At 46.0% G+C, this 57671-nt stretch carries 41 protein-coding genes and 1 tRNA gene (1 of these 42 running past the window's edge); 21 read left to right on the forward strand and 21 right to left on the reverse strand.

Features of this window, described 5'->3' with window-relative positions; all coding sequences use genetic code 11:
- Positions 1 to 716 precede the first annotated feature (716 nt).
- The 3 genes from F8C67_RS13615 to F8C67_RS13625 form a co-directional block, all read right to left on the reverse strand.
- Positions 717 to 1700 carry a purple acid phosphatase family protein gene (locus F8C67_RS13615; protein WP_151668415.1) on the reverse strand — a complete coding sequence of 328 codons (984 nt, stop codon included), beginning with the start codon at positions 1698 to 1700 and terminating at the stop codon, positions 717 to 719.
- Positions 1701 to 1762: 62 nt separating this feature from the next.
- Positions 1763 to 4525, reverse strand: coding sequence for a TonB-dependent receptor (locus F8C67_RS13620; RefSeq protein WP_151668416.1), 2763 nt, complete (start codon positions 4523 to 4525; stop codon positions 1763 to 1765).
- A 204-nt stretch (positions 4526 to 4729) separates the two neighbouring features.
- Positions 4730 to 6067 (reverse strand): metal-dependent hydrolase family protein, encoded by a 1338-nt coding sequence (locus F8C67_RS13625; RefSeq protein WP_151668417.1) that lies wholly within the window; start codon positions 6065 to 6067, stop codon positions 4730 to 4732.
- Between the two features lie 356 nt (positions 6068 to 6423).
- Here F8C67_RS13625 and F8C67_RS13630 point away from each other — a divergent pair, with 356 nt between their 5' ends.
- The 5 genes from F8C67_RS13630 (at position 6424) to F8C67_RS13650 (ending at position 22345) form a co-directional block, all read left to right on the forward strand.
- Positions 6424 to 6927: a hypothetical protein gene (locus F8C67_RS13630; protein WP_151668418.1), complete on the forward strand. Its 504-nt coding sequence runs from the start codon at positions 6424 to 6426 to the stop codon at positions 6925 to 6927.
- A 236-nt stretch (positions 6928 to 7163) separates the two neighbouring features.
- Positions 7164 to 9245, forward strand: coding sequence for a T9SS type A sorting domain-containing protein (locus F8C67_RS13635; RefSeq protein ID WP_151668419.1), 2082 nt, complete (start codon positions 7164 to 7166; stop codon positions 9243 to 9245).
- A gap of 374 nt (positions 9246 to 9619) precedes the next feature.
- Positions 9620 to 11218, forward strand: a complete 1599-nt coding sequence (locus F8C67_RS13640) for a T9SS type A sorting domain-containing protein (protein ID WP_151668420.1) — start codon at positions 9620 to 9622, stop codon at positions 11216 to 11218.
- 35 nt (positions 11219 to 11253) lie between these two features.
- Positions 11254 to 21855, forward strand: coding sequence for a SpvB/TcaC N-terminal domain-containing protein (locus F8C67_RS13645; RefSeq protein WP_151668421.1), 10602 nt, complete (start codon positions 11254 to 11256; stop codon positions 21853 to 21855).
- 7 nt (positions 21856 to 21862) lie between these two features.
- A complete protein-coding gene (locus tag F8C67_RS13650) occupies positions 21863 to 22345 on the forward strand; it encodes a hypothetical protein (RefSeq protein ID WP_151668422.1) in 483 nt (160 codons plus the stop codon).
- A 737-nt stretch (positions 22346 to 23082) separates the two neighbouring features.
- Here the strand turns inward: F8C67_RS13650 and F8C67_RS13655 are convergent.
- The 9 genes from F8C67_RS13655 to F8C67_RS13695 form a co-directional block, all read right to left on the reverse strand.
- Positions 23083 to 23156: transfer RNA gene (locus tag F8C67_RS13655), tRNA-Ala, on the reverse strand.
- A 35-nt stretch (positions 23157 to 23191) separates the two neighbouring features.
- Positions 23192 to 23593, reverse strand: coding sequence for a hypothetical protein (locus F8C67_RS13660; protein ID WP_151668423.1), 402 nt, complete (start codon positions 23591 to 23593; stop codon positions 23192 to 23194).
- Positions 23590 to 24096 carry a ClbS/DfsB family four-helix bundle protein gene (locus F8C67_RS13665; RefSeq protein WP_151668424.1) on the reverse strand — a complete coding sequence of 169 codons (507 nt, stop codon included), beginning with the start codon at positions 24094 to 24096 and terminating at the stop codon, positions 23590 to 23592. Before F8C67_RS13665 ends, F8C67_RS13660 begins: the two co-directional genes overlap by 4 nt.
- A gap of 351 nt (positions 24097 to 24447) precedes the next feature.
- Positions 24448 to 25305, reverse strand: coding sequence for a hypothetical protein (locus F8C67_RS13670; RefSeq protein ID WP_170266474.1), 858 nt, complete (start codon positions 25303 to 25305; stop codon positions 24448 to 24450).
- Positions 25302 to 25745, reverse strand: a complete 444-nt coding sequence (locus F8C67_RS13675) for a hypothetical protein (protein WP_151668426.1) — start codon at positions 25743 to 25745, stop codon at positions 25302 to 25304. Before F8C67_RS13675 ends, F8C67_RS13670 begins: the two co-directional genes overlap by 4 nt.
- A 1078-nt stretch (positions 25746 to 26823) precedes the next feature.
- Complete coding sequence (locus F8C67_RS13680; RefSeq protein WP_170266475.1) at positions 26824 to 29235, reverse strand: TonB-dependent receptor family protein; 2412 nt, start codon at positions 29233 to 29235, stop codon at positions 26824 to 26826.
- Positions 29225 to 30550: an HTTM domain-containing protein gene (locus tag F8C67_RS13685; RefSeq protein ID WP_151668428.1), complete on the reverse strand. Its 1326-nt coding sequence runs from the start codon at positions 30548 to 30550 to the stop codon at positions 29225 to 29227. The genes F8C67_RS13680 and F8C67_RS13685 overlap by 11 nt, the downstream gene beginning before the upstream one ends.
- 6 nt (positions 30551 to 30556) lie before the next feature.
- Positions 30557 to 31627 carry an imelysin family protein gene (locus F8C67_RS13690; RefSeq protein ID WP_151668429.1) on the reverse strand — a complete coding sequence of 357 codons (1071 nt, stop codon included), beginning with the start codon at positions 31625 to 31627 and terminating at the stop codon, positions 30557 to 30559.
- 48 nt (positions 31628 to 31675) lie between these two features.
- A complete protein-coding gene (locus tag F8C67_RS13695; RefSeq protein WP_151668430.1) occupies positions 31676 to 32812 on the reverse strand; it encodes a DUF4856 domain-containing protein in 1137 nt (378 codons plus the stop codon).
- 165 nt (positions 32813 to 32977) lie between these two features.
- Between F8C67_RS13695 and F8C67_RS13700 the strand changes: the two genes are divergently transcribed.
- The 4 genes from F8C67_RS13700 to F8C67_RS13715 all read left to right on the forward strand — a co-directional run bounded on the left by F8C67_RS13700 (position 32978) and on the right by F8C67_RS13715 (position 36072).
- Positions 32978 to 34186, forward strand: coding sequence for a GAF domain-containing sensor histidine kinase (locus tag F8C67_RS13700; RefSeq protein ID WP_151668431.1), 1209 nt, complete (start codon positions 32978 to 32980; stop codon positions 34184 to 34186).
- Between the two features lie 4 nt (positions 34187 to 34190).
- A complete protein-coding gene (locus tag F8C67_RS13705) occupies positions 34191 to 34529 on the forward strand; it encodes an Hpt domain-containing protein (RefSeq protein WP_151668432.1) in 339 nt (112 codons plus the stop codon).
- Positions 34526 to 35419 (forward strand): lysophospholipid acyltransferase family protein, encoded by an 894-nt coding sequence (locus F8C67_RS13710; RefSeq protein WP_151668433.1) that lies wholly within the window; start codon positions 34526 to 34528, stop codon positions 35417 to 35419. The genes F8C67_RS13705 and F8C67_RS13710 overlap by 4 nt, the downstream gene beginning before the upstream one ends.
- Before the next feature lie 62 nt (positions 35420 to 35481).
- Positions 35482 to 36072, forward strand: a complete 591-nt coding sequence (locus F8C67_RS13715) for an outer membrane beta-barrel protein (protein ID WP_151668434.1) — start codon at positions 35482 to 35484, stop codon at positions 36070 to 36072.
- Between the two features lie 166 nt (positions 36073 to 36238).
- Here F8C67_RS13715 and F8C67_RS13720 read toward each other — a convergent pair whose 3' ends face one another.
- The 6 genes from F8C67_RS13720 to F8C67_RS13745 are packed head-to-tail and all read right to left on the reverse strand — an operon-like array spanning position 36239 to position 42075.
- Positions 36239 to 37135, reverse strand: a complete 897-nt coding sequence (locus tag F8C67_RS13720) for a cupin-like domain-containing protein (RefSeq protein WP_151668435.1) — start codon at positions 37133 to 37135, stop codon at positions 36239 to 36241.
- 46 nt (positions 37136 to 37181) lie between these two features.
- Positions 37182 to 38621, reverse strand: coding sequence for an aldehyde dehydrogenase (locus F8C67_RS13725; RefSeq protein WP_151668436.1), 1440 nt, complete (start codon positions 38619 to 38621; stop codon positions 37182 to 37184).
- A gap of 53 nt (positions 38622 to 38674) precedes the next feature.
- Entirely contained in the window at positions 38675 to 39145 is a 471-nt protein-coding gene (locus F8C67_RS13730; protein ID WP_151668437.1) for a hypothetical protein, read from the reverse strand.
- A gap of 46 nt (positions 39146 to 39191) precedes the next feature.
- Positions 39192 to 39980 carry an SDR family oxidoreductase gene (locus tag F8C67_RS13735; protein WP_151668438.1) on the reverse strand — a complete coding sequence of 263 codons (789 nt, stop codon included), beginning with the start codon at positions 39978 to 39980 and terminating at the stop codon, positions 39192 to 39194.
- Entirely contained in the window at positions 39977 to 40783 is an 807-nt protein-coding gene (locus tag F8C67_RS13740; RefSeq protein WP_151668439.1) for an alpha/beta fold hydrolase, read from the reverse strand. Before F8C67_RS13740 ends, F8C67_RS13735 begins: the two co-directional genes overlap by 4 nt.
- Before the next feature lie 2 nt (positions 40784 to 40785).
- Entirely contained in the window at positions 40786 to 42075 is a 1290-nt protein-coding gene (locus tag F8C67_RS13745; RefSeq protein ID WP_151668440.1) for an aminopeptidase P family protein, read from the reverse strand.
- Positions 42076 to 42746: 671 nt separating this feature from the next.
- Here F8C67_RS13745 and F8C67_RS13750 point away from each other — a divergent pair.
- From F8C67_RS13750 to F8C67_RS13785, 8 genes are all read left to right on the forward strand, one after another.
- On the forward strand, positions 42747 to 43145 hold the full coding sequence (locus F8C67_RS13750; RefSeq protein ID WP_151668441.1) for a response regulator: 399 nt from the start codon (positions 42747 to 42749) through the stop codon (positions 43143 to 43145).
- A 111-nt stretch (positions 43146 to 43256) separates the two neighbouring features.
- Entirely contained in the window at positions 43257 to 43940 is a 684-nt protein-coding gene (locus F8C67_RS13755; protein WP_151668442.1) for a succinate dehydrogenase cytochrome b subunit, read from the forward strand.
- 15 nt (positions 43941 to 43955) lie between these two features.
- Positions 43956 to 45956 (forward strand): fumarate reductase/succinate dehydrogenase flavoprotein subunit, encoded by a 2001-nt coding sequence (locus F8C67_RS13760; protein WP_407675840.1) that lies wholly within the window; start codon positions 43956 to 43958, stop codon positions 45954 to 45956.
- Positions 45957 to 45981: 25 nt separating this feature from the next.
- On the forward strand, positions 45982 to 46728 hold the full coding sequence (locus F8C67_RS13765; protein WP_151668444.1) for a succinate dehydrogenase/fumarate reductase iron-sulfur subunit: 747 nt from the start codon (positions 45982 to 45984) through the stop codon (positions 46726 to 46728).
- A gap of 331 nt (positions 46729 to 47059) precedes the next feature.
- Positions 47060 to 48451: a type III PLP-dependent enzyme domain-containing protein gene (locus tag F8C67_RS13770; protein WP_151668445.1), complete on the forward strand. Its 1392-nt coding sequence runs from the start codon at positions 47060 to 47062 to the stop codon at positions 48449 to 48451.
- A gap of 38 nt (positions 48452 to 48489) precedes the next feature.
- The gene (locus F8C67_RS13775; protein WP_151668446.1) at positions 48490 to 49470 is read left to right on the forward strand and encodes a deoxyhypusine synthase family protein; all 981 of its coding nucleotides are present in this window, start codon (positions 48490 to 48492) and stop codon (positions 49468 to 49470) included.
- Positions 49471 to 49488: 18 nt separating this feature from the next.
- Complete coding sequence (locus F8C67_RS13780) at positions 49489 to 49785, forward strand: hypothetical protein (protein WP_151668447.1); 297 nt, start codon at positions 49489 to 49491, stop codon at positions 49783 to 49785.
- Positions 49786 to 49806: 21 nt separating this feature from the next.
- Positions 49807 to 50475: an outer membrane beta-barrel protein gene (locus tag F8C67_RS13785; protein ID WP_151668448.1), complete on the forward strand. Its 669-nt coding sequence runs from the start codon at positions 49807 to 49809 to the stop codon at positions 50473 to 50475.
- Here F8C67_RS13785 and dprA read toward each other — a convergent pair.
- A complete protein-coding gene (gene dprA / locus F8C67_RS13790) occupies positions 50472 to 51569 on the reverse strand; it encodes a DNA-processing protein DprA (RefSeq protein ID WP_151668449.1) in 1098 nt (365 codons plus the stop codon). The genes F8C67_RS13785 and dprA overlap by 4 nt on opposite strands.
- Positions 51570 to 51638: 69 nt before the next feature.
- Positions 51639 to 52394 carry an SDR family NAD(P)-dependent oxidoreductase gene (locus F8C67_RS13795; RefSeq protein ID WP_151668450.1) on the reverse strand — a complete coding sequence of 252 codons (756 nt, stop codon included), beginning with the start codon at positions 52392 to 52394 and terminating at the stop codon, positions 51639 to 51641.
- Positions 52395 to 52428: 34 nt separating this feature from the next.
- On the opposite strand from F8C67_RS13795, the gene F8C67_RS13800 reads away from it, so the two are divergent.
- The 4 genes from F8C67_RS13800 to F8C67_RS13815 all read left to right on the forward strand — a co-directional run bounded on the left by F8C67_RS13800 (position 52429) and on the right by F8C67_RS13815 (position 56845).
- On the forward strand, positions 52429 to 54744 hold the full coding sequence (locus F8C67_RS13800) for a TonB-dependent receptor (protein WP_170266476.1): 2316 nt from the start codon (positions 52429 to 52431) through the stop codon (positions 54742 to 54744).
- A gap of 281 nt (positions 54745 to 55025) precedes the next feature.
- A complete protein-coding gene (locus F8C67_RS13805; protein ID WP_151668452.1) occupies positions 55026 to 55748 on the forward strand; it encodes an HAD family hydrolase in 723 nt (240 codons plus the stop codon).
- A 31-nt stretch (positions 55749 to 55779) separates the two neighbouring features.
- Entirely contained in the window at positions 55780 to 56607 is an 828-nt protein-coding gene (locus F8C67_RS13810) for an FRG domain-containing protein (RefSeq protein WP_151668453.1), read from the forward strand.
- Positions 56579 to 56845, forward strand: a complete 267-nt coding sequence (locus tag F8C67_RS13815) for an acylphosphatase (protein ID WP_223277571.1) — start codon at positions 56579 to 56581, stop codon at positions 56843 to 56845. The genes F8C67_RS13810 and F8C67_RS13815 overlap by 29 nt, the downstream gene beginning before the upstream one ends.
- A 1-nt stretch (position 56846) precedes the next feature.
- Here the strand turns inward: F8C67_RS13815 and F8C67_RS13820 are convergent, their stop codons facing one another.
- Positions 56847 to 57671: the 3' portion of a cation:proton antiporter domain-containing protein gene (locus F8C67_RS13820; protein WP_151668455.1), read on the reverse strand. It continues 405 nt past the right edge of the window; 825 of the gene's 1230 nt are visible here — the last part of the coding sequence; the start codon falls outside the window, past its right edge — the gene reads right to left on this strand; it ends in the stop codon at positions 56847 to 56849.

The following is a 57671-nucleotide window of genomic DNA, read 5'->3' on the forward strand; positions in this document are numbered from 1 at the left end:
TGAGGCTCTCCACCACGCACACCTCATTTTCTCTGCGAGAAACCTCTATGCACCTCGGGCTAAAGCCACGAGGCTAAGAGAATTATCCCCGCCAGCCGGCGGGGAATGGCGTACGGAAAACTCGGCATGAGCTAAAGCAACATGCCTGGAACCACGGCTTTATGAGGCAAGAGGCTGAAGGCGTCAGGATGAAAAACCGTTCGAGTTTCAAGCCCGGCACGCGCTAAAGCATCGTGCCTGTAGCTGGGCGAACCACGCACCCCGCGTTCTCTCTCCACCACGTTATTCCCTCATTTTCTCTGCGAGAAACCTCTATTCCCTCCATGAACCTCGGGCTAAAGCCACGAGGCTATTAAAATTATCCCCGCCAGCCGGCGGGGAATGGCGTTCGGATGATAATGCCCGGCACGCGCTAAAGCACCGTGCCTATTGCTAGGAATTCAAAGCAGCTATCAATTCCAGGACACAGGTGGCCGCTTCCCCGAACCCGGTTTGCGATTTTTACGAGTAGCGATGATTTTGATATTGCGATTTTGCAGCTTGCCCGCCAGCCGGCGGGTGGACCACGCCCGATGATCCACCACGAACATCTCGAACCCTCTGTGCCCTCCGTGTCTCTGTGTGAGGCTCTCCACCACGTTATTCCCTCATTTTCTCCGCGAGAAACTAAAAATCACTCTGAGTCCTCCGTGTCTCTGTGTGAGACATTCCTCCCGCTACTTCACTATCGACGTCTTATACAACACCTCTCCCTTCCAATTCACCGCCTGCACCAACATCTCTTCCGATGTCAATGTCACAATCATGAATCCAGTTTCCGATTTCGCGAATTGTGTCCCTTCACGCTCTCCCGTTGGGCGACATTCCGCGCCAGCGCCACTCACAAAGTGATGCGTTTTGTGACCCTCCGGCTTGATGTGCTGTAAGTCATGCTCGTGTCCGCAGAAGTATGCATCAACCTCATATTCATCAAAATAAGGTTCCACATGCGAACGAACATATGCCGGGTCGTCCTTACGCTTTCCTCCCGTGTACAAGGGATGATGACCCACAACAATCTTCCAGTTTTGGGTGGTTTGTGCAAGCACAGAATCGAGCCATGTAAGCTGTCGCGTTGAGTCCTGACCCCAAACGTTGCGGTACTTGGTCTCGGTGTAGTAGTCGTCTTCCAACGGACTAGTATCCATGAACACAAAGCGAACATCGCCGTCATCTTCAAGCTCCATGTCGGTAACCCAATAGCGGGCCGGCATAGTCCATCTTGCAGACTTAAGTGAGTAGTCGATTTGCGCTTGTGGATTCGTTCTGTAGTCGTGGTTGCCGAGCACCACATACCAAGGAGCCTGAAGAAAATTACCCGTGTATATATTTTCGAAGGATCCCTCCCAAAGCGGATCATCTACCGAAGCAACGCCGTTGTCGTAGAAATTGTCACCTGTCGAGATGATGAATTCCGGCTCGATCACAAATGCCGCCTGGTTCATCGTTTCCGCTAGGTCTTTTTGATGAAAATATCCTTGTCGCCCCCAATCGCCAATGACATAAAAACTGAGTCCGTCTTCAAGAGTCTCGAGGTCATTCAACGATTCAATTTGAAGGGTTGATGGATACGGATCGATGGCTACAGGGGCTGAACTTTGCTCTGTAGGTGCTGTACAGGCGGCCGCAATGGCCAAAAGTGAAATAGGAAGAATCTTCATGTCTATAAATGTAAAAAAGGCCGCCCCATTCCTAGAGCAGCCTTCATAGGTTGAAATGTCTATTAAAGGTCGAGCTTCACACCAAACTGGTAGCGCGCGTTGTAGTATTCCATTTGCATAGTTTGCTCCTGAATACCTTGGTAGTAACGCAACGGCTGGTTTGTGAGGTTTGTTGCTTCAGCAAAAATGCGCAAGTATGGAGTGATGGCGTATGACACGTTCACGTCCAAGAAAAGTTGCTCGTCGTAGTAGCGGTCAAAGAACGCTTCGTCGCCGTACTCGTCGATGTAATCATCGGCGTAGTTTACAGAAACACGAACTGTGAACGTCTCGTCGTTGTAGGCCAATGAACCGTTCAACATGTGGTTGGCAGTTCCCGGAAGTGGAAGTCCTTCTTCGCGACCATCAACACCGGTAGTTGAAGTTTCGGTGTAGGTATAGTTGGTGTAGATGCTCATCGCATTCCAGAACTTACCTGGGATGAAGTCGAGCTTTCTCTGCCATGCCAATTCAACACCAAAAACATCGGCAGTACCGCCATTTAATGGCTGAGTGAATACGTCGTAAACATTGCCGTTGTAAGCTACATCACGACGTTGAGAAGTGTAAATGAAGTCGTCGATTTGCTTGTAGAATACTCCGGCTGAAAGAATACCGATAGACTTGTAGTAGTACTCACCCATCAAGTCGAAGTTCGTCGCTAGTGCAGGGGTGAGGTTGGGGTTACCCAATTCGATTTCGTTGTCATCAACAATGATGAGCTCGTAAGGAGCGATATCGTAGTAGTTTGGACGAGCCAAGGTGTTTGTCCAAGCGGCACGAAGGATGAGGTTCGGCTGAACGTCGTACTTCAAGTGAATACCTGGTAGGAAGTTGTTGTAGTTCTGATCTCCCGTTGTTCCTTCTACCTCGTCGGTATCGTCGTTGTAACGGTTTCCTGTATAAGTGGTCTGAGTATTTTCCCAACGCAAACCTGCAATTACACGAAGCTTTGCACCGATCTTTTGGTCGATCATTGCGTAAGCAGCCGTGATGTTTTCGGTAGCGGTGTAGTTGGCTGGTGCGAATTCTTCGAAAAGCAATTCGCTATCGAAATTAGATCCGTTCAAGTTAAGGCGACCAAGCGCTTCTGGACTTGCGAAACGACCTGCCTGATACTTAGAGCCGGCAAGGAAATCTTCGTTTGTAACGTTAATCAAATCGATGTCATCCATAGTTCCGATTGAACCGTCGTTTGGCTCATACTCGTAGAAATCGTTTGCACGAAGCTTCTCTTTGTTGCGGTAGCGTCCACCGAATTGGAGTTCGCTGGCGTAGTCGCCATCGCTTAGTGGTAGCGTGAAATCAAGTCGGGCGTTTAGGTCGTTTTCTTCCGTAAACTGATACTCTTCAGTAAGCTCGTTCAATACCATGTTTGAACCTTGTGTTGCTCCTGGGTTTACAGCAGAGATAAGTGGGAAGCGCGGGTCGCTGAAGTCAGAACGAACGCTGATGAGTTCGGTGTTACCATCGTCGAATGCGTACTCGATGTAGCGCTCGTTACTGCGTTCTTCGGAAGCGCGTGCGCGAGTGACCATCCAGTTCATTTCGAGATTTCCGAAGAGGTGGTCACCACCAACTTGAACGTTCCACATGCGCTGGTCTTCCAAGCGGGCATTTTTGATACGATCGGAATCGATACCTCCTTTAGATTGACGCTCAACTTCGGCAAGTGAGATGCCGTTTGCATCGGGCTTTTCGATATCCTTCAAGCGATAGCGGTAGCGGTTTTCCCAATCGTCGCGCCAGTTGTAAATACCGCGAACGTATACAGTGTGACCTTCGGCTAATCTATAGTCGAGGTTGGTAGAGATGCTTCGGCGGGCGCGGCGAACGTAATACTGACGAATCTGTTGGTCGGTGATAAAACGATCTTGTTCGTTAGCGTCGTAATCCCATTCGAATTCTACGTTATCTGAGCCGTAATCCACATCATTATAAGAACCAGAAACGACGATGCCGAGGCGGTCGTTTGCCACGCGGTTCCCGTAAACGAAAGCTCCGGTATAAAGTGGTTGGTTGTTGAAGGCGGTGATACCTGAAGCACCGGTTACGGAAATACGTTGTCCGTTCGGGGCGGCACGAGTAACGAGGTTAACGGAACCTCCGATGGCGTCGGCATCCATATTTGGAGTTACGGCCTTGTTCACTTCGATAGTTTGAATCATATCGGCAGGGATAAGGTCCATTTGAATACGGCGGTTATCGCCTTCGGCGGAAGGAACGCGTTCACCGTTGATCATTACGCTGTTGAGTTGAGGTGCCATACCGCGGATGATGATATCGCGAGCTTCGCCTTGGTCATTTTGCATGGTGATTCCAGGAATACGACGCATGGCTTCACCGATGTTTGCATCGGGGAAACGACCTACTTGGTCGGAAGAAACGACGTTGGTAATGTTGCCGTTCGTGCGTTGGGTGTTGAGGGCTTTGGCCTGACCTCTAATAATGTTACCCGTAACAATAACTTCACCTAGTTCGTTGGAGGAAACGGTGAGCACAGTGGTTTGCGAAACGGTTTTTCCTTCTTCTACATTGATAGAAACGGACTGGTCGGTGTATCCGATGTAATGGATGGTGATAGTTTGAGATCCGACAGGAACTCCGGTGAGGACATACTGACCTTGGAGGTCGGTTACGGCCATCTTTCCGATTTCGGAAATCTCAACAGAGACGCCGGGTAGAGGCAGATTCTGTTCGTCATAAATATAACCTCTGATGTTCCCTGTTTGGGCGAGGGTCACCACAGAGAACAAGAGGAAAAGCGATGAGTAAAGATACTTCATGGTGGTTGAGAATTAGTTCAAAACCAAAACAACCACTCTGTGTTGACCCCTTCTTTAGCTTGAGGTTTCCTTTAAGTTAGAAACGGCATGAATCGAGGTTAGAAAAGTGTAAAAAGATGGGGGTTTGTGTTAAGTGCAAATGGTTTGTGTGAAGTGTTGAGGTGCACTATGGCGACTTCCACGAGATTGGGATGACAAATTCAGTTACTCGATGATATTCTTAAAGATCTTTCCATCTTTCATGATCAAAGCCAAATTGGATTCTGCATCCTGGAGAATGGTGATGTCTTCGAGTGGATTCCCATTAATCAGAAGTAAATCCGCATAAGCTCCCTCCTCAATGACTCCAATCTGTCCAGGATACGGATTTCGCTCCCCTGATAATTGAAGCAGTTCTGATGCCTTTGATGTTGCTTGATTCATGATTTCTGTAGGTGTGAACCATTCGGTGCGCAACTCGAACTCCCTATTGATGGTGGATAACTCCTCTAGACTCGTGATGATATCGGATCCAAAAACAATATTGACAAAGCCTATCTTCTTGGCAATAGTGAACATATTGTCGATTCCAGCATAGGCTTGGTCATGCTTCAACTTTTGATCATCTGTATAACCATTTGGATGATAGGTGTATACGATGACTTGCGGCGAGAGCCACATGTTGTACTCTTTCATGATTCTCATAGCGGCTTCGTCCACTAAGTTCCCATGCTCTATGCACTTCACTCCGTTTTCAGCTGCCCGGATAATACCGTCGCTGTTGTAAACGTGCGCCGTAACATACGTGCCCCAATCTTCCGCTGCTTCAACGGACGCTTGAATTTCATCAGCGGTGTATTGTGTCACATCTAGCGGGTCGGCATAGGACCCTGTGCCGCCTCCAACGCTAATTTTTATTTGCGAGGCTCCTCGTCTCAAGTTTTCACGAACTGCAATTAGCACTTCTTCTCGACCGTCTGCAATTTGAACTTGATTGTATTTCATGAAGATGCTTGGTTCATCTTCAACCAACTGAGATGGAAATGCATCGGTTCTGTGATCTGAGTGACCAGAAGTTTGAGAAATCATCGGGCCGGAAGGAAAAATTCTAGGTCCTTCAACAATGCCTTGGTCGATGGCTTTTTTCAAGGAGAAACAATTACCTCCTGCATCTCTAATAGTGGTGAATCCGCGGGATAAGTACATTTCAGCCGCCTGAGTAGATACATAGGCCCAGTAGTACTCATCGCTATTTGCTGCTACGCCAAAGGGCATTTGAAACATAATGTGGGCATGCATGTCAATAAAACCCGGAGTGAGGGTTCTACCTCCAGCATCAATTATGGTCGAATTAGAGTCTTGTGTGATAACAATACCCTCGGCAATCTGGACAATCTTATTCCCCTGAATTAGCACGTCCTTTCCTTCAACTAGGTTTTCGGACCCGTTAAAAATTTTTGCGTTTGTGATGAGAATCGTTTGTTCAGCTTCCTGGCCATGGCTGGTAAGGAATGAGAGAGACATCATAACAGCTGTGATGATGTTGAGATTTAGGGCTTTCATCTGGGTCTTTCTTTTGATTGCTTTGAACTGTCGTGATTTATAGACGCGCAGCAATTGGGTATATCAGTCTTTGAGAAGGCAAAAGTTATAGAATTACCAAGTAAAGTGCCTAGGTTTTCGGAATAATCGTACTTCGGTGAGTGACCTAGCGTTTACGGAAAAGCACGCTTAACTTCTCTCAAAATCGCACATGGGGATGCGTTGTATGGAGATCATGGAGCTACTTGTCCGACACAACCCTGAGGACCCGGAAGACAACGAATGGGATTGGAGGTAGTTGTGAATGATTCCATCAAAACAATGAAGGGTGCGCTTGTTTCACGTTCTTTGTTGCTTTCATTACTTAATCTCTCATGGTGTTCAAGAATCTATTCGTTTTATCTTTTGTACTCGTTTCATCTACTCTATTCTCACAAGGGAGGATAGATTATCCAGAGCTGGAATTATCATTTGTACCTGTTGAAGGTTGGGTTGAACTTGAAAGTGAAAGCTCGCGAGTTGTGTATCAAGGATTGGAGGCAGAGTCTTCTGGTGGCGGATACGTTGTCTTTCAAATCAATCAATTTCCTTCAACTGGTGACAAATTAGATGATTTATGGACCAACATTATTTCGGTTCAATATCCTCAAAGCTTTGATAGTTTTCGTGTCGTTGTCAACTTCTCCACAAGTATAGATTCGGTCCCTGCAAAATGGGGAGAGTTTAGATATGAGTTTGAAGGACAGGCATTTAGACTATTCTCAGGGATAATCATCAAGGAGGATAGGGTTTATAATGTTCTGTACATGACACAGGACTTGAGAAGTAGGAGCGAACTAAGATCCTTCCTTTCCGCATTCAATAGTATAAAGTTTGAGTGAGGCGTCATAGTGAATAGCTTTCACTATTTAGAGCTAGTCGGAGCTCCAGGATCATCTGGATAAACTCCCCGACGACTTTGTTTCCTTCAAATCCACTGCTCTTTTGAGAACGATTAGGGATTCTTACTTAGAAGCTCCTCCTTACAATCACAAATCATTGTCTGGATTGAAGCATCTTTTGTTAAGTCAATTTTAAACTCATTAACTTTGAAGTTGTAATCTCTTTCCTTTCTCGAATGAAGAATCTATTTCTCTCAATTGTGGCTTTGTTTGCCACTGCATCTATTTCAGCTCAAACCGTTACAAACCTGAATGATTCCGGTCCCGGATCTCTACGCGGTGAAATCCTTGCAGCTAGTCCAGGAGATGTGATATCACTGAGTCCAAGTCTGCTTGCCAATGGAAGCGATACACTCACACTGCAAAGTGATATTATCATCAACAAGGGATTGACCATTCAAGGCATTAACACAGCGACGGATACACTTTATATTAATGGAGGAAAACATACCAGACTATTCTATGTCGACATTACTGGCGGGTCAAACCGACACTTGAAATTCAAGAACCTAACTCTCATCAACGGTCGGGATACAGTAAGCACTAGTGATGGGCATGGAGGAGCTTTGTTAGTTCTGAATGCAGATAGCGTGACAATTGAAGATTGTCATTTTGAAGGGAACGAGAACAATAATGGTGGTGATGGAGGTGCTTGTCATATCACTGGAGCGCATGTCAAAATAGTTAGAAGCTCTTTTGTGAGAAATAGGATCTCTAACTGCACCTCAATTTGTCTAGGGGGAGGAGTATATATCTACCAGGGCTCTACTTTCATTGATTCCTCATCTTTCCGTGGACAAACGAGCGAATATGATGGAGCTGGATTGTTTGTTTGGGACAGTCCTTTACGATGTTTGAATTCTGAATTTATAAAGAACAGGAATTTGACAATCCATACGACCACGACGATAGGTGGAGCAATCTTTTCATGGGGAGAAAAGGTGTTTATTGATAAATGCATATTTAAGCAGAATGAAGCAGGAAGTACGGGCAGTGCGGTTGATGTCTGGAAAAGTGCTAATGACGTGTTGGACGGAGACAGTGTTACAAACTGCTTGTTTGAAGCCAACAGGATCATTAATAGCAGTTCGGCTGGAGGAACACTCACAGCTAATCGAATGTATGTCAGCGGGAGCTCCTTTATCAATAACATCTCAGCTTCTTCTGCAGCAGCGTTGTTTTGTAGAGATTGCGAATTAGTAAACTCTACTATTTCAGGAAACACGAGTACGAGCGATGGTGTCATTCTCGTCAAGGGTGATTGTTTATTGCAAAATGTTTCAATCGTTAACAACTCCGGAACGAATGGAGTAATTACCTACTCCTTGTTTAACTCACCAATTGATACTGTCACTATCAAAGGTTGTATCATTGCAGGAAATAGCAGCCCAGACGGAGTTCATAATGTTTATCTAGAATCGCAAGGTTACAACGTACTTTATGACTCCCCATCCTCCGCACAACCAACCGATATTGTAGGTGTAACCAGTGGCTTGAACATGGAACCACTCGCCATGAACGGTGGACTGTATCCCACCCACATTCCAATGGTAAACAGTCCAGCGTACAACGCTGGAGATTCAACCGATTTCTCCCCAGCTCAAAACGGACCTATCTTCGGACGTAGGGACATCGGCGCAGCAGAACGAGGGATAATCTCGTACGACACAACATTAGTCTGTGGTAACATTACTTGGTGGGGCAACAACTACAACATGCCTGGAACATACTCCGACACCGCCTACAATCCGAACTCAATCGATTCAGTTGGAGTTCTAGTGTTGTACAGTCAGGATACCTCCATTGAGAACCGAAATGCTACACTCGTTGCTCTCGAGCAATCGCAAGGAACCTCTTACCAATGGGTAGATTGTGCGAATGGCTACTCGCCTATTGCAGGAGCCACAGATTCAACCTTTCTTCCCACGGCGAATGGAAGTTATGCGGTTGTGCTAACAAACGGATCCTGCTCGGATACTTCTGATTGCATCAATTACAACGAGGTGGGCATCAAGGAACAGTCGACAACACCATTGTTGACTTTCTATCCGAATCCAACAAGCGGTAGCCTCACGCTGTATTCACCCAATGAACTTCCAAATCAACTTCAGGTTCTAGACCTATCAGGCAGAACCATCTCAACTATCAAAGTATCGAACAATGAAATTCAGCTTCCAGCTTTGACTGTGGGAATCTACCTCTTGAAATGGGAGTTTGAAGGAGGGGTTGTTCAGGTGGATAGGGTTGTTGTGGAGTGAGAAAATGACATCAAATATTAGCTAGGAAGTTTGGGTCTCATTTTCTCTGATTGTGAGAGGCAATGCTAAATGGAGAGGTTGTAACTATGTTAAGTAGGGATTAATTGCAGATAGGACGGTTGCATATAAAATTAAAGCGTCGCATCTTTGTGCATCTCTAAAATCTCTCGTTCTTATATATCTCAATCTCGTCGTCTCTCAATTCACAAACATTAATGAATTGTCGTTCACAGTGTTTACTGTTAACTCTTATTGACTCATGACCGCTATTGCCATGGTGTTTATGCAGTTCAATATAGACTAGGTTCAGGTCTAATATGTACACAGGGTTTTTAGGTGGATTTTACTAGTTGTAGTTCTAAAATCAAACCTATATGCATCGCTCTCGACTTCTACTACTCTCGTCGATTCTAATCGGAGCACATACCTTCGCTCAGAATGCACCAAATCCTGGTGGCGTTCAGGCTCCTACCACATGGATGGCCCAAGAAGATGCCTTATCGACCATTGGCAATTATCATTCGTTCAATCTAGAACAAGCGCTTGACGCATCGGAAATGGATGCGCTTTCATTGCAAGGAAGCAGCACTGTTTTTATGGTGATTCAGCCGAATGAGAATCCAAGCGGGACCTTGTTGTTTCATTTGGGTGATGTTGCAATTTTCGATGACCATGTTGAAATGCGTGGTGAGTCGATGTCAACCGAACTAAAAAAGGGAGAGCCGACACTGCTAACATATCAGATTCAGCGTCCCAGTCATTATGCGCTTCGAACGTCATCGAGTTATGATGTTCATTCATCTAGTGCTTTTGAGATTGGGGAGCTCATCATTTTCGATGGCATTTTATCACGCGAACAACTGCGCAAGGTGAACAGCTATCTGGCCTTGAAATACTCTGTTACTATCACAGAAAATGATAAAGCTCAGTGGCGTGATTACTGGACACCAGAGAACGGACATTATTGGGATACACGAATTGACAGACTCTACAAGGAACGCGTCATCGGGTTAGGTAGAAGTGATGCAGAGCGTTTTTATCAAACGCAAACGGTTACGACCAAAGGTGATGCACTTTGGTTGTCTTTGGGTTCAATTGCAGATGAAGGCACAATGCCCGCCTCAACAATTGATGATGAATCGTTTGTAATCTTTTCAGAGAAAGATTCAAAAGTAAGCACGGCTTCTTCGTGTCGAATCGAAGATGGCGTAGCACACCCACTTTCACAATGGAAGTTTCAGTTGCAGAACTGGTCAAGCGATGAATCGACACTCATCTTGCGTGTTAAATCAGTAGACCGCGTAGAGCTTAAAGATTCTCTTTTTCTATACGATGGCACCGTTGTACAATACCTGCCACTTGTTGGAATGACCGACGGTTTTTGGAAGTATGAAGTAGACTTATCGAACCTTCAGGATTTTCGTCATTATTTCTTCACTACGAATCCTCAAATGGAGTGCGAAGACGAGTCCATTGAAGTGATCGACAATCAAATTGTTGTCAATGAGCGCGGCATGTCTGCATGGGATGTTGAAGTTCAATCGCTTACAGATGGTTCAACGGTGTTAAACCGGGTGAATGGAAGTTCTACTAGTCGTTTTGCCACGGCTGGTCAGTATGTAGTATCCATATTAGACACCAATGGAAATTATCGGATGATGCAGGTAGTTTCAATTGGAGAAGAGTCTGTAGAAGACATCGCCTTATCAGGCCCTGAATTAAAGATCTATCCGAATCCGATTGAGCGTGGCCGAGAAGCCACGTTGGAAATCAATGATTTACCAGAAATGGAGGGTGACGTGAGCATTACAGTCACGGATGCCCGTGGTCGAATCATGTCACAATCGGAGCGTGAATACAGTCCGAACATCGTTCATCCAGTGCGTTTGAACATGCCAGGAATCTACACGGTGATTGTTCGACAGGGCAATTCGGCCTATTCACTCAAGCACATTGTGCGCACCTCAAACTAATACCTCGCTAAAGATTATCTCTCAAAGTCAAGCTTATGAAAGTTGATTTCATCTCTCGCTTAGCAGCTGTCACGCTGTGCTTCCTCTTTATGTCACCGGACTTGTTCGCTTTGTCGCGCACTTTGTCGTATGGGATACCACACATGGAGGAGCAAACGAATTATGCACACGTCCCTCAGCTTCCTCTCGAAGTTGAGAAACCAGAGAATATGGAGTTGCTCGCGGAAGCGGGGCACGCCTATTTGGGTGGACATACGAATGATCCGCATAACCGTCCAGAAGACGATGTATTCCAAGTTGAGCTCGATGTAGAAGAAACGAAATATGCTTATGCCTTCTTAAAGTATGAGGCCTTAGGATTGGCGAATCCAGAGGATTTGCCGAAGTCCATTAATGGTAGCGAGGCCTATGGATCTCAAGAACTTGACATTGCTCCAGATTGGAAGGAAGCACGTGTGCGTATCGAGATGGACGACTTGCGTTCGGGTGTGAATAGCATTCGATTCATGTTGCCAGAGGGATTGCATTTCCCAGTGGAGGTTCGCAATGTTTCCTTGGAGTTGCAGGAAGAGAATCCAGAGCGAGTTCTTGTTCAAGACGACATTGTTCGTCGTCCGGCCAACAGCATTGACTTTGAGGTGTTGACTGAGAACGTTCGCTTACGAGGATATAAAGTATCACAAGCGGAAGCGGCGAGTATTCCGCGACACATTGTGAACGTAACTCGCCGTTCGTATGCGTATCACCTTGACGGAAGCGAGAGTCAGGGGTACCACATTGCGATTGGGGTGGATGCATCGAAGGTGCGATCTCAAAGTGAAATGAATGAGGTGCAGGTTTTCTACTTCGATGACCTGTCAAAGAGTTGGAAATCTGCCCACGTGATGAAAGTTGATCATGCTAACCTTCGCGTAGAGGCGATGGTTCCAGGTGAGACAGATTATTTCGCAGGTTTGATTCAGACGCCTGAAATGCCAGAAGCGGGTGCATTTGTTCCAACCAATATCTCGGATATTGAGCCAGCCAATCCTGCTACAGGAATGCGCCTGATTCAAGCTCCAACCGCAAACAGACAAGGATCAGCCAATATTTCATACCCACTTTGGGTACCTCAAGGCAGGAATGGGATGACTCCTCAACTCGCTCTTAACTATAGTTCAGACGGTTCAAGTGGCTGGTGTGGGCTCGGTTGGAGTATTTCTGTTCCTTCCATTTCGGTTGACACTAGATTGGGGGTTCCACGCTTCGACGAGAATCAAGAAACGGAAGGCTACGTGTACAATGGCCAAGAGTTGTTTTTGGAAGGTGGAAGAAGGCCTAATCGCGCTGACAATGGCGGGAATAGTATGTTGAGACAGTCAAATTCGACCAATGGAATCCGCTTCTTCACACGCACAGTCTCCTCTTATTCTGAAATAGTTCGTCATGGAGCAAACCCTGATGAATATTATTGGATTGTGACAGATTCGGACAACAAGAAGTTTTATTACGGCACATATAACGGCTCCGTGGTTTCTTCAAATGGAGTTCTAGCCTCTAACGAAGGTGTTTCTACGTGGTATTTAACGAAAGTTGAAGATAAGTGGGGGAATACAATGACCTATGAGTATGAACAAACGCCTCATTCGTCTAGTTCAACAGATTTGAAGTCTGATGGGATTTCAATGACGCTTTCGAAGATTACCTATACGGGCTACGCGGAAGATGCTGGAGCATATACAGTTCACTTTATTACTTCAACGAACAGGGTAGACACGAGGATTTCTATGAATCAAGGCTTAAAAGTTGTTGACGATAAGAGACTCGATCGTGTTGAAGTCAAATATAATGGAACAGACGTTGTCCACTATCACCTGAGATACAATCAAGATTATACCAAGGACCCAGTAGGAACTATCCCTGAATCAGATAGATTTTTTAAAACGCTTCTCACGGAAGTGGCCGAGCAACGTGATTTTACCGCAGGAGGTGTAGATTTCTATTCACATAAATTCGATTATCATAAAGGAACGTATGGTTTCAATTCTACTGAAGATTATATTCTAGAAACTAACCTGTCCGCGCCATGGTTGAACAATGCTCCGGAGTGGGCGCAGGAAATTCTTTCACCTATTACCTCTTATGTAGTTCCATCAGGAATTAATACGTCATTGACAGGAGGAATCTCGGGATCAGGCTCTGTGGGCTTAGGATTTCAATTGTTCCCAATTCCGAACAAAACCTCAACACTCTCCGCCAAATTTGGATTTTCTGGGGGGAACACTTGGTCGACAAGGATGTTTCAAGACGTTTCTGGTGATGGGTTACCCGATCTTATTTACAAAGGAAGAGATGGGTTTAACTACCGTGCATTAAATCGTAGGAGTGACGGTAGCTATTATTTCGGCAATAGAAATGACATTGAAGCGGAGCACCTTCAGAAATTCTCACAGCGAGGTGTTAATGTCTCTTTAGATTTTGTGGCAGAGGCTAATTTGCTTTACTACGGAAGTAATTGGAGTTGGTCCAGCAACGAAACAAAAGTTTCGATGACGGATTATAACGGTGATGGTGTTCTTGATCTCATTACAAAAACCGGAGGTGATTATCGAGTTAAATTCGGTCAACTTCAATCAAATGGGGACTTAACTTTTGCTTATTCAAGTGAGTCAACGCATAACCCTGTCTTAAAAGCGTCTGATGTAACGTTACCGGATTTTGAAGGTGTACCAACGAAAGCATTCGAGACCGTTAGAGTATGGGAGGCTTCCGTGGCTGGGACCATCCAGATCAGAGGTGCGGCAAGTATTTATGGTCAGAACTCTGGAGAGGTTCGGGTCGCCGTTCAAAAGAATGGCCAGTTTATTTATCCTGGTAATACTTTTGGCTCGAACGGAGCGATTGCATTTAAGACTGTTACACCTACCTCACCACAAGTCATGAGTTATGATATAGTGGTACAAAAGGGTGATCAGATTTTCTTTAGAATTCAAGCTGGAGAAGATGGTCAGCAAGATTTCGTTCAATGGAATCCAGTAGTAAAGTATACCTCTTCGAATCATGTAGATGGGAATGGAACCCAGTTTTGGTTGAGCTCATATAATGCAGGATTTCTATTAAGTGGTCGAGAACCAGTATGGTTTAACGGGGGTGATCAAGTGAAGGTGATTCCTGGTGTTCAAACACTGAATGCTGCTCTAGGGGATGAGCTTCAGTTGAAAATTGAATTGTACAACGAAGAGGGGAAGATTACGGAATACATTCAACAAGTGAATGCGGGATCGACAAGCATAGGGACCTCATTCAACTCAGCTCCATTCATCAATGCATATCATTCATTCAACGGCTCATTCGGAATCAATTCGTCCGATAAATTGTACATGGTTTTCAGTGCTTGGTCCACATCAACAGTTGATTGGAAGAGAATCAAGTGGAGACCCGAGATTCATGTCTTGGATGTATGTGCAGATTATCCGGATAGAAGCTATCCAGTTGTGGATATTCAAACGTATAACAGGATTAAGACATTGAATGGGCCTGTTGGCTTCTCACTTCCTTCCAATGACTATGAAGTATCAGTTGAATTGGATGATTACACGGCGTCCTCTCAACAGACTGAATTAGAGAATATTTTTGATGAGTTAAAGACCGACTACAGAGAGCTGGTTTACATGACTGTGAAAAGTGGTGGCACGGCAATCTCACACAAAGCGGTATCCTTTGAATACTACCATCAAGGGACGCATATTGTGAGATGGTATGACCTGAATCCTGATTTGTCAAAGAAGAACCAACTGTCTAACGAAACGTTTAACGGAAGTTCATCAGCCACATTTAATAGTGGTGATGTTCAGAACGGTGAAATCTGGATTGAATTCCATGGGAAAGGACCTTTTGCCGATGGAATAACGGATTATTTAAATCAACATGTCCGCTCCATCGGAGCATACTCCATGGAACGAGAGTATTTCTCTTTGGAGGGTAGTGTGAATATTTATTATCGCGGAATAGACAACCTACAATCCCAATATAAATATTGGGGGCAATTCGGTTGGGGAACTCCAGATGGAGAGGAAAATGTAGCAATTCAGCCAAGTGAGTTAATTACTCCAGCCATGGAGGAGCTAGAAAATGGGGCTGACTTTAACGACGAATCCTATTTAGCCAATACCACCGCAAACTTAGATCCGATGGATATGAAGTTTGTTCCAATGTTCGCTGCAAGAGGTGAGAAACATACCAATTTGAGAAGTTATCAAATCGACTATGCAAAATCTGGACAGACATGGACGTATAGCCTGCTAGATAGATGGAGTGTAATGGGATCTCATATTAGTGTCTTTGATGCATACGGAATGAGCTTTCCAGGTATTTATGGCGAATCAGAAGATGAAGCTGACGATTTCACTGTGCCGGGCGGGCTGGATCCTACATATACAGCTTTTGCAATGCCGAATCGAACGAAGTCATATTCGAAAGCAGAAAACGGCCCCGGAGGAGGATTCGTGAACACATCAACAGTCGTGAACGACCCATCAAAGTACTTCTCAAGGACAGTTGGATACTTCGGTGATTTGAATGGAGATGGTTTTCCAGATGTTGTTTCTGAGAATACTAATGGGAGTATTGATGTCCAGTATACGAATCCAACAGGCGGACATGTCAGTTCCAAAAATCTTACATCGATATCTGAACTCAATAAGTCGAATTCGGATAATTCAACTATAGCACCAAATGGAACGTTCATTAACAATATTCCCAAATTTGAAGAATTGAACCTTCCAAACGCATCCGTGAGTTTTGGTAGTAGCTTTACTTTGAATAGCCTAGCTGACATAAATGGTGATGGTCTACCTGATCAAACCATTGATGGAGTGGGAATTTCACTAAACTCAGGTTACGACTTTGATGCTCCAATTAACGCACCTTATGCTAAGTCAATAGCAAATAATTCTTCCTTTAGTTTTGGTGTTTCAAGTGCCTTAAAGGATATGTTTGAGGTTGTTCCAACTTGGGCCAAAAGCTTTTCAGCGGGAATCAATGTCAATTTTGTGGGCAACGATGCCAACACTTTCTACATGGATTTTAATGGCGATGGATTGCAAGACAGAATGGTCTTAGGTCAAAATAACTCAGCAAATCTGTTTATCAATACGGGTACAACATATCAATTGTATAATGCTGTCACCACTCAAGAAAGCTACAACCTTAGCCGAGGGATGGGTTTTTCTGGAAACCTTACAGGAAACTATGCTTTTTCGATACCATTTGGTCCCAAGATATCAGTAGGAGGAAGTGTTAATGGTAATCTTTCTGTTAATCGTGTTAGAACGAGCTTTGTTGACATGAACGGGGATGGCGACATGGACTTTATTCATAGCCTTGATAATGGGAACATGGCTGTGTATCTAGCCAAATCAGAAAAAGCTAACCTACTGAATACTGTAACCAATCCACTAGGGGGTACAATCTCAATAGATTATGAGCTTATTGGTAATAAAGTAGGTTACTATGATGCTGAAGTGAAAACGCATGTCTCAAACGACGATGTAGAGAAAGTGATTTGGGACATGCCTACAGCCAAGTGGGTGATGTCCGAAGTGACGGTTGATGATGGTTTTGATCTCATTAGCTCAGGATCAGCTGATGTAGATGGTACTGATGAGTATGTGACGAAATTCGCTTACGACGGAGGAATTAAGAATAGAAGGGAAAAGAATTTTGTCGGGTTCACCAGATTTGCCATTATACACCCTGATCAATTGGAAGGTGGGCAATATTATTTGAGTAATCCAAGTCCGAGTTACGGTATAGCTGCAAGGCGATTACCTGAAGAAATAGACCCTTCAATCGAGAATCAAGGAGGCGTATTAACGGAAATTAAACTTTTAGAAGTTAATATTCTGAATGTTGAAGTATTTAGCTCTCCAAATAGCCTTGAGCCACATGATATTCTCGAATGGACTTTTACCCAGAATTTGAAAGTAAAATCGCTCCAACTCCATAGGCACTATTGGGAAGAAACGTTTAGACAAGATCCGAATGATCCGATTGTTTGGTTGTTTGAACACATCGAACTAATCTCTGAGAATTCATATGATTACGAGTACCGTCAAGTAGACATCGCTTCTGGCTCACCTACAGCGGGTCAAGTCAAGCTTCAATCAAGCTCTCCTGTAGTTATTGAAGACCTGAGCACTTTAGGCGAAACTTCTTCGATTTTTCCAGCAGTTATATCTACCGAGGATGTGAGTTTCCCAGATATAAGTGAACGAACTAAGTATTTAGCTCACAAGTACGAGATTGAATACGATGAATACTTCAATGTTATTCGATACAAGGATTTTGGTGAGAGTCAACCAGGGGCAATTTCGAAAGTTCAAGTTGGTACTTACTCGTACTATGAGTATGAGTATAAATCACAACAGAATAGCTGTGATGAAATAGTGAACTTTGAAATATTGGAAGGTGCCGAGTATGCTCCTTTTGTTGGGTTGGTTGTTGAGAGTAATACTCCAGGATTCGACCCAGCCGTGGCGTGGTATATTCCAGAGCCAATTTCTGGATGTTTCGACCCTGCAGAGGTTCCTTATCCAAACAGTTTCTGTGTAGGCGAAGGCGATGATATTGAATTCACCACCGTCCATCGAAAACAAGTTCTTCGCGAAGTGCCAATTTATGAGTACAACTATGCAACAGTTTATACAGGTGCTCTCATAGCTGAAATGGAATACTTCGACCCTACAAACGCTAATGGCAGAACTTCAGCTTTAAGAGAGCATAAAATTTACGAGGGTTCTACTGCTGGCAACCCGATTCGTCATTCTGAGGTCGCTAGCCTTTGGAGCAATGGGGCAATAACTAATGCAGCTCCTTCAGAACTGCGTCAGTACTATGGGACCGGCACCAGTGACTATTCGGTTACAGATTTGGAGTATGATGAATACGGAAATGTCGATAAAATCACAGGCCCGCCAAATACAGATGGAGTCAGAGCACACAGAGTATTTAATTATGACTCTGGGCTAAATCAGTTCGTAACAAGTGTTCAAAATCACATAGGTGAGACCGTTTGTAACGTCTATGACTTTGGACCACAGCAACTACTGCAAACAACGGGGCCGAATGGACACCCTATTCGGTATGCATATGATGAAAATGACAGATTAGCACAAGTATGGGCGCCACGCGAGTTATATGACGGCACCCAAGGTCCGACCGTCTCATTCGAGTATTATCCATACGGAAAATCAGGATCAAGTGTCACAAACCCAGCACCTGTTGCGATCACTTATCATAACACTGGGAATTCTGGGACAACTGTTGAGTTCAGGGATGAGTCGAATTTGGATGAGTATTGTTCGACTTTACACGCGATTCCTAGTTCTACAATGGCCAATTCTGTCGGTACTGCAACTTTTGTTGATGGATTGGATCGTCCTATGCAGGTTAAAACCGAGGTGGATGTTACCAACTCATTCGGTGGTTCATCTGAGCGACTTAGAGTATCTGGAATTGTAGAGTATGATAGGTTTGGTCATGTCGTGGCTACACGACAAGACTTCCTCTCAAATGAAACGCCCGTCGATTTGGGTAACTTTATCTGGGACGTAAGTTCGAGTGTTTCTCCTGTAATTGGAACTTCCACTCATGACTACGCCGGCCGTAAGCAAACAGAAGATGTCGCATGGTCAGGTACAGGAACTTCAACACCAGATATGACTACAATTACCTATGGGTACTATTGGGCCTCCGATTTGGGATACACGGAATACTCTGGTAAGGATTACTTTGCTCAAGAAGTTTCTCAAGATGGAACAAGTCAAATTAGCTACAGTGATTCTAGAGGTAATGGAATCGCAACTAAAACGGATGATGGGACGAACCATATCCTAACACAATTTGACTTTGATAATCTTGGCCAACTATTGAAGGTCGTAACTCCAATGTCTCAGACTGGAGCTCCAATTGAAGTGGACTACGTCTATGATATGTTCGGTAGAGTCTTGTCGGAAGATCATCCTGATAGAGGCTTGTCAACAACAACTTATGACAAGGCAAGCAATATTCTTATCACCACGACACCTGAAGGACGTATTGAATATGAGTTTGATCAATATGGCCGAATCGAGAAAAAATTGTTCAAGGAAACGGTCGCTCCTTACGATCCATCAATCTCCTCGGGACTATACGATGTGCTTTATGAATATGGGGCCGCGGATGGAAGTGACAGCAGAAATGGTGTTGGAAGATTAATTCGTGCGACTCAGGGCTCAACGTCCAATCCAGTATTGGTGGAAGACTTTAAATATGATGAATTGGGCAACACCACTTGGAATAAGAGAGAATTCAATATTCCTAAAAATGGCGCTGAGACGTTTATCACTCAGAGTTTCTATGATTCTTTCGGCAGGGTGTTGAAGTTGAAATACCCAGATGATGAGTATGTGAATTATAGCTACTCTAACCTCGGAAGTCTTCGAAGTATTACGACCAATTTCGCCTCGATGCCAAGTGAGTCAATTATTGATATGATTCACTATGACGGCTTTGATAACATTACAAGGATTGAATATGGAAACGGTACGAGCACAGACTTTGAGTACCACGAATTCACTCGATCACTGATGATGAATAAGACTGAAGCCAAGGCAAGTAGTGGAACCTTCGCTCAAGTGCACCAAAAAGAATTCACATATAATTCTCGTGGATTAATCACCTCTGTTGATGCTGAGGTTGATGAGATGATGTTTGGAGCGTCGAAAACTCAAGTCTATACATTTGATTTTTCGTACGATGACTTCAATAGACTTACTCAGGCAGATCTCACGGATAAGACTAATTCTACTCATTATTCCGCGTATAGTGTTGGAACAAACTTCGATGCGGCGGGTAGAATCACCTCAAAATCTTCTGCTGTATTAAATCCAGGGAATTCGGATTTGGTTGCCACAGGCACTGGGATGGACTACACAAGGACTTATACTTACAGTGCTGGAAGTCATCAGTTGTCTAACTTGACAGATCCAAATAACGTGGCCTGGCATCAGAATCTACAGTACAATGATGCTGGCTCGATTGAGAAGATTGAAGAATGGAATGCTGTGACTAGTTCCTATGATGAAACTGTGTTTGTATGGAACGAGCAGGAACAGTTGGTAGCAGTAAGCGATCCAAACTCTGGTATTCATCATTACGTGTATGATTACAACGGGACCAGGATAATGAAGTCTTCGTATCTTGAAAGTACATTATCAGTGGACGATCAAGATGTAGGTACAAGGACGAATTTGGATCCATATTCGCTTTATGTGAATGAATATTATGTGAGGAAGAACTTCGCAGATGGCTTCCAGAAAACGAAGCACTATTACATGGGTATGCAACGAGTTGTATCCGATATTACTCTTCAAGAAGTCGCTCCGCCAGAAGGGCCAGGAATGAAGAATGAACTCAATGATACTGAAACGTTAGACTCTTCAATTGAGGAAGAAATGGGGAGTGCCGGGGCAAATAATCCTGTTATTGACCACCTCGTTCACGTTCTTGCTGGGCTTGGCGAAATAGAAGGTGAAGATTTCGTCATCGAGGACTTAGTAAAAAGTGAAACCTTAGAATCTCAATTCCCACAATTCTCCAGCCAATCAGAATCGGCGAAGGTCGGACATTATGCAGGCGAATGGGAGTGCTGTTTCGAAGGCGTCAGATACTGGTACCACCCAGATTACCTCGGCAGTGTAGACATGATTACCGACGAGAGCGGAACAGTTTATCAGTACTTCCTTTACAACCCATGGGGTGAAGAGCTTAATAGCTACTCTCAGCCGAATGGTGAGTTTAGTAGTCCGTATAGGTTTAACGGTAAAGAGCTTGATGAGGAGACAGGATTAGCGTATTATGGGGCGAGGTACTACGACAACCAATTGAGTATGTGGTTGAGTGTGGATCCGTTGGGTATGGATGAGTCCAATGTGAGTAAGACACCATATCATTTTTCTTCAGGTAATCCGATTATGCGATTGGACCCAGATGGTAGAAAGGACGTGATATTTAATGAAGATGGCACTTATCGAGAAACGATTAACGACAACTGGTGGCATAATTTGTGGAATGGGACCAATGGTATTGTTAAGAATTCTGATGGTGAAACAATGATGGAGTTTAAGTTTAATGACTCTAAAGATGCTGAACGCTTTCAGCTTGATCCTTCAGATAAAGACTATTTGGAAGGAATTGATATGGACAATGACATTTCAGACTTGCGCGACGAAATTGTTGACTCAAGAATTGAAAATATCCAGAACAGCACTGATGGTCACTTTAGTGTCTTAAGGGCGGTGTATGATGAATCTCTTTCAAGTGGAGCCCTCGATATGAAAAACGAACCAGATGCTTATAAACTACATATAATTGATGGGGTAGGATATAATGACTATGACGCTGGAAATTGGCTTTGGGGATACGCAGTTTCTAAATTAGGCGTTTACTATTGGGAAGCTAAATTAGGCTCTGAGTTTAATGGTTTTTGGAATGGTAAGTTACAGAATGACCAATACCAACCAGGTGACTTCTTTCTCAACAGGATTACGATAACTGGTGATTCTGCCGCAGATCAAAGAGCAATTAGGGCGGGTCATAGAGCACATAATCGAAATTAAAAGTAAAATGAGTTTTTCATTAAGTCTGTTTTCTTGGCAATCGTTGGTTTTATTATTGCTGATGCCCAGTGGTGATTGTTATGATGATTGTTTGAATATGATGACAGGATTCAATCTAGACAGAAGAGGAGAGAATTTGGTTATTCTTTACTTCGATGAGGGAAATATCTCCTACAATACTTTGGATAAAACTTATAGTGTGAGCAAATCTTTTCAAAGAAATCTTGACTCTATTAATTATCTACAAATCGAAGACAGTTTGGATTTGACAGTAAATTGTTTCTTATCCACAGAATACAGAAAAGTGCGTTCTGTCAAGAATTCAGGGTTCATTGTCGCTTACTCCATACAAGCAACTTATATCTACGTTTATTCGCCAAGTCTGATAGACGAAGATAAGTTAGAGTGGATTAAAGATAATTCGACTCTTGAGGATGGTTGTTTTCGACTTCATGATAGAGATCAAGTTTTGTTTCAGGAGCAAGATTGAACGCTATTTTGCTTCCCAGTGAAATCGTTAAACCTTTTCATTACAAAGCCTATAGGGACTGTGGCATTTTCAAGCCTTAATTTCGAGTCTTCTCACTAGATGGTCTTAGGTTAACCTAAAGGAAGAAGATGAGAAGGAGTATATAGAAGTTGCTATCGAATACTATTCGGTTTCTATCTGATACAGAGGCAAGTACTATGTTATCAGTGGCAATACAACTCAACTTTTAAGTCGAACACCACTGAACGATTTTCTTTTAAAGAAAACCGGGCTTGATTGGGATGAAGTAATAGAGCCCCGGGCCACCCTGGACGATATCGACCCTAGTGTAATTGATGCATTTCGTGAGGAGGCCATGAAGGCCAGCCGTCTTCCATTTATAAAGCAAAATACCAGTCTGGAGAAGATTCTTAGATACCTTCGTCTTTTGAATGATGATGGCCATTTAAAACGAGCCGCTGCATTGCTGTTTGGAAAAAATCCTCGAAAGTACTTCATGAGTGCCTTCTTGAAGATTGGCAAGTTTGGTGAGTCGGTGAGAGCGGAACTCGCCTCCATGTACCCATCCAAAAATATTACATTATCAATTATACGTTAACTCAATATTCATAGGACTTCGGAATATCTGTCGATACCGAGATGGTATTTTGCTTCTCCCAATAAATTCGGGTTGTTCTAGCCAATCATGAAATTAGCTGAAACAAAAAAAGCAACCCTCTCGGATTGCCTTTTTTTAGTGGAGATAGTCGGAGTCGAACCGACGACCTCTTGCATGCCATGCAAGCGCTCTAGCCAACTGAGCTATACCCCCTCTTTGCTGTTGCAAGGACAACAAAAGTAGTGGATTCAATGTGAAGCGCCGTAATTCATGAGGGCTTTTTTCCAACGAGCTTCGGTCACCATTTCATCAAATTCTGATTTGCTGCCTTCGGGATTCAACCCCTCGATTGTTTCTAAGATTGCCTGACAACTCTCATATGTAGATATCTGAGGATAGACTTTCCTGATCTCACTATGTTTGCGAAAGAATTTCTTCGTTAGCCGAATTCGGCCAAATCTGAGCCTGACATATTCTGCAGCTTCCAAACGAGCTAGAAGGTTTTGCAGTTCCAGGGCAGATGGGCATGATCTATCATAGGCATCAAACCACTTGATCATCCCACTCAAAGAAGCACCTAATCTAAATATACCCTGCTCGCGTCTAATACATTCTAGAATGACGAGTTCAGCTGTTTTTGTGGTTTTCATTTTGAAGTCCCTAGTCCCTTTTTGATCAACTTTTTACCCCAAGCATAATGGCTCGAAGTAGATGATGTCAGGTACGCTCCCAATGATGTCGAGCCGGTCCAGAAGTAACGCTTCTTTTCAAACAACTCGTCGCTCGAGTATTGCAGAATAATTGAAGTAACCGCGTCATGTGAGCGCTTGAGTTTCTGTAGAACGTGTTCCAGATCTACATCTTGGTAGTCATTCCAGATTTGCCTGTTCAATTCTGAAGTTGTTCTCCACGTGTAACCCTTTGCTGGCATCTCCGGCTTTGTGCCCGACATGCCCTGTTCGTGCCAATCCAACATCAGCAAATGCCAATGATGGATATGTGCCAACACATCCCGAATATTTCGATTCATCGTACCGGGTTGAAACTCCGCGTTTCGGCGCTCCAAAGGCATAGATTCAATCATTTCCATCAACTCCCCAAAAGCCTTTTCACTAGCCTTTAAAAGTTCACTTTTCGTGGTTGGACGTGGCATATCAGAAAGGTACGAAATTGATAAAATTAACCCTCGGGCTAAAGCCACGAGGCTATACTAATTATCCCCTCCGGGGAATGGCGTTTGGAATGCCCGGCACGCGCTAAAGCACCGTGCCTATTGCTGGGAATTACGGCGTATCAATCAATCCCAGCACGCAGGTGAGCGCTTCCTGCACCTGTTTTGCGTTTTTTACGCGCCACGATGATTTTAATATTGCGGTTTTGCCTTTTGCGGTTTTGCAGCTTGCCCGCCAGCCGGCGGGAGAACCACCCACGATGATCCACCTCGCACACCTCATTTTCTCCGCGAGAACCCCCGTGCCCGGCACCCGCTCAATCGACATGCTTGTTAACCCAATTCCCAGTTGTTATTCCGGCGATACACCTTCAAACTGTCATTGCGAAGCTCAATCATATAGTCAACACCATAACCATCTATGTAGTGCTGTTGATGGTTCCCTTCTTTGTAGTGGAAAGACCGTTCTTCGTTCAAATGTAGATGACCCCAAAGGGTGTTCATTTGAATCAAAGTGTCTTGGAAAACTAGCCCTGAAACGGTGACATGATATAGGATATAATCCATACAGTCATACATTTCGCTATTGTTTGATTGTTTAAAGAATCTATTAAAACGATCAAAATTTGGCCTGCGAGTGACTACATAAACGTTGTTGTCGACCACGAAATCCATGACGATTGTCTGATTGTAGTCGTCTAGAATTATATCCGCGCCCTCCGTCGATCGAGATTCGTCCCCTCCATACCACCTCACCTTGTACGTGCTGTCGGATGCTTCAACTTTTCGTTCAACCGGCTTTGATCTTCTAAAGGGACGAAGTTCTCTAGGGTTCCTAATACTCATTATTCTTGATGAGCCACCCATATGATTTAGTGAGGCGATGACATAGTACACGTTATCTACCTTGTAGACTCCCCTCGGACAAAGCGCTTGGCATCCCGTTGAGTCGCCCGTAGCCCGATTTATAAACCAAGCGCTACCTCCAAATTCACCACTACATGTCCTAACCACATCGTAATATTCATCCGAGAACAGTGTGTCTGGTTTCGGAGTTGAATATTTCATTCTCTCCGTAACTCCTTCATTCCATGGTAGAAATTGAACGCTTAGGCTCGGCACGGATTCCTGTCTTCCAGTGCAAATCATTATGAGTGAAACCGAAGCAATAATTGAGTTTTTAAAGCTCATTCAAATCCTTTTATTAGTGCAGTAAGCTTCCACCAGTCTGGGTAATTTACTTGTTTGAGGTTATCTCCATGCATCAAGTGGTAATGAGTATCTTTTTTGCCCTCAATCAACCAGCTATTATAATCATATGGTGCCTCGCAAGAATCGGTGGGCATTGTGGTCCAAAACTCTATGCTGTCGAGCAAAGCTGAAACTTCATTCCACTTGCTCACACCAATCGAAGCTGGAGGGTATTCTTCGATTTCAGCAATAGTACTAGGCCAATCGTCAATCTCTTTTTTAACAAAGAGGAGGCATTCATCACCTCTTTTTTCCAAACGTATGACTACTGGCAAGCGACGGCTTTCTTGATACGTGAACCTGAATGCTTCATAATCGGCCGTATCCCTCATCAAGCTGGTTTCGTCAAATCGAATGAAACGTTCGCTAACGTCTCTCATCCATAATGTATCATGAGTGTGCCTGCATGACGAGTGCCACATGTCACGCTTAAAGTAGTATTCAGGTTTCTCTCTCTCCGCCTGGCTAGACAACAGCTGTTCGTTCTGCACTGAAGAACAAGAGCTAAAAACCAGAAAACAGAAAAAGAATCCTAAACGAATCATGGAGGAGCGAGAAATGGTTTTGAAAATTACGGAATTGAAGCTTCGCACGTTGGTCTGAGCAACAGAACCTTTCATTTTCCAGGCTGCTTTTTTTGCGCTTTCTACGCGCCGCGATGATTTTTAAAATTGGCGTTTTTGCAGCTTGCCCGACCACCGGCGGGTGAAACACGTAAGTAGATCCCCCGCGCTCTCCCTCCACCATGCACATCTCATGTTCTCTGCGAGAAACCCCCCGCGAGACCCCCCGAGCCCGGCACGCGCTAAAGCACCGTGCCTATTGCTGGGAATTAAGGCGCATCAATCAATTCCAGCACGCAGATGGGCACTTCCTTCACCTGTTTTGCGCTTTTTACACGCAGCGATGATTTTTGAAATTGGCGTTTTTGCCTTTTGCGTTTTTGCAGCTTGCCCGACCACCGGCGGGTGAAACACGTAAGTAGATCCCCCGCGCTCTCCCTCCACCACGCACATCTCATTTTCCCCGCGAGAAACCTCCATGCCCGGCACGCGCTAAAGCACCGTGCCTATTGCTGGGAATTACGGCGTATCAATCAATCCCAGCACGCAGATGGGCGTTTCCTACACCCGTTTTGCGCTTTTTACGCGCAACGATGATTTTAATATTGCGGTTTTGCCTTTTGCGGTTTTGCGTGAACCACCCACGATGATCCACCTCGCACATCTCATTTTCCCCGCGAGAAACCTCCATGCCCGGCACGCGCTAAAGCACCGTGCCTATTGTTGGGAATTATGGCGTAACAATCAATCCCAGCACGCAGGTGGGCGTTTCCCACACCCGTTTTGCGCTTTGTACGCGCAGCGATGATTTTTGAAATTGGCGGTTTTGCCTTTTGCGGTTTTGCGTGAACCACCCACGATGATCCACCTCGCACATCTCATTTTCCCCGCGAGATCACAGCCGCACCTGAACCCCCACATACCAGCTACGCCCTGGACTAGGTATAATCCCCGGCCCCGGATACCCCGTCGCCCTACGCGTGAAATACGCCTCGTTCATGAGGTTGTTTACCCCCGTTTCGAATTGCCAGCGACCCGCACTGTACGACAACCCAAAGTCCATGACCATAAAAGCCGGAATCAAGCCCGTTACCGCCGGTGCGCCACCATCAATATCATTCGCCGCATCCGTGAATTGATCACTCAAGTAGGTAAGCTGTAATCGCCCTCGCCACGTTTTCCAAGTGCCCTCAATCCCCGTTTTAATGTTAATATGCGGAGCAAACTCCACCTGGTTTCCCTCCACCTGTGGTAGGGCACTTTTTAGGTAGACCGAGTTCACAAAAGAGGCGTTCAGGAAGATATTCGAACTGATGCGTTGTTCCGGTCGATACAAGTACGTGTACGAGGTATAACTCTCCAATCCGTAAATCAATGCCTGACCAATGTTCGTGCGGTAGCTTACGATTCTGAAGGTAGAGGTGTCAAATTGCGCTACCTCGCCAATTCGGTTGTCATAGTTGAGTAAGAAGGCCGAAACATCATAGGTCCAACGGTCACCCGAAGTCTGACGAATTCCCAGGTCAATGGAATAACCCCTTTCGTCCTCAATGTTTTCATCAATTCTGAAACTCGGATTCACAATGTGGATGTCGGAATACGTTATCGCACGGAAGTTTTGCGTGGCGTTGAAATAGATCTGAGCGCTCTCCGTCAACTGATACTCTACTCCAACCCCAGCGAGCACAAACGAACGCTCCCTACTCAATCCTCCCGGGAAGGTTTCATTGAAAATGATGTTCCCAGCTAAATCGCGCTGTACTTCGCGGTAGTAGCCGTCACTCCGACTGTTAATGTATTCAACACGGATACCCGGCGTCACCGTCCAGCGCGTGCCAAAGGTCATGAGCTGCTCTGCAAAGAAAGAGAGGTTGTCGTTGGGGTAAACGTAGTCCGATTGCAGGTTTTCTTCGCTGTCGATAAAGGTGAAATCGGCATCCGAGCCTGTGCTTCCTAACCCTTGCTGACTATTGTTTCTGGCGGCATATGCGCGCACGCCGTACAAGGTAGCCCACGGACCGTACGTCGTGTTGAATCGATTTAAGTACCGAACCTCCAATCCCATGTTTTGGAATTCACCCGTGATGAGCTCACGCTCAACGTTGCCGGGGTCTTCGGTAGTGGGACGATAGTTCCTGAAGCCAAGGGCGTTTCGACTTGCGTAAAGGCCGTATAAACGCGCATTTAGTTCATCGTTTCCAATTTTTTGACTGAATCTCAAGGCGAAAATATTCCAGTTGAGTCCAAACCAATTGCGTTCTCGGTTCGACTGCCGCGGATCTGCCTCGAACATGTTGTCGTCCAAGCCTCCAGGCTGTTTTGCCAGATAGGAGAGGTGCGTGTATTCACCGATGAGTTTTGAATGTTCAGAGAAGTTGTATTCAATCTGAGCAAATCCGTTGAAACTGTTGTAATCCGAGTTTGGTCGCCAGCCATTTCCTCTTCTGAAATTGCCATAAACGTAGGTTCCAACCTTGCCCTTTCTCCAACCCAGGGAAGTGAATTGATTGAATAATCCAAAAGATCCACCCGTTGTTCGATTGAGTACCTCCCAGCCTTCAATTTGCGGAGCGCCTTTCATTTTGAAATTGATAAGTCCGCCGAATTGAGTTCCATATTGAAGGGATGCCGCCCCTTTGACCACTTCGATACGTTCCACCGCCTCCGCGGGAGGAGTGTAATAGCTCTCTGGGTATCCGAGGGCATCGGGAGAAATGTCGTATCCATTCTGGCGAACATTAAAGTTTGAGGCGCGATTCGGATTCAAACCCCTTCCGCCAATGTTGAGCTGAATTCCGCTCTCGTCGCCTTCCCAAACGTTCATCCCCGTCACCTTGGAAAAGATTTCGCGTGCGTTGTTGTTGGCGAGGTTTAAGGCAGATTCACTCGGACGAATTACTTCGCTCTTTTTGCCGGCATAGATTGCCGTGCCCTCAATAGCTTGAAGTCGAGATCGATTGAACGTGTCTCGGCGCGCTGTAACGACGACCTCACCAAGATTTCCTGTAGATTCTGATAGTGGAAGGACAATGAGCTCGTCGCTCACTGGAACGGTGGTATCTAGAAACGGATAGAAATCGGGTAGAACGATGACGCGAGCGGATGATCCGTAGGAGTCATTCCAGGTGAAAGATACACGACCCCTTGCATCAGAGTAAGCCACCAAGCCGCGCTTTGGAATCTCCACGCGCGCATCGTGAATGGGGTCGCCGTTTGGACTAACAACCTGGAGGTTCAGGGAAGATTGTCCGGCCGCGGAGAGGCACCAAAGTCCTAAGGTGAGAATATAGAGTAGCCTACCAGCCATGAATTTCGTCATTCCAGGCAGTGATCCACTTCTTGTGTCCCCAGCCATCTTTCACTTGCATCAAATCGATGCTCTCATCTACAATCGGCTGCGAAGGTCGTGCATTTAGCGAAACTGCCGAACGAACGTATACCTCTGGATTCTGCATTCCAGCTTCCTCGTAGAGGGATCCCAGATAGTGCGCGAACTGCAAGAGTAAATCTGGCTGAAAGGCCATTTGTTTCTCCTGCGTTTCATTGAGGTATTCGGAAGGGTCAACCCAGACGTATCTTCCGGTAGAGCCCTCTACCACCTTGAATTCAGCGGCACCGGATTTTTCCATCAACATGACTCTCCATGAGAATCTAAAGCCCTGTTCCGTCCAGAAAAGCTCACCCGGGTACAATTGCGACCGCATTGGGTAGAAGATTTGCCAAGCGAGGAACACGGGGAGAATAAACTTGGCTAGAGCCGGATTCCAAGTGCGCCATTCGTGCCATTTCCGTGGAGCAGAAGGGAAAACCTTTCCGAGCGCAAGTTGCCATTTGGCATCAAAGAAAACGAGTGTGATGACAATCATCACGTATGGGAAGACTCCAATGGCCGGGAAGAAGATGGCGGTGAGTGTATGGAAAATGATAACCGTGATGTAGGCGAAAATTCGCGTCCTTTTCCACCAGAGAAATATCCAAATGGTGGTGTCGTAGAGCATGCCAAACCAAGCGAAGGCATAGGGTAGCCATGGCTCATCAACCAATTCTCCTAAAATTGGCAAATCGTACCGTGACGGAAGCCACATTTTTAAAGGTTGTGCTTCGATCAACCAATCGCTATTCATCTTGGCTAGGCCGGCAAAGAAGTAGAGGATGCTGACCAATACTCTGGGGAGATCTACCGTCCATCGAGGGGCTTCATCTGCCGATTTTGCCCTTCCCAACCAAGCGTCCATACTGCCGTAATGCGCTGCAGGAAGCCAGCACAAAGCAAAGGCCAGAATGGTCACGAAGTAGTAATGGTTCAGGTAATATGCCACGTCCATCAACTCGATGTAAGTAAAAGTGATGGTGAATGTGATTATTGACAGTCGATACAGGTATCCAACGCAAACTCCAATCGCCGAAATCATGGCAACAGCCCATAGGAGGTAGGTCCATTCCCCAAGTGGTTGAACCCAATCGAATCCGTAATAATGAAAGTGATACTGCGGTTCGATGTAGAGTTCGAACACCCAATTATTCAATAATGAACGAAGGAGTGCAAAGAACATGAGTGCTCCAAATGCAAAGCGCAAGAAGGCCAGAGGCGCAAGATGCGTGTAGCGTTTGAAGTATCCCATGGGCGATTAATCGCCGTCTGAATCCACATAACTGATCGTAACATTCAAAGAAGAAGAAATCTCCGTCTTAATCGTGAAAACCATCACTTGATACGCAGCCCAGACGTCGTTGAGTTGTTGAGGGTTTGTTTGAGCAATGCTGTAAAAATCGTTATCTAATCCCTCAATGGCAAGTTGGACGTCATCCAATTCGCTTTCTAGCTTTCCAGAGAGCTGAGTTCCATTGCGTTGGTCCATGTAGGTTACGTAGTCCAATACAGATGCTCCAGCCGTATGGTCGACGTGCGACATGCCTGTCCAAGCGCGACGATATGCCTCAAATGCACGCAATGCCAAAGCTTTGCTATTTACTCGAGAATAGAGTCCTTCTACTTTTTCTGGAGCGGGAGTGCCCGTTCTTTGTCCACCCGGAATCCCAAACTTGGCTTCGCGGTTATGCACCTCCAAATAAGGAAGGAAAGTGTGATTGAAGAGAATTCCGAATGCAGATCCTCTGTCTGTTCCCTGGGCATTCACGAAATCCGAACGATACGTGTTCCAATCTGAAATAGTGGTTTCAGTTTTTGCTTTCATGCGCGAAAGCACATCCTGAAAGTAGGTTGAAACGGCTGGATTAGTCCAGTCGATTGCGTTGCTGAACAGCAAGTATTCAAGCCCTGGAAAACCTTGGGCATCGAACTGCGAAATCGCATTCAGGTCGTAAGACCCTTGAAGGTTGGCGAGAATTTGATTCGTATCGGTTGGATAGATATTCATCGCCGTGAGTAGACCCGCATCTTCGGCGGGACCAAAGTTCCACAGGGCTGCATCTTGCCAAGAAAGGTATGCATCTAGCCAAGCAGATTCGAGTGCGGCCTTGTTGGATGGCGTTGCCGAAGCGACATAGGTATCCAACGCCTGCTGCATTTCATTGAGTTCCACATTCAGGTCGGAATACGAGGGTAGAATGAGGTTGTCAGTGATATTCTCAATTACTTCTTTTCGGTTGAAGTTGTCTCCAGGTGTAGATGGACCATCTTCACCACATGAGATGAAAAGAAGAGGAAGAATAAGTGTGCTAAGCTTGATGATTCGCATTTCTGTGAACTTTAGTCTCGCCAAAAGTATTGCGGTTATTTCTCTGAATTAATGACTTCCGTCAACTATTGCCTCAGAAAGATTAAAGGTGTTTCCGATGGCCGTTTTTACAGTTTCGATGCGAGTTTGAATGTCGCCCGACCAGAATCCGTTTCCTTGGATAAGTGTTTCGATCCACGCATCGCTTTGAGCAGCGGTAACCTTTTCACTTGCGATGTAGCGAAGAGAATAGATGAAGCCCACTCCTTCAGAAAGTGCGTGGAATGCCACCGCAGCTTCACCACTGTTCAGCGCAGTTGCGCCTTTGTTAAGGTAACCTAGTGCCTTGAGGTAGGTTGTTTGCTCCATGCCATCGGTAATGGTGGAGATAACCTCGTCTCTTGAGTCGTAGTCTTTCGCAACAATCGCAGCACGACCTTTGCGGAAGGCGTAATACATGTCAGACGCAAGACCGAAGTTGTTTTCAAGTCCCACAATGTAACGACCCCAATATCCTCTCTCTTGAGATACGGATGGGTCAAGGTTCAAGTCTTGTACAAGTGTAAAATACCCATAGGCCTCGTCCCAATGGTGCTCCATAGAGGTGTACGGGTCGGCATTGGTCGCGTCGTTTTCTACATCCAATTTAGCCGGAGTGAGGTAGTTGTTTACCATTTGATCCATGAAGATGGCACCCATCAATCCTTTCTCGATGACTTGCACGTACTCAACTCCGCGCTCATCAACCAAGTATCTTTTCGAGTTGTCTGAGTTTGAGATTACCCCAGCTACACCGTCAGCCGCAGTAGCAGGGTTTTCACTTGCAGTAACCGCTGCTTGCATCCATCCTTTGAAGTAGTTGATGGTTGCCCCTTGATCGAATGTGTGCGTTGGAGATGCAGAGGTTTTAGAAGAAAGCGACTTGCCAGAAGTGTTCAAATCGGCGTCCGCGAATGGGTTGTTCTGGTTCTCGTACATGTCTACCAACATGTCGTAGTCCAAAGCATTGTCAACACCACCTTTCATAGTTGTGCTGAGCTCGGCCATCATAGCCTGACGATCGATTTGGCCGCCGTAAGCTACGGTCGATTCGTTGTTACGAGTGAACTCGTAAGTGCTTGGTACGGAGAGTGCTGGCTCGTTTGGTTCTTCAGGTGAGCAGGCAGCCAAACCTGCAATAGCGAGTATAGATAGCGTGTAGCGCATTAGTTGTAATTTAATTTAGACCAATTCTAAACAGTGGCAAAACTAAAGCGCGAATGTGAACCCTGCAAGGCTTCTAAGTGAACTTTTTTGAAAGGTGATTATTAACTTGTAGGACACTGACTACAAATAGCTGATATTTAGCTTTGTCTAGCAAGAGAACCACACATGATTGTACCATCAAGACCACAGAATGACTTCTCACGCGCGCAAGCTGCGGAGGAGTTTAAACGGATAAGTGAAGAGGAAAAATCGGCATTAGAGGAGATTGTAGACTTGGCGTCGCGCATTTGTGGAACCAAGATGGCGATGGTAACCTTTGTGACGGAAGAGGTGCAGTATTTACAGGCTGCAAAGAACCTCGACGTTTCTACCACGCCTCGCGATCTTGCTTTTTGTTCGCATACCATTTTGGGGGACGATCTTTTTCAGGTGAAAGACACTTGGGAAGATGAGCGTTTTCACGATAACCCGTATGTCCGAGATAACCCGAACATCCGGTTTTATGCGGGAATGCCTCTCGAAACAGTTAACGGAATCAAGCTGGGCGCACTTTGTGTGATAGATTCTGAACCAGGTGGACTTACCGATGCTCAATCTGAAGCGCTCCGGATTCTGTCTACCCAAGTCATGAAACGATTAGAGCTCAGCAAAACACAGCGAGAGCTTGAAGAGCAGAACCACCGCCTCACCCGTATTAACGCGTTGAGGTCGAAGTTGATCAATGTAATGGCGCACGATATTCGTGGTCCGTTAAGTTCCATCCGAGTTGTTGTAGACATGATGTCGGAAGGTTCATTCACGCCCGAGGAAATGATTGACTTTGGTGACACTGTGGATGAAGTGATTCAGCAAACGGATGATTTCCTAAACAACATTTTGGAGTGGGGAAAGGTGATGTCGGTTGATGAAAATGAAGCCGCGACCCAGGTGAACGTCTCAGAGATGATAGAAGACATTGCCGAACTGAGTTCCATACAGGCCAAGCTTAAGAACTTGACTATCGTTGCCGATGTTGAAAGCGATCTTCATGTGCACATGAGCAAGAACGTATTCATGTTGGCATTGAGAAATCTTCTCGGTAACGCCATTAAATTCTCCGAGAATAACGAAATTCGAATTTCCGCAGAACGAACGGAAGACAAGATTCTTACACTGAGGGTGACAGACCATGGTGTGGGAATGACCGAAGAACGGAAATCTCAGATTCTTGATGGTGAGCTACTCACATCGAAGTCGGGAACACGAGGAGAGAAGGGAACAGGTATAGGACTTTCGTTTGTAGTGGATATGTTAGACAAGGTCAATGCAAAGATGGATATCAACATTAATGCAGACGGCGGATGTACTTTTAGTGTTGATTTTCCAATCTCATAAATAGATGCAATCGGAAGGAACTTACCATAATCTTGAAACGCTTCGCCTAACTACAGAGGGCGATAAGGATTTCGAGGCCATTCTCATTCAAGCGTTTTGTGAGGAGGCACCAGGAATGGTTCAAGGAATGAAAGAAGCCTACGAATCAGGGAATTTGCAGGAAATGGGCAGGCATGCGCACAGCTTAAAACCAAACGCCCAGATGTTTGGTATCGATTCCATTCGCGAAAGCATTCTCGCCGTTGAAACCTTGGGTAAAGAAAATCGAACCACACCAGAGCTTGCGGGCTATATCGACGAGATTGTGCTCGTTCTAACGCAAGTGGTTAAAGAGCTGGAATGATAGCCTATATCTTCTTCCGCATCTTCGATGCAATCATTGCCATTCTACCTTGGAGAGGGGTATACGCCTTGGCCAATTTTGCCTACTTCGTCCTTTTTAGAGTCATCAAGTATCGCGTGGAACTCGTCAAGGAGAACTTCAGAAAGTGTTTTCCAGAGAAGGACGAATTGTGGATTAACTCCATGACCAAAACGTATTACCGCTACCTGAGTGAAATTTTCATCGAGTCCATAAAGGCGATGCACGTTTCTTCGGAGGAAATCAAAAAGAGGTTCCGCCTTGAAGGTGAAGATGTCATTCGCAAGCATAACCTACAACACCAGAATATTATCATAATTGGAAGTCACTACGGGAATTGGGAATTCATGACGCGTGGATTGCCACATATCGTTCCTCATGAAGTGGCGGGCGTATATCGACCGCTTTCCAACCGTCGGATTGAGAAGTATATGGCCAAGCACAGAAGTAAAGACGGTATGTGGCTTGTGCCGACTGAGAAGTCGAAGGAATCTTGGACGGAGAAGCGCGAGCGCCCCGTTGCCTTCGGTTTGTTAGCTGATCAGAATCCTTCCAACCCAAAGCGATCATACTGGATTAACTTTTTGAATCGCGAAACAGGGTTTACACCCGGCGCGGAAGTGTATGCAAAGAAGTACGATTACCCCGTTGTTCTCATGTTGTTAAAACGTGTGAAACGCGGGCATTACACCGTGCACTTCGAAGAGTTGGAGTTCAATCCGACCGAAATTGAATTCGGAGACATCATGCGCAAGTATGCCGCGAAACTCGAAGCGTGGATTCAGAATGACCCACCATATTGGTTGTGGTCGCACCGCCGCTGGAAGCATAAAATGCCCGAAGATTACACGGCGATGACGCCTTTGAAATAGGCCCCTTTTTAATTTTGGCACCCTTCTTGGAATGGTAGAGTTGAAACTAAATCGACAATACCATGAGAAGAATAGTAATGCTCTTAGCCATGACAATCGCCGGGATGGGATTGCAGGCGCAGGATTTCCAATGGGGAGTTAAGGGTGGACTAACCTACAACATGACCGACCTCAGCCTAGGAGATGCCGTAAGTACTAGCGGCGAAGTCTTCTCTGGCGATCGCAGCAACAACGGATGGCACCTAGGTCTCACCGCTAGAGACGAGATTACCAATAATTTTTACGTACAGTTCGACGCGCTCTACAATCAAACTTCACTCACAATGGATGGAGTTGATGAGAACGGTCAGCCTGTAAGTCAGGAATTCACTCAGAACGCCATCAACCTGAACTTGGCACCCGGGTTTAGAGTATTTAAACTCCTTCGCGCTCAAGCTGGTTTGAATGGTAACCTCTGGTTAGATAATGAATATGCCGATACGTTCGGACGTTTTCAGCTCGGGTATCAATTGGGAGTTGGTTTGGACTTGGGTCCGCTGACTTTCGACATCGGATACAACACTTCATTCAAAGACCACGATGGAGAATGGAACGGTATTCCGTTGAGTACCAACAGAGGAGAACTCCTAATGACCGTTGGAATCCAGTTTTAATTAACTGTGAATTAACTCCGAATGAATTTAAATAGGCGATTTTTGTCGCCTGATTCTTACAAATCAGTCGTTCTTTCCGGTTCAGCAAGTAGGTACTTTTTGTGTTAACGTATAAATCTACACCGAACCGTAGAAGCCACTTAAGAGAACATCTTAGGTGGCTTTTTTATGAATTGTTGATTCGTGCCTCTTCCCTGTCTTCCAAGATTTCCGTTGCACGTTCCATGGCCTTCTTCAGCTTGTAATCACTCCACTTGTTTCCGTAGTATTTGTTGAGATACTCATCGAGTTTTCTAACTACGAATACGTTATACGCGCCTTTCAATTTGTCGATACTTGAATCTGCAAGGGCGCGAAGGCTGAGCGAAAAGCTGCCGTCGAGATATTGAATGTAATGCCAAATCCCGCTAGGCATGAAAAGCGTTTCACCAGGCTTTAAATCCGTTTGATACCCCTTCGCATATTTCACGGCGGGGTACTTCTCGTAATCGATATTGCTCATGTCAACCGCACTGTGCGTGGTGAACGGCAACTTGTACAAGTACTTCGATTCCGATTGTTCGAAGAGTGTAATGCGCTTGGTTCCTCCGAATTGCGTGATGAAGACGTGGCTTAGATCGATGTCGTAATGAAGGCGTACATCACTTCCCGCCGCTCCAAAGAACATGTATGGAAAGTCTTCAAGGAAATTGTCGGAAAAATTCGGAAAGCTGAAGTCCTCTAGTAATTCTGGACAAAGCTTGAATAGATTGAAAAGGAAGATCCGCAAATCACTTTCCTCATCTTTTTCGAGCATCTCGATGTACTCTGCGAATGGGACCTCCTTTACCGGAGGCATCTCGATACGCGTAGGCTCATTGTCGAGCCACTTTCCGTAGAGCTTAACTTTATGTTGACCTGCCAGTTCTTTGAGATGAGAGTAGGTCCACTTTTCCATAGCGGCCCATCCTTTCGTAAAATTTCTCAAAACCACAGGCTTCTGAGGCTTTAAATACTTCTCTTGAAAGTCCTCAGGCGAAATGTTGTCTTCAACGGGAATCGGACGAATGTCTAATTGATCCATTTCAGTTTCATTGGAATTTATTGGTCTTCCAAAAATACGGACTACCCTACAGTTTAACGCAGATGTTCTTAGTTTCTGTGAAAAAATGCAGTGCTTCAAAACCACCTTCTCTACCCACGCCAGAATTTTTCATTCCGCCGAATGGCGTACGAAGGTCTCGAACTAACCAACAGTTTATCCAAACGATTCCGCTTTCCACCAAGCTTCCCACTCGGTGCGCCTTTTTTAAATCAGATGTCCAGATCGTTGCCGCCAAACCATACATCGTACTGTTGGCCATAGTGAGCACTTCCTCTTCTGTGTCGAATGGGGTGAGTGTTACAACCGGACCAAAGATCTCTTCCTGGTTCGTTCTACAGGTATATTCCAACCCTTCAATTACGGTTGGTTCAAGGTAGAATCCCTCTGAGTATTCTCCTTCAAGTACAACGCGGTTGCCTCCTGTGAGCACGGTTCCTCCTTCTTCCTTTGCCAATTCAATGTAGCTCTGGACCTTTTCGATGTGAGGCTTAGAAACGAGTGCACCCACCTTGGTTGTCTCTTTGTTTGGAGGTCCAACTGTGAGCTTCTTTACACGCTCCACAAATGCCTCCTTGAACTTCTCATAAATGGGACGTTCAATAAAAATTCGAGAGCCGCAGAGGCATATTTGTCCTTGGTTTGCAAAGCTGCTCGCCACAGTTGTGTTGAGCATGTCTTCGAAATCACAATCGGCAAAAATGATGTTCGGATTCTTTCCACCTAGCTCAAGTGATAGCTTCTTGAACATAGGAGCCGCAGTGCGGGCAATGGTTTGTCCGGTAGTCGTACCACCAGTAAACGAAATAGCTGGGGTGTCGGGGTGGACCGTCATTGCTGCGCCGACCTTTCCGCCCAAGCCATGGATGATATTGAGTACCCCTGGAGGCATTCCAGCCTCGTTGCATATTTCACCCAATAGGGCGGCAGTTACTGGGGTGACCTCACTTGGTTTTGCTACGACAGTGTTTCCACTTGCCAGAGCTGGGGCAATTTTCCAGGTAAAAAGGTAGAGTGGGAGGTTCCAAGGACTGATACATCCGGCGACACCGAGAGGTTTTCTCAGGGTGTAATTGAAACCGCTTTCACCCATGTCATGTGTTTCAGCGGAATCATGCAGGATGGCTGTAGCGAAGAAGGCGAAATTATCCCGAGCTCTGGGAATATCTACACGGGTGGCCAGCTTCAATGGTTTTCCGTTGTCTCTGCTTTCTGCAGCTGCGAGCTCAGGGAGTCTAGCTTCAATGCCACGAGAAACCTTCATCAATATATCGGAGCGCTGCTTGTTCGTCATCGCAGCCCAAGCTGGGAAGGCGGCCTTAGCAGCTATTACGGCTTCCTCAACGTCTCTTTCGTCGCTGTCTGGGATTCTGCCATACACCTTGCCAGTAGCCGGTTCAACATTGTCTAGCCATTGGCCACTAGCCGGATCTACGTATTGTCCGTTGATGAAGTTCTGAATATCCATGGGATGTCTTGTGGTATCTGTTCTATGCGAACTTCAAAAATAGGCAATGCTACTCAGTCGAAGAACATTCCCACCTGCATACCTAGAATAAACTGGCCGTAGTTTGCTTGGAAATGATGATAGCCAATGGTGACTCGTGCCGAATAGTTATCGATGGTTATGCGGCCAAGGTTTACGTGTCCTCCGTACGACAGGCCGCTCCGGATTTCATTCGGATCGTCTTTTCTCCGGCGAATGCCATACAGCGAGTTGTATCCCGCCAATCCTTCAAATTCTATAAACCAATCCGTGCCATGTCGATAGCCGAAGCCTACGTAGTTTGACAACATTCCGTTGGTGACTCCAGTGGAAATGAAGCCGTGCCAATGGTGCATGTGTGTGACGTCGAGGGTACGTCGATACGTAATGCCAAACCCCATAGCGTGACCGAGCAAGTCGGCACCCACTTCATTCAAGGGGTGCAGTTGGGCAGAAGATGTAAGTGAAAAGGCAGCGCAGAGAACCGCGAGTAAAAGTGTTTTCATAGAGAGCGAGTTAGAGTCTCTCTAAGATAAGCAACTTCCTACAAAATTAGAGGCTTCCTGTTCTTCCGCCGTCTACCGGTACGTTAATGCCGTTGATGTATGAGGCAGCGGGACTTGCCAAGAAGGCTACGGCATTCGCCACTTCCTCCGGCTGCGCGAATCTTCCCATCGGAATTTCGGCGGTCATCTTCGCCGCAACGTCTGACTTTTCCACGTTGCCTTTACTTGCTTTGTTTTCAATGATCCCAGTAAGTCGCTCCGTTTCCGTAGCTCCTGGAAGCACGTTGTTCACCGTAATGTTGAACGCACCGACTTCGTTGCTCAAGGTTTTGCTCCAATTGGCAACTGCACCGCGAATGGTGTTGGAAACTCCGAGTCCTTTCAATGGAATCTTTACAGAAGTACTGATGATGTTGATGATGCGGCCAAAGCCTGCTTCCTTCATTCCAGGAATTACGGCTTGTGCAAGATTGTGATTGTTCACTAGGTGCGCATTGAACGCGTTCATAAACTCTTCAATGCTAGCTTGATGTACAGGCCCAGCAGGGGGGCCGCCCGTGTTGTTCACCAAAATATGAGCTGTATTTCCGGCAGAAATCCAGTCGTTAACCACGCGCTTAACCTCGTCGGTTTTGCTATAGTCAGCCACTAGATAGCTGTGCGATTGATCTCCGGATACGGAGAGCTCTGAGATGGCCTTTTTCAGCTTCTCTTCATTCCTGGCAAGAAGCACAACACTTGCTCCCATGCTCGCCAATTCCTTGGCAGAGGCCAATCCGATTCCTTGCGTACTACCACCAACGAGGGCAGTTTTTCCAGACAAATTGAGGTTCATGCGTGTGCTTTTTCTATGTCGTTAATGAAGTAAGTCAATGTCTCCAAGCAAAGGTCGCGATCTTCAATGAATCCCATGTGTCCATTTTCTGTAATCAATCGATCTACAACCATTGGAGCTGAAAGTTGAGGTTCAATTTTCTCGAAAGGGAGAACCGTATCCCTTTTTCCGGTGATGAAGAGAAAAGGAATCGGCGAGAGGTGCAGCAGTACTTCTCTATCGGGACGTTCCTTCATGCCTTCGAGGGCGGCAATAATTCCTTGAACCGGCATTTTTAAGGCTTCCGCTATCATACCCTTAATCTCGGTTCGATAAATCTTTCTTGATTTAGACCGAAACAGCATGGGCAGTGAATGCTTCACAAAAGCTTCTGGTTGCTCTTTCACCAGCTTGATGGCACGGGATCTATCCACCTTTTTTTCGTCTGAATCTGCCAGAGCGGTAGAGTGAAAGAGAGTGATGCTTTTCGGGACATCGGGATGTTTTTCTCCAAAGGCAAGGGCGACATACCCACCCATACTGTGGCCCACAATGTGGTATCGCTTTAAGTGATGATGATCTGCAATTGCTTTTACAACGGCAGCCATCTCATCCATGCTGTGCACATATCCGAAGCAGTCACTTTTACCGTGACCGGGCAAGTCGATGCAAATAACACGATAGGACTTCGCCAGCTCTGCTGCATAGTCCTTCCACATGGTCGAATTCTCGAGGAAGCCATGGAGGAGAATGACGGCAGAACCCCGACCAGCATCTGTATAGTGAATCGGGGTTCCGCGGTGAGAAATGAACTTTGAGCTCATGCTCAGCTGTTCATAAAGTCTTCGATTTCTTCAACCTCCTTAGGGATGCCTGCGGTAAGGTTGAGGAGACCGTTTTCGGTGATAACAACATCGTCTTCAATGCGCACGCCGAGGTTTTCTTCAGGAATATAAATTCCAGGTTCGCATGTGAACACGTTGCCTACTTGCATGTCGGCTGTCCACAATCCAACGTCGTGTGTATCTAACCCAATGTAGTGTGAAGTGCCGTGCATGAAGTACTTCTTGTACGCTGGCCACTTCGGATTTTCATTCTTCACGTCGGTTTGATCGATAAGTCCGAGATCGAGCAATTCGCTTGTCATAAGCTTGCCGACTTCTACGTGGTAATCGTTCAGGTTATTTCCTGGAACGAGCATTTCGAGGGAGGCCTTTTGAACGCGGAGAACGGCGTTATAAATCTGCTTTTGGCGATCTGTGAACTTGCCGGAAACTGGATAAACACGGGTAACGTCGCATGCGTAGTTCGCATATTCGGCACCTACGTCGAAGAGAATTGTATCGCCATCGTTACAAACATCTTTGTTTTCGATGTAGTGTAGAACACATGCGTTGTAACCGGAAGCGATGATAGGCGTGTAGGCGAAACCTCTTGATCGGTTCGACAAGAATTCGTGCATGAATTCGGCTTCGAGTTCGTACTCTGTAATTCCGGGCTTGATGGCTTTTAGAACACGTCGGTACCCTTTCGTTGTAATGTCGGCCGCTTGTTGCATTACGGCGATTTCAAGGTCGCTTTTTACGGCACGTATACGGTGCATGATTGGCGCGGAACGGTCGTAGTTATGGGCCGGGTACTTCTGCTTGCACCACTCGATGAAGCGGTCTTCGCGGGTTTGAACTGGAGAAGCGTTTCTGAGATGCTCGTTGGTATTGAGGAAAACGACCTCGGCTTGCGACATCATCTCATTGAATACCCTCTCGAAATCTTGCAGCCAAAAAACGCTAGAGATGCCTGAAACTTCCAGTGCTTTTTCGGCGGTTAGTTTTTCGCCTTCCCAAACGGCGATGTGTTCGTTGGTCTCTTTGAGGAAGAGCACTTCTCGGTGTTCTTCTTTATACGCATCGGGGAAAATCACGAGGATAGATTCCTCTTGATCTACACCGCTGAGGTGGAAAATATCCTTATGCTGAACGAATGGCATGGTGCCATCGGCACTCGTCGGATAAATATCATTGCTGTTGAACACGGCCAACCCTCCGGAAGGAAGCAGTTGACGAAAGCGTTCGCGATTGTCGATGAAAATTTGTCTGTCGAGCGGTAAATATCTCATGTATTGGGGTTTTGGGGGGTTAAAGGTATGGATTTGGGAAGACTGCCATGCAATGAGGCGCTTCGCTTAAGGTGCGTTGCACAAGATTGCGATGCAATAAGACGCTTCGCTTAAGGTGCTTTGCACAAGATTGCTTTGCAATAAGACGCTTCGCGTAAGGCGCGTTGTGCAAGATTGCTTTGCAATAAGACGCTTCGCGTAAGGCGCGTTGTGCAAGATTGCGATGCAATAAGGCGCTTCGCTTAAGGTGCTTTGTGCAAGATTGCTTTGCCATAAGACACTTCGCTTAAGGTGCTTTGTGCAAGATTGCGATGCAATAAGACGCTTCGCTTAAGGTGCGTTGCACAAGATTGCGATGCAATAAGACGCTTCGCGTAAGGTGCGTTGTGCAAGATTCCGTTGCAATTAGGCACTTTGCCTAAGAACGCTTCTTGGAAGCGGAATTGCACTGGACTAACATGCGACTAAGTGGTCTTTTTATTGCCAGCGGACGGAAGGATAGTTGTCTTACTGAACGGAGTGAAGTCTTAACCGACCAAAGGGAGGTTCTTTCCGTCGGCAGACGGAATTACGCGAAGCGTCTTACTGCCCAAGCCTAGCTATTGGATGCATGAAACTATAACCTCAAGGGCAGTGAACATTTTAACTCTAAATCACTTACCTTTAACATCATGACTAAACCTAACCTCTTAGTTATAGACGACGACAAGATCTATCACTTCTTGGTGTCACGTATTCTCGATGATGTGAAAGCTGGTGAACAGTTTTCAGAAATTCACAAATTCTTTTCGGGCTCTAGTGCATTAACGCACCTCAAAGAAAACCAGAACAGTGAGCGAAAACTGATACTGTTGGACCTCAACATGCCGGGGATGTCGGGCTTCGAATTTTTGGAAGCTCTGGATAAATACGAGGATGTCCATAAACACTGCACCGTTTACATTGTTACAAGTAGTGTAAATGAGTCAGATAGAGCGAGGGCAGACGAGTTTAGCATCGTTAAAGGATATCTCGTAAAACCCCTCAAAAAGTCTGCAATCGAGAACTTAATAGCTCAAGAGGTTAGATAAGGATGACATCTCCTAGATTTAGATACATTCCAAATAGGCAGCAGAGTTGGCAGGCGTTGTGCTTTGGGCTATTTTTGTTGCTCCTGAAATCAGTCCCTAATATTGAACTATATGGCAACCGGTAAAGGTTTATTCGGATCGTCACTCGCCCGCAAGTACTGGATGGCGTTGACAGGTCTTTTCCTCATTACCTTCCTAATTGTACACTTAGCTGGTAACTTACAGCTATTTGGGGAAGGAGAAGAAGTTAGAGATAGCTTCAACTTGTACTCGAAATTCATGACCACCTTCCCGGTGATCAAGGTGGTGTCTTACCTCCTCTATGCGAGTATTTTGCTTCACGCCATTGATGGAATCGTATTGGCTCGCCAGAACGCTGCTGCACGCCCGTCAAAATATGTGAAGAACAACGCAGCTGCTAACTCAGGTTGGGCTTCGCGTAACATGGCGCTTCTCGGCATCATCACGCTTCTTTTCATCATCATCCACATGAAGTCGTTTTGGTATGAAATGCACTTCGGAAATGTGCCTACGTACATGATTGATGGAGAAGAGATCAAAGACTTACACTCCATCACAGTTGCCGCATTCGAGCAATTGTGGTACACATTAATCTATGTGATTTCGATGGCGGCCTTAGGCTTCCATCTGTGGCATGGATTCCAAAGCGCATTCCAAACAATGGGCTGGAGCCATCCTCAGTATAATCCAATCATTAAAGGAGTAGGTAAAGCGTTCGCGGTAATCGTTCCGCTTCTATTCGCACTTATTCCAATTGTCATTTACCTACGATAACAAGATAGCATGTCTATGGATTTGAATAGTCAGATTCCTGAAGGCCCACTAGCGGAAAAGTGGACAAAGCACAAAAATGATATCCGCCTAGTAAACCCTGCCAACAAGCGCAATATCGATGTTATTGTTGTGGGTACTGGCCTCGCAGGTAGCTCTGCCGCAGCTTCTCTAGCTGAGATGGGCTACAACGTAAAAGCATTCTGCTTCCAAGATTCTCCTCGTAGAGCACACTCCATTGCCGCTCAAGGAGGTATCAACGCAGCAAAGAACTACCAAAACGACGGTGACTCTACGTTCCGTCTTTTCTACGATACCATCAAAGGGGGCGACTACCGCTCTCGGGAGGCCAACGTTTATCGCTTGGCTGAGGTGTCGGCAAATATTATCGACCAATGTGTTGCCCAAGGTGTTCCTTTCGCACGTGATTACGGTGGTCTACTCGACAACCGCTCGTTCGGTGGTGTTCAGGTAAGCCGCACCTTCTACGCGAAAGGTCAGACTGGTCAGCAGCTACTCCTCGGTGCTTATTCAGCACTTTCACGTCAGATCGCCAAAGGCCGCGTGAAAATGTACAACCGTCACGAAATGCTCGACGTTGTTAAGGTTGACGGAAAAGCTCGCGGAATCATTGCTCGTAACCTAACGACAGGTGAAATTGAGCGCCACGGTGCTCACGCTGTGCTTCTTTGCACTGGTGGATATGGCAACGTATTCTTCCTTTCTACTAACGCGATGGGTTCTAACGTAACCGCCGCTTGGAAGGCACACCGCAGAGGTGCGAGCATGGCCAACCCTTGCTTCACTCAAATTCACCCAACCTGTATTCCTGTTTCAGGAGACTACCAGTCGAAACTCACGTTGATGTCGGAGTCACTCCGTAACGACGGACGTATCTGGGTTCCGAAGAAGAAGGAAGACGCGGAAGCGATTCGCGCAGGTAAATTGAAGCCTACGCAGCTTAAAGAAGAAGATAGAGACTACTACCTCGAACGTCGTTATCCGGCATTCGGTAACCTCGTGCCGCGTGACGTTGCTTCGCGTGCAGCTAAGGAGCGTTGCGATGCTGGCTTCGGTGTAAACCAAACGGGTGAGGCGGTTTACCTCGACTTCTCATCTGCCATCATGCGATACGGTCGCGAGGAAGCAAACATCCAAGGTGACCACAACCCTTCTGATGCCAAAGTGAAGAAGCTAGGTAAAGAGGTGGTTGAGAAAAAGTACGGTAACCTCTTCCAAATGTATGAGAAGATTACAGCCGATAACCCGTACGAAACTCCAATGATGATTTATCCTGCAGTTCACTACACAATGGGTGGCCTGTGGGTTGATTATAACCTTATGACCAACGTTCCGGGTCTCTTCGCTCTAGGTGAAGCTAACTTCTCGGATCACGGTGCAAACCGTTTGGGCGCCTCTGCACTCATGCAAGGTTTGGCCGACGGATACTTCGTAGTCCCTTACACCGTAGGTGGATATTTAGCAGATGATATTAGAACGGGCGCAATTGATGTGAACAGTTCTGAGTTCGAAGCTGTTGAGAAAGAAGTAAAGGATAGACTACAGAAGCTTGTTGACAACAACGGCTCGCGCTCTGTAGATTACTTCCACAAGCGTCTCGGACGTATCATGTGGGAGAAGTGTGGAATGGCTCGTAACGAAAAAGGCTTGAAAGAAGCCATCGCTGAAATTCGCGCACTTCGCGAGGAGTTCTGGAAAGAAGTTCGCGTTCCTGGAAAATTGGATGGCTTGAACCCAGAGCTTGAAAAGGCCGGTAGAGTAGCCGACTTCATCGAGCTAGGTGAATTGATGTGTATCGACGCACTCGACCGCAACGAATCTTGTGGTGGTCACTTCCGCGAAGAGTACCAAACTGAAGACGGTGAGGCCGTTCGTAATGACGACGATTACCGCTACGTAGCAGCTTGGGAATACTCAGGAAATCCAAGCGAGCCTAAGCTCAATAAAGAAGAGCTTGAATTCGAAAATGTTGAACTGAAGACGCGCAGCTACAAGTAAGCTGAACTTCATAAATCAGAGAGATATGAATCTTACGCTCAAAGTTTGGCGACAAGATGGTCCTAATGACAAAGGACGCATGGAGACGTTCAAGGTGAATGATGTGTCTGAACACATGTCGTTCCTCGAAATGATGGACGTCCTCAACGAACAGATTATAAACGACGGAGGCGATCCAATTGCCTTTGACCACGATTGCCGTGAAGGTATTTGTGGTATGTGCTCCATGTACATCAATGGTGAAGCTCACGGCCCAGGTCGCGGAGTTACCACGTGTCAGTTGCACATGCGCGAATTCAATGACGGAGATACCATTTACATTGAGCCATGGAGAGCAAAAGCTTTCCCTGTGGTGAAAGACTTGATGGTAGACCGTTCTGCATTCGACCGTGTCATTCAAGCCGGTGGTTACGTATCTGTAAACACTTCGGGTAATACACAAGATGCCAACGCAATTCCTATTGAGAAGGAAAATGCGGATGCAGCGTTTGATGCGGCAACTTGCATTGGTTGCGGTGCCTGCGTTGCAACGTGTAAGAACTCTTCGGCGATGCTCTTCGTATCTGCCAAGGTTTCACAATTCTCACTACTTCCTCAAGGTGAGCCAGAAGCAGCTGATCGCGTGCTTAAGATGGTAAACCAAATGGATTTGGAAGGATTTGGTAACTGCACCAACACCGGTGCGTGCGAGGTTGAATGTCCTAAGGGAATTTCCCTAGAGAACATCGCCCGCATGAACCGCGAGTATCTGAAAGCGAGCTTGACGAAGTAATCGTCTCAAGCCCCCTGATATAAGAAAGGCTGCACGCAAGTGCGGCCTTTTTTTGTGCCCACACGAAGCGGTTTTAGAACGCTCAGGACAATTCTTCCAATCTAACTCACTTAGATTTCATTTCGAGCATGGATGTAGGTTACTTGGAATGTTTAGAGTATAAATCCTTGATTATCAAATGCTAGGGGCTGGATTGTGCAAACTTAACGGATGCATAACGGTGAGAAAAAGTGCTTTTCTGGATAAATAATCAAATTTATCTCACTTACATTCGTGAAAACAGTTGCATGTAATCAGCTTGGATTTATATTTGCCGGCCATTTTTTGAGATATGAAGAACAAGTATTCCGACCTAATCGAGCAAACTTTCTACTGGCCCCAAGAGGAGTTCTACGTAGAAGAAGATCAGCTAATGTGGCACGACATCAACTTGATGGACGTGATTAAACAGTACGGCACACCGCTCAAAGTGACGTATCTACCAAAGATCTCTGAGAACATTCAGAAGGCTAAGCGCATGTTTAATGTGGCTATGGCCAAGGTAGATTACAAAGCGGAATACAACTATTGCTATTGTACCAAGAGTTCGCACTTCAGTTTCATCCTCGATGAAGCGCTGAAGAACGATATCCATATCGAAACCTCAAGTGCTTTCGATATCAATATTATTGAAGAACTCGCCGAGCAGGGCAAGCTCACAAAGAAGAATTACGTGGTTTGCAACGGGTACAAGCGCGATCAGTACCTAGATAATATTGCACGCTTGATCAACAATGGTTGGACAAACGTAATTCCGGTAATGGATAACAAACGTGAGGTAACCGAGCTCAGCGATCGTCTGAATGAAAAGACAAGTATTGGTGTTCGAATTGCCTCTGAAGAAGAGCCAAAATTCGAGTTCTACACCTCTCGATTGGGAATCGGGTATAAGGACATTGTGCCTTTCTACGAGAACCACATTGCGAACAATGATAAGGTGGAGCTTAAGATGCTTCACTTCTTCATCAATACGGGTATTAACGACACGGCGTATTACTGGAACGAACTTCTCAAGTGTGTGAATGTGTACATCTCACTCAAGAAGATTTGTCCAACTCTTGACTCGTTGAACATCGGTGGAGGCTTCCCAATTAAGAACTCGCTCAACTTCGATTACGATTATGCCTATATGGCCGAGGAGATTATCGCCCAGGTGAAGCGTACTTGCGAGCAAGCCGGAATTCAAGAGCCACACATCTTTACTGAGTTTGGATCGTACACGGTTGGCGAAAGCGGAGCTGCCTTTTACAATATCATTGGAGCTAAGCAGCAAAACGACCGTGAAAAGTGGTACATGATTGACTCTTCTTTCATGACTACTTTGCCAGACTCTTGGTCAATCAACAAGAAGTTTGTGATGCTCGCCATTAACCGTTGGAGCGACCCGTATGAAAGAGTGCTCTTGGGTGGTTTGACTTGCGATAGCGACGATTACTACAACAGCGAACAGCACAGCAATGCGATCTTCCTTCCAAGGTTGACTAAAGAAGAGCCGTTGTTCGTAGGATTCTTCAATACCGGTGCCTACCAGGAGTCGGTAGGAGGATACGGAGGAATCCAGCACTGTTTGCTACCTGCGCCAAAGCACGTGGTTGTTGATCGCGACGAGGATGGCGAGGTTCGAACCAAGCTATTTGCCAAAGAGCAGAGCTACAAATCCATGATGAAAATCTTGGGTTACTAAGAAATTATCTAATTTGATTAACAACATAGAGACCGATTATGAGCAAGAACCGCGGACCCATTTCCCAGTTTATTGATCATCATTACAAGCACTTCAATGCCGCTGCGCTAATGGATGCAGCCAAAGGCTATGAAGAACACCTTGAGAAAGGTGGGAAGATGATGGTGACCCTCGCAGGTGCGATGAGCACGGCCGAACTTGGACGTTCACTTGCAGAAATGATTCGTCAGGATAAGATTGCGATCATTTCATGCACAGGTGCCAACCTCGAGGAAGATTTGATGAACCTTGTCGCACATACCCATTACGAGCGTGTGCCGCATTACCGTGATCTAACACCTCAGGAAGAGCGCGATTTGCTCGACCGAGGACTGAACCGAGTAACGGATACGTGTATTCCTGAAGAGGAGGCATTCCGTCGGTTACAACAACACATCGAAAAGCGATGGAAAGATGCTGAAGCGGTAGGGGAGCGTTATTTCCCGCACGAGTACATGTATCAAATGTTGATGGGTGGCGATCTTGAACAGTACTACGAAATCGATCCAAAGAATTCGTGGATGCTTGCCGCAGCCGAAAAGAACATTCCTATCGTTGTTCCAGGTTGGGAAGACTCAACCATGGGTAACATTTTTGCGAGTTATTGCATCAAGGGAGAGTTACAGCCATCTACCGTAAAAAGCGGAATCGAGTACATGACTTGGTTAGCTGGTTGGTATGCCGATAACTCCGGTGGACAAGGTGTTGGCTTCTTCCAGATTGGTGGAGGTATCGCCGGTGATTTCCCAATTTGTGTGGTACCTATGCTTTATCAAGATTTGGAAATGGAAGACATTCCATTCTGGAGCTACTTCTGCCAAATCAGTGATTCTACCACGAGCTACGGATCGTATTCTGGAGCCGTGCCGAACGAAAAAATTACGTGGGGCAAATTGGATATCGATACCCCTAAGTTTATCGTTGAGTCGGATGCTACCATTGTAGCACCGTTGATTTTTGCTTGGTTATTAGAGTGGTAATTCGCTGAAATTGAACTGATGGACAAGAAGAGAATCATTGTAGACTACAAGAATATCAACCCAGAGTTGATGGAGGTCTTAACCGATATCTATCCAAATGGATACGAGGATTACGAAGATGATATCATCACCTACAAAAACGCTGCAGGTGAAACAGTGAGAGCAATTCCTCTAGAGACAGACGACACGAAATACCTCTTTAAGATTTCTCGCGAGCTCAAACAGAAGGTCGAAGATTTCATTGAGGATATGGACGATGATTCGGAAGGAAATTCAGAGGGATCTGATGTTCCTGAAGAGTCGGAAGAGGACTAAAATTTCCTCACCTTTGTAGGTATGAGAAACATTCTAGCCGTACTTCTTTGCACTGTGGGATTGACATTATCAGCTCAATACACCAATGGTGCTGCTGAGGAATTCTCCTATGATTTCACGTATGGCTTTCTCATTCCTTCACAAACAGTAGACAACTTGCAACAAGAGTGGTACAGCAACTGCCACTCTTTTGCTTTTCTTGGAGAGGTGCCGTTTAGCCACTCCACTGGCTTTGGCTATGGCTTGGGATTCAGCATCTACAATTTGCACAACAACTTGCATTATGTGGATAATGATCCGGCCATTGGCGGAAATCCGGATGTGCTTCCTGTTGATAGTTCGTACAACGCCAACAAGCAGAACATCAGCTTTATAGATCTTCCTTTGGAACTTCGTTATCGAGGTAAAACAAATAAAAAGGGAAAGTTCTTTAGAGTGGTCGTTGGGGCAAAAGTGGGTTATCGTCTGTCCGGATCAGCCTATCATAGAGATGATGATTTTGCCATCCGCAGATACCGCATTTTCACAACAACCCCTTGGAGGGTGCAAGCATACACCCGGATAGGCTACGGAAAAATTGCGCTCTTTGCGGGTTACGAATTGCTACCTACACTCAATGGCCAACCGAAGCTCTTGCCCAGCAATTTGAATTATCACATGGTCAATATCGGCGTTTCCCTCCTTCTCTAAGCCAACTCGTACTTTTTCCCTGGTCTACTTCTGACGATACCTTTCAGCTCCAGTTGCGTAAGCAGCGCAAAGAGCTGCGAAATGGGACGTCCTAACGTTGAGCCAAGCTCGTCAACCTGCATAGATCCGCTTCTCAATGCGCTAATGATGCCCGCTTCTTCCGTTGATAGATCCACAGGCAGCTGCATTTGCCGTACAGGCTCTGATCCTTCCGTTTGCCAACCCAGCACTTCAGGAACATCTTGAGGCGTGGTAAGCACAATGGCTTCATTGTTCTTTATCAGATTCAAACAGCCCGCACTCTTCGCATCATTTACCCTGCCCGGAACAGCAAACACGTCCCGCTGATAGCTCGAGGCAAGTTGTCCTGTGATAAGGGCTCCGCCTTTTTGGGCCGCCTCTACCACAACAGTGGCGTCAGTCATTCCCGCTACGATTCTATTCCTGCGAGGAAAGTTTGGCGCGTCTGGTTTTGTGCCAGATGGAAATTCGCTAATCAATGCACCTGATTCCGCGATTTCTGTGAAGAGGTTTTTATTCTGAAACGGGTAGGCCAAATCCAAGCTATGGCCAAGCACTGCCACCGTTTCCAATTCATTTTTAAGTGCCGCTCTATGAGCAGTGGTGTCGATTCCCAGTGCTAAACCAGATATGATTTGCGGCTTAAACACAGCCCATTCATCAACCAGTTTTTCTGTAATCACCTTTCCATAATTGGATTGAGAACGTGTACCAACCACAGCGACGGCATGATTCGGGTTGAGATCGATTTTTCCTTTTGAGAAGAGCAGCACTGGCGCGTCCGAACAGTGCAGAAGTCTACGTGGATATACCTCTTCGGTGAAGAAGAGAATGCGAATGTCGTTCTCAAAACAGAACTCCATTTCTTTTTGTGCTCTTATCAAGACGGATGATTTCTGGAACGCTTTTGCGCGTTCTTCGCCTACCCCAGGGATTTTGGAAAGCAGGTGGGCCTTTTCCTCGAAAATGGCAGTTGCAGAACCACAATAGTTGACAAGTGTACGTGCGATAATTGGCCCGATGAGGTCCACAAAGCACAACCCCAATCGGTATAGGTTTTCATCTTCATCCATGAATATTGGTTTGGTAGGATGAAGGTAGCTAAGGAGGTTGGAGCAGTGCCGATTCTCAAATGGCTATTTTCATTTTTTTGAAACCACCGTAGCGGAAGCTTGGGCAGTAGGCAAGATGAGCATATCGGCAATGTTCACGTGAGCCGGGCGAGTAACTTGATAGGCCACGGCATCGGCAATGTCTTCCGCCAAGAGAGGTTCGAACCCTTGATATACTTCGTCGGCTTTCGCTTGGTCGCCATCAAAGCGTACAACGCTAAATTCGGTTTCAACCATCCCCGGTGCGATTTGTGAGACGCGAATGTTGTGTTCAATTAAATCGATGCGCATTCCTCTTGTGAGTGCATCAACGCCATGCTTCGTGGCATTGTACACGTTTCCACCTGGGTAGACCTCTTTTCCAGCGATAGATCCAATGTTGATGATATGACCTCTGTGTCGCTCCATCATTCCTGGAATCACGGCCTTTGAAACGTAGAGTAGTCCTTTCAGATTGGTGTCAATCATTCGTTCCCAATGGTCAAGGAGTCCTTCTTGAACCGGACCTTTACCTGCAGCCAGGCCGGCGTTGTTGACAAGCACATAGATGCTCTGCCATTCAGCCGGTAGGCTTTTGATGAATTGGTCAACATCGCCTTGTTCTCGAACGTCGAGCGTGGCGACGTGACATCTAACGCCGATAGCTTCGATAGATACTTTCAGATCTTGGAGTCGCTCTTCTCGGCGGCCAACTGCAAGGATATCGTAACCTTCTTTGGCCAAGCGAATTGCGCTGGCCCTCCCAATTCCCGATGTAGCTCCCGTAACAAATGCGATGTCTGCCATGATTCTTCGTACTTTGGATAATCGATTCAAAGCTATGAGAAAAGTACTATTCTTTCTGTCGATTCTCACCTCGTTTCTCGCGATTGGTCAGGGTGAATATGGTTCTGGATGGAGACTCGAAGTACGAGATGAAGCAGGACTCCCAATTCCGGCTACCTCAGTCTACCTAAACGATAGTCTCGCGGGTGCTACGGATGATGAAGGGGCGATTAGCTTTGTCTTCAATAGTGGAGGACCCGTACTGGTGCGGCTGGAAGCCTCTGGCTACACGACTACTGAATTTTATTTTGAAAGAATCCCTTTCGGTCTAGCTACGGGCATCACAATGCAAAAAAGTGGAGTGCTTGGTGATGTTGTTGTCATTGGAACAAGGGCACGTCAATCACCAGATCTGGCACCCATAAGTATTGATGTCGTTAAGCCTTATCTCATCACAGAGCGCGTTCAATCCGATATTGAAGAAACCGTAAAACAAGCCTCTGGTGTTCACGTATCTGATGGATCGGTAAACATTCGAAGCGGTTCTGGATGGAGCTACGGCGCCGGGTCTCGTGTCCTTGTTCTACTGGATGAGATGCCCTTGATAAGCCCGGATGCAGGTCAGGCTCAATGGAGCCTTCTGCCCACCGAAGCGGTTCAGTCAATGGAAGTATTGAAAGGTGCAGCATCTTCTTTATACGGTACCAGCGCTATGAACGGGATTATCAATGTAAGCACTTTGGATCCGACGAGAGAGCCACACACGGACATCCGAATGTATCAGGGCTTTTACGATTCGCCTCGCAGATCAGAATTGAAGTGGTGGAATGGGATTCGGGGTTGGACGGGCACTCAGTTCAACCATACCATGCGAACTGGCGACGATAAGGAATACGGCTGGGTAATCGCAGGTCAAGCCGAGCACAATGGAGGCTACCAATATGACGTGCCCGATCATCGGGGAAGATTACTGGGCAAGTTCACATATTTTGATCCAGATAATCCGGAATGGAGCTATAGTTTGACATCCATGGGACTTTGGTCGAGCAACGGAGATGCCTTGCTGTGGAACGGATACGATGAAGCGTACATTCCGCTAGATTCTCAAGCCACGCGAACTACGGGCTTTGATTTTATTGTAGATCCAGAAGTGCGCTATGCAAACGCGAATGAAAGCCATACGATTCGCGGCCGATTCATGGTCATAAACAACAATGCCGAATCTGAAACAACGAGCTATTACAATGCGAGTCGCATGGGCTTTTTGGAGTACCTCTATCAGTTTTCATTCGATGCTTTGAGTATTTCGGCAGGATTGAATGGTCAATTCGGTCGCAGTAACTCAGAAGTTTTTGAAGGCCTACACACCTTGAATGGTCAAGCGGCGTTCTTGCAGGCCGACTATGACTTCAAGTGGGTCACCTTGACCGGTGGAATTCGCTATGAATCGACCCAGTTAGACAACACGCGTTGGTCGAGGCCAGTATTGCGTTTTGGGGCTAATGGTGGTACAAAATCGACCCGCTTTAGAGCCAGCTATGGAGAGGGATTCCGTTTTCCTACGATGGCTGAAGTGTACACGAGAACAAATGTTGGAGCGCTGCAAGTGTTTCCAAATCAGGGATTGAATCCCGAAAGTGGTTGGAGTGCAGAGGTGGGAATGCGACAGCTTTTTGCACTTGGTGCGGTTAAGGGGTACGTTGACTTGGCGGCATTTTGGATGAGGTATGACAACATGATGGAATTCTCCTTTGGAAAGTGGGGAGAGGGAAGTGCGGATCCGATTCAAGACTTCGGGTTCAGAAGTATCAATATTGGAAGCACGGAAGTTCCGGGGATAGAGTTGAGTGCAGCATTTGAAATTGGTGTTGGTGAATCTGGTAAGTTAACCACCGTGGGCGGCGTAACATGGATGGAACCACGTCCCCTCGACCCAGATTTTGTGTACGCTACACATCCTGGACTATTTCCATCGTCGCCAGATCAAGAACTCAGCTATACATCGACCTCTTCAAACCCCGAGTCAGGCATATTGAAGTATCGTTACCAGTGGCTAGGAAAGTTTGACGCTCAATATGAACAGAGTTGGTGGATGGTCGGCTTTAGTGTTCGGTATAATGACTTTATGCAGAACATTGATGGAATTTTCTTGGATCCATTATTCAGTCAACTGATTCCTGGAGTTGAGGAGGCGAGACTAAACAATGCGCAGGGCGATTGGATTGTAGATGCCAGAATTCGGGCGAACGTGAGTGAGTCGACGAGCGTTTCCTTTGTTGTGAGCAATCTCACGAATCTTGAATACTATCCTCGTCCGGCACTCGTTGGGCCGATGCGCTCCTTTGCTTTGCAGTTGCGATATAAGATATAATCGCCTAGGGCATAGGGAGCTACGTTAGACGGCTATCCCTCTTCTTCATGCACTCTTCAAATTGCATTCACGAATAGGAAACATGTCCTGCCCATCTTTGTATCCGTAATTTCCTACGCGAGAAACCTGCTTGAAAGGAAATCCTTACAAGGTGTCGAATTTTCAACAAAAAGTGTTGAAAACATTTGTTCGTCACGAGGATATTCATTTAACTTGTTGACGCAGAACGGAATTACGCACTGCAAGAGAGACCATCTACACGTACTACTGAACAACACTGCATGAACCTAATACTATTCGACGTATCGGGAACACTGGTGCATTCGTCTGACTTTGAGCACAAGGTTTTGATGAGCACCATGTCGAGAGTCATGGGAGTGCCATTGCGCACGCTCGAGGACTTTCGGAAGGCCGAAACGGAGACAGCGTTCGTGGAGAAAGTTTGGACATTGGTAAAAGGGGTGGAACCGAGTGATGAGGACTGGGAGACCATCTACGAAGTGTATCACAAAGTGTTGATGGAAGCCTACCTGCACAGCTCAGAGCGCTTCAAGTCGTTAGAAGGAGCGCCAGATCTCTTGAGAAACCTTATCGATTCCAAATCATGGGCCTTTGCAATTGCGACGACGGCATGGCACGACATGGCTCATTTGACACTGCGCAGCGCAGGATTCTACACGAGACGAATTCATGTTGTTACCGGCGAAGGGATTGCTAAGAAGAAGGACTTGATTCACAAGGCTATCAACTCTTCGCAGAGATGGTACGGAGTGGATGGATTCAACAAGGTGACCTACGTGGGAGATGAGAATATTGACCACGTTGCATGCCGAGAATTGAACATTCCATTCATCGAAGTTGGAGAGCTTGCCACAACACGTGAAAAGCGTAAGCTGGTTCGATATCCAGACAAAGGCCAGTTCATTCGCCTTGCACGCAGAGCCGTTGTTCCAACTCGAGTTCGAACGAATTCACTCGGCAGTTTGATTGGAATAAGAGCCTAAGACCGCCTGACATTTCATACCTTCCCTTCGCATGAAAACTACTGTTGCGAAAAGCTGGAAGGACCTCCAAGAATTACTTTTTCAAGACACCTTCGACCCGAGAATTGGTCGATATCGCTCTTCCTATATCTACCGCGGAATGAATGATTCAGCCCATACGCTGAAGACATCACTCGCGCGATTAGGCGGACCGTATGAGCATCTTGAACGTCACCTTCTGCGCAACTTTCAGAAGTATGCGTTGCCGTCCACATTACCACAATCCTCTGTTTGGAACGTTCTCGCCATGGCCCAGCATCACGGCTTGCCTACACGATTGCTAGACTGGACCTATTCTCCGTACGTAGCATTGCACTTTGCTACGAATGATATTCAGAAGTATGATCGTGACGGAATACTTTGGGCAACGAACTATGTAGAACTGAATGACTACCTGCCTGACCGACTCAAAGATGTAATCAATCGCGAGCAGTCGAACACATTTACGGCTGAGATGCTCGATTCGGTGTGTAAAGACCTCGACAGCCTTAAAAGATTAGAAGAGGAGGAGTTTTTGCTCTTTTTGGAGCCCCCGTCTCTTGACGAACGCATCGTGAACCAATTCGCGCTCTTTTCTCTATTGAGCTCGAGCTCAGCTAGTATGGATGAGTGGTTGGAGGATCACGATTCGTATGTTTTCCGCATCATCATTCCAAAAGAGTTGAAGTGGGAAATCCGTGATAAGCTCGATCAAGCTAATATTACAGAAAGAGTGTTGTTTCCTGGCTTGGATGGCTTATCGATGTGGCTAAAGAGACATTACAGTTCTAAGAATCCTGAACCAGATGATGATGAGATGGCGCATCACGATTTACGGTAGAGTTCAGGGCGTGTTTTATCGAAAGAGCACGCAGCAGAAAGCGCGTCAGTTGGGACTTGTGGGTTGGGTGATGAATCGGCCTGACGGATCTGTGCTTGCTGAGATTCAGGGCACAGAAGAGCTACTCCAGGAGATGGTTGATTGGTGTTGGCAAGGCCCGCCGGCATGCGATGTTATCAAAATTGAAAAGACGGAAGTCCCGGTAGAACCGAGTGAGGCTTTCGAGATTCGAATCTAGGTTAGGCTTCTTCAGGAATCGTCTTCGACTCTTTTTTTACTTTCCCAGACTTTGGCTCGTAGGAAATGAGCGACCAGGTCATCACGATGCTAGTTGCAATAATGATGTACAGAAGGATGCCATTTTCGAAATTGTCAATCTTGTGTTCGGTAGGAATGTTGAAGAAAAGGAGAATGGTAATCAAGCCGCGTGGAGCGATATAAAGCTCGGGTTTGATATCCTTCCCGACGAAGACATTCATCCACAGATCGCGGAGCACATACATGCCTAATAGGGCGATGGTGGAGAAGATGAATACGAACGGAGACATCAGGCTTGGGAGGTCGATGGTGATACCAAAAACCACAAAGAAAAACGTTCGAATCACGAAGCTTGATTCGAGTGTAATCAGTCTAAAGTCCTTCAGCAAACCTTCCATTACGGAGTGTTTCAACCACTTGGCAAGTCGACCTTGAAAGAACAATTTTGAGTTATTCAAAATCAATCCAAAGATGAGGATGATGAGGAGTGGTGAAAGGTGGTAACGTTTGCCGACGGCATATAGAAGAATGAGGACGGCAATCAGCAAGAACAGTTTAACGGGAGTCTTGATGTTTTGAAGAAGAAACACCAGCGCGTAACTGAGGATGACTGAAATCACGAGTGAGAAGAGCACGCTCCACGAGAAGGTTAGTGCCAAATCGCCCGCTGTTTCAGCTTCGAAAGCTTCGATGGTGAAATAGAACACCATAATGCCGAGAATGTCGGAGAAGGTTGATTGGTAAATCATGAACTCCTTCTTGTTGTGGCTGAGGCTACCCACACTTGGAATGACGATAGCGGAGCT

It is taken from the genome of Phaeocystidibacter luteus, from assembly GCF_008933115.1.
In the GTDB taxonomy this organism is placed as follows: domain Bacteria; phylum Bacteroidota; class Bacteroidia; order Flavobacteriales; family Schleiferiaceae; genus Phaeocystidibacter; species Phaeocystidibacter luteus.

Coding starts and splice junctions, on each gene's coding strand:
- F8C67_RS13615 (WP_151668415.1), bottom strand. CDS start 1,700: ATGAAGATTCTTCCTATTTCACTTTTGGCCATTGCGGCCGCCTGTACA.
- F8C67_RS13620 (WP_151668416.1), bottom strand. CDS start 4,525: ATGAAGTATCTTTACTCATCGCTTTTCCTCTTGTTCTCTGTGGTGACC.
- F8C67_RS13625 (WP_151668417.1), bottom strand. CDS start 6,067: ATGAAAGCCCTAAATCTCAACATCATCACAGCTGTTATGATGTCTCTC.
- F8C67_RS13635 (WP_151668419.1), top strand. CDS start 7,164: ATGAAGAATCTATTTCTCTCAATTGTGGCTTTGTTTGCCACTGCATCT.
- F8C67_RS13640 (WP_151668420.1), top strand. CDS start 9,620: ATGCATCGCTCTCGACTTCTACTACTCTCGTCGATTCTAATCGGAGCA.
- F8C67_RS13645 (WP_151668421.1), top strand. CDS start 11,254: ATGAAAGTTGATTTCATCTCTCGCTTAGCAGCTGTCACGCTGTGCTTC.
- F8C67_RS13650 (WP_151668422.1), top strand. CDS start 21,863: ATGAGTTTTTCATTAAGTCTGTTTTCTTGGCAATCGTTGGTTTTATTA.
- F8C67_RS13660 (WP_151668423.1), bottom strand. CDS start 23,593: ATGAAAACCACAAAAACAGCTGAACTCGTCATTCTAGAATGTATTAGA.
- F8C67_RS13665 (WP_151668424.1), bottom strand. CDS start 24,096: ATGCCACGTCCAACCACGAAAAGTGAACTTTTAAAGGCTAGTGAAAAG.
- F8C67_RS13670 (WP_170266474.1), bottom strand. CDS start 25,305: ATGAGCTTTAAAAACTCAATTATTGCTTCGGTTTCACTCATAATGATT.
- F8C67_RS13675 (WP_151668426.1), bottom strand. CDS start 25,745: ATGAGAGACGTTAGCGAACGTTTCATTCGATTTGACGAAACCAGCTTG.
- F8C67_RS13680 (WP_170266475.1), bottom strand. CDS start 29,235: ATGGCTGGTAGGCTACTCTATATTCTCACCTTAGGACTTTGGTGCCTC.
- F8C67_RS13685 (WP_151668428.1), bottom strand. CDS start 30,550: ATGGGATACTTCAAACGCTACACGCATCTTGCGCCTCTGGCCTTCTTG.
- F8C67_RS13690 (WP_151668429.1), bottom strand. CDS start 31,627: ATGCGAATCATCAAGCTTAGCACACTTATTCTTCCTCTTCTTTTCATC.
- F8C67_RS13695 (WP_151668430.1), bottom strand. CDS start 32,812: ATGCGCTACACGCTATCTATACTCGCTATTGCAGGTTTGGCTGCCTGC.
- F8C67_RS13700 (WP_151668431.1), top strand. CDS start 32,978: ATGATTGTACCATCAAGACCACAGAATGACTTCTCACGCGCGCAAGCT.
- F8C67_RS13705 (WP_151668432.1), top strand. CDS start 34,191: ATGCAATCGGAAGGAACTTACCATAATCTTGAAACGCTTCGCCTAACT.
- F8C67_RS13710 (WP_151668433.1), top strand. CDS start 34,526: ATGATAGCCTATATCTTCTTCCGCATCTTCGATGCAATCATTGCCATT.
- F8C67_RS13715 (WP_151668434.1), top strand. CDS start 35,482: ATGAGAAGAATAGTAATGCTCTTAGCCATGACAATCGCCGGGATGGGA.
- F8C67_RS13720 (WP_151668435.1), bottom strand. CDS start 37,135: ATGGATCAATTAGACATTCGTCCGATTCCCGTTGAAGACAACATTTCG.
- F8C67_RS13725 (WP_151668436.1), bottom strand. CDS start 38,621: ATGGATATTCAGAACTTCATCAACGGACAATACGTAGATCCGGCTAGT.
- F8C67_RS13730 (WP_151668437.1), bottom strand. CDS start 39,145: ATGAAAACACTTTTACTCGCGGTTCTCTGCGCTGCCTTTTCACTTACA.
- F8C67_RS13735 (WP_151668438.1), bottom strand. CDS start 39,980: ATGAACCTCAATTTGTCTGGAAAAACTGCCCTCGTTGGTGGTAGTACG.
- F8C67_RS13740 (WP_151668439.1), bottom strand. CDS start 40,783: ATGAGCTCAAAGTTCATTTCTCACCGCGGAACCCCGATTCACTATACA.
- F8C67_RS13745 (WP_151668440.1), bottom strand. CDS start 42,075: ATGAGATATTTACCGCTCGACAGACAAATTTTCATCGACAATCGCGAA.
- F8C67_RS13750 (WP_151668441.1), top strand. CDS start 42,747: ATGACTAAACCTAACCTCTTAGTTATAGACGACGACAAGATCTATCAC.
- F8C67_RS13755 (WP_151668442.1), top strand. CDS start 43,257: ATGGCAACCGGTAAAGGTTTATTCGGATCGTCACTCGCCCGCAAGTAC.
- F8C67_RS13760 (WP_407675840.1), top strand. CDS start 43,956: ATGGATTTGAATAGTCAGATTCCTGAAGGCCCACTAGCGGAAAAGTGG.
- F8C67_RS13765 (WP_151668444.1), top strand. CDS start 45,982: ATGAATCTTACGCTCAAAGTTTGGCGACAAGATGGTCCTAATGACAAA.
- F8C67_RS13770 (WP_151668445.1), top strand. CDS start 47,060: ATGAAGAACAAGTATTCCGACCTAATCGAGCAAACTTTCTACTGGCCC.
- F8C67_RS13775 (WP_151668446.1), top strand. CDS start 48,490: ATGAGCAAGAACCGCGGACCCATTTCCCAGTTTATTGATCATCATTAC.
- F8C67_RS13780 (WP_151668447.1), top strand. CDS start 49,489: ATGGACAAGAAGAGAATCATTGTAGACTACAAGAATATCAACCCAGAG.
- F8C67_RS13785 (WP_151668448.1), top strand. CDS start 49,807: ATGAGAAACATTCTAGCCGTACTTCTTTGCACTGTGGGATTGACATTA.
- dprA (WP_151668449.1), bottom strand. CDS start 51,569: ATGGATGAAGATGAAAACCTATACCGATTGGGGTTGTGCTTTGTGGAC.
- F8C67_RS13795 (WP_151668450.1), bottom strand. CDS start 52,394: ATGGCAGACATCGCATTTGTTACGGGAGCTACATCGGGAATTGGGAGG.
- F8C67_RS13800 (WP_170266476.1), top strand. CDS start 52,429: ATGAGAAAAGTACTATTCTTTCTGTCGATTCTCACCTCGTTTCTCGCG.
- F8C67_RS13805 (WP_151668452.1), top strand. CDS start 55,026: ATGAACCTAATACTATTCGACGTATCGGGAACACTGGTGCATTCGTCT.
- F8C67_RS13810 (WP_151668453.1), top strand. CDS start 55,780: ATGAAAACTACTGTTGCGAAAAGCTGGAAGGACCTCCAAGAATTACTT.
- F8C67_RS13815 (WP_223277571.1), top strand. CDS start 56,579: ATGAGATGGCGCATCACGATTTACGGTAGAGTTCAGGGCGTGTTTTAT.